The following is a 57,671-nucleotide window of genomic DNA, read 5'->3' on the forward strand; positions in this document are numbered from 1 at the left end:
TGCTTGCCAAAAATCACGCTCTTCTCCTTGAAAACCAAACGGCGTTAATGTGCGGTTATACGCGCCACTGCGGGCAATACCTGTTTTAAATAAATCGCTATGAGCCAATAAGTTAGCAACCATAAATGCACCGTATGAGTGCCCTGCTATGGCAATTTTATCTTTATCGGCAATGCCTTTTTTAACCAATACATCAACAGCTGCTTGCGCACTTGATACTAACTGCTTTCTAAAGTTATCGTTTGGCTCGCTGCCATCAATACCCACTATTGGCATTTTAGGGTCGTCAAACACGGCAATCCCTTTAGCAAGGTAAGGCATTGGCCCCCAATAACCAATGTAGGTAAATGCATAAGGCGATTCGCGAACTTGCGATGCTACGGCTTTATCTTTGTATTCAAGTGGGTAAGCCCACATAAGTACCGGTAACGGCCCTTGTGTTTTATCGTACCCTGGTGGTAAATAAAGCGTGCCCGAAAGCTCAACACCGTCGTCGCGTTTATAACGTAATTGCTCTTTAGTTACGCCTTTAAATGCAGGGTACGGGTGCTCAAATGTTGTTAATTGCGTTAGCGTGTCGTTATCTAAATCACGTATAAAAAAGTTAGGTTGCTCAGTTTTAGATTCACGAATAGTAATAAAGCGCTCACCTTCGTCATCAAGCAGTGCGCGAACACGCTCGTAGTATGGCGCTTCTGATTGCCATAAACGCTTGCTGCTATTTGTTTTAACATCGTATTGGTCTAAAAACGGGATATTACCTTGCTCTGAAGCTCCATTACCGCGCAGGTAAATATAACGCCCGCCTACAATTTTAATTACGTTTGCGCCTAAATCGTTGCGCTCGTAAATTGCATTACCAGGGTCTTTATACGCATCGTTGTAACTACGCTCTGAAAATAAAACGCGGTTTCTGTCGGCATTTCGAGGTTGTACAACAAAGGTGCGTACTTGGCGATCGCTAAAGCGCCAATCTGTCAGCATGGCTACGTTTTCGTTGCCCCACTCCATTCCCGCATAACGGCGTTCTACTTTGGCAAATAATTTAGGCTCGCGTTTAAAGGGTGCACGTAAGCTGTAAACATAATCATGATGCTCAACGTCGGTTTTCATGTCGCCGCCATCTTGTGCTTCTGCCCAAATTACTTCAGCGCCTTGATCTGCTCGCCATTCAAAATCACGGCGGCCAGTGCGAACACTGTCATAACCTTGCGGAATATTATCGGCAAGTGGCTGTTTTGCCAGCTCTGCTAATGCATAGCCGCGCATGCCCCATATTTGCCATGTGCTTGCAAATCGGCTGTAAGGCACTTGGTACGAAAACGGCTCATTAATACCGGCAACTAAAATATTGGTAGAATCAGGTGATACCGAAAACGATTTAAATAAAGAAGGGCTACCTATTGCTTGGGTATTGCCATCAAGCGTTATGTAAGCCAGCTGCCCTTGGCCGTAAAACTTAAATTGTGATTCATCAAACGGGCTGGTTAATAAATTTTGGTAAGTACGTGCTGGCGCTTTTTCACCAGTACTTTGTTGAATAACAGGCACTACGTTTTGGCTGTTATTTTCAAGTTTTGGCTTACCAAAATTAACAGCAAGATTTGCAACAATGGCGCTGCTATCTGGCAGCCATTTATATGGTGAGGCAGTTAGTACCGAATTTAATGCCGCGCTTGAAAGCTCTTTTGCTTGTTTGGTTTCAACGCTGTAAAGCCATAAGTTGGCTTCGGTTGGTTGCTCAACAATAAAGGCTAAATATTGACTATTAGATGACCATTTAGGTGAGCGGATAATGCCATTAGGTAAGTTATTAATACTGATAACCGACCCGCTTTGAACATGCTTTAGCTCCACGGCACTAAATTTGGCACTCACACGAGAGCGCGAAAAATTAGCGGGGTTTAGCTTAATACCAGCAAGCTTAAGCTCTTCTTTTGCAAGTTCATCAAGGGTTACTACACGTTTGCGTTCAAAAAGCGCTAGCCACTGGCCATCGCTCGATAAGTAACTAGTGGGTGCTAACTTAGCGTCAACCAATGCTGCAAGTTCGGGTGATGGGGTTTGATAGCCCTGCTCGGCGTAACTTGTTGGCACCAATGCCGCACAACAAATAAAGGCAACTAACAGCCTAAAAGCGCTCATGTTTTTATCCTTTTGTTATTTTTTACTTTTATAGGCGTATATAAACACGTTTTGCTTTGTTCATAAAGTATTAAGGTAAGTTAAACACCTCTAAAAGATGACTTAATAGTGCTGATTAAGCTAAACTACAGCGCTATTTATTCACCACTGCGGTACTTAAAATACAATGCATAACAAAGCCAAATCAGTCACTATTTTTGATGTTGCAGAGCGTGCTGGTGTATCAAAATCAACCGTATCGTTGGTGCTTACCCAAAGCGATAAAGTGGGCAATAAAAGTAAACAAAAAATACTAAAAGCGATTGATGAGCTAGGGTACGTTTATAATCGTGATGCCGCTGCTATGCGCTCAAAGCGCTCAAATTTAGTGGCCATAGTAATAAACGATTTAACTAACCCAGCTATGGCATACCTTGCTACCAGCCTACAACTTTTGTTAAACGACAATGGCTTACAAGCCATGATTGTAAGCAGTAATAATAGTCTTGAGCTACAAGCAAGCGCAGTTAAAAACTTAAAAGAATACAACGCTGCTGCATTTATTATTTGCCCCGTTGCTAATACTTGCCCCAAATGGCTTGATACGCTCAGCGCGCAACACAAAGTAATTACCGTAATGAGTGAAGTGCCCTTTAGCGCAGCTCCTTGTGTATTACCCGACTATAAAAAAGCCAGCCACGTAGCCAGTATGCATTTGCTCTCACAAGGCGTGACAGACATTGCATTTATAGGCAGTGAACTTACTTTAAGTGACTCACAAGCACTACAAAGTGGCTTTAATACCGCTTGCGCGCAGCACAGCATTACACCATTAGCATCCATTCACTGCGCAGTAAACACAGCCCTTAGCGCTAAAAATGCATTTATAGAAGCATATAAACACAACCCAACATTAAACGCAGTGGTGTGTGCAAACGATATTATTGCTCAAGGTGTTATTGCCGCTATTAACTCATTAACACATCACTGTATTAAAGTAGTGAGCTGCCACCATATTCCTAATAGCGCAGTTATAAATAATCACTTAACCACTGTGGCTATAAGTACAACTGATATAGCCAAGCGGTGCCTTTTAATACTGCAAGAGCTACTACAAAATACAGCCCCGCCAGTAAAAACACTGGTAAATGTAAACTTACAAATTAGAGATTCTAGCCAATGAAAAAAGTGCTGGTAATTGGCTACGTATGGCCAGAGCCAAATTCGTCTGCTGCGGGAACGCACATGATGTCGTTATTAAATGCATTTAGAGCGCAAAACTGGGACGTTGAATTTGCAACGCCCGCGCAGCGCACCGACCACATGGTAAACCTTGACGACTTCGGCATAACCAGTCAAAGCATTGCACTAAACTGCGACAGCTTTGACGAATACGTTAAAGCCTATAATCCAGATATAGTCATGTTTGACCGTTTTATGATGGAAGAACAATTTGGCTGGCGCGTCGATAAACACTGCCCACATGCGATTAAACTTCTCGATACCGAAGACTTACAATGTCTGCGTAACGCTCGCCACGAAGCCTTTAAAGGTGAGCGTGAATTTACAACCAGCGATTTACACTCAGACATAGCAAAACGCGAAATTGCCGCTATTTTACGCTGCGACCTAAGCTTAATTATTTCAAGTTACGAAATGAGCCTACTAAACAGCGTATTTAAAATAGAGCCAAGCTTATTACACCATTTACCGTTTATGGTCGATTTAAGCTCACTGCCTACAAGTACAAAAACGTTTGAGCAGCGCCAGCACTTTATGACCATAGGTAACTTTAGACACGCGCCAAACTGGGATGCTGTACTTTACCTACAAAAAATATGGCCACTTATTCGCAAGCAACTCCCAAAAGCAGAACTACATATTTATGGCTCTTACCCACCACCAAAAGCCACGGCACTAAATAACCCTAAAACAGGGTTTTTAATAAAAGGCTGGGCCGATAATGCGTTTGATGTAATGCAAAGCGCACGCGTATGTTTAGCACCACTGCGTTTTGGTGCAGGCATTAAAGGTAAATTGCTTGAAGCCATGATTATGCAAACACCCAGCGTTACCACCAATATTGGCGCAGAAGGCATGCATAACGGTTTACCATGGCCGGGTAAAATAGCCAACACCGCCGACGACTTTGCCAGTGCTGCCATTGAAATGTACACCAATCAAAGTGACTTTGAACAAGCGCAGCAAGATGGCAACACACTCCTTAATACGCTGTACAACAAAGCACTATTGAGCGCTGCGTTAATTCAAAAAGTCGATTCAATAAGTAGTGATTTAAACGCTCATCGCGAAAAAAACTTCACAGGCCAAATGCTCAAACATCATACAATGCGCAGCACCCAATACATGTCGCAATGGATAGCTGAAAAAAATAAAAAATTAGATTAAAAATGACTAGACACGCACCAATTAGTGTTTAAAATCGCGCCCATCAAACGTGGGCATTTTTAGCTGTATTGTCTATATTTTTAGCTTAGTTATCGCAATATTTGGTCCAAAAAGATTTGAAAACTGCAACCTTTACAGAAAAACGCAAATTTATCGTTAAATTGGGTAAAATGCTTCACAAATATGGTACGCCTGCTTACCGCCTAGAAGCCCACCTAATGGAAGTGGCTACATACTTAGGACTTAAATCGTCGTTTGTTATGTCGCCAACCTCTGTAACGTTTGTTATTTGGACCGATGGCCACGAAGACGAGTACACCCACGTTGCGCGTGTAGACCCTGGCGATCACGATTTAGGCTCACTTGCCGACACCGACGACCTTGTAAACCAAATGCTTGATGACAAGCTAAGTTTACAAGAAGTTGATGCGCAACTAGACGCTATTTTTGTAATGCCAAACCCATACAACAAACTTGTTACGGGCGTTGCGTTTGCAACTTCTGGTGGTGCGTTTGCAATGTTAATGGGTACTAGCTGGACTGATGTTATTTGGTCATCGCTTCTTACTTTAGTGGTTTATGTGTTTGTGCTTTGGTCTGGGCGCTCAAAACGCGTAGCTCATATGCTTGAGCCATTAGTGGCCATAATATCAGCAATACTTGCCTGTGCAGTAAGCGTATACATAACACCTGAAATAAACATACGCTTGGTGGTACTTTCGGCAATTATTGTATTTATACCCGGTTTAGCACTTGCACTTGGTTTAGCTGAGCTTGCCGCACGGCACTTAGTCTCTGGTACTGCGCGAGTCATGGACTCGTTTATGCTGCTATTTAAACTGTATTTTGGCGGTTTTATTGGCATAGGTATTGGCTTTGCACTCTTTGGGCAAGCCGATTTTGTACAACCTGAGCCATTACCAAAATGGACCGCATGGCTGGCTATATTTTTACTTTGTAGCAGCCTAATCGTGATTTTTAGAACCAAACTTAAACATGCAGTTTGGTCTATTGCATCTGGCTTTATAGCGTATGGCACCAGTATTGGCTCGGCTATGTACCTTGATTACACGTTAGGTACGTTTGTAGGTGCTTTATCGGTGGGTATATTTAGTAACTTGTTTAACCGCGTTGCTAATGCGCCGGCCTCTATTGTTGCCATGCAAGGCTTAATTGTATTAGTACCAGGAAGCAAAACCTATATTGGCTTAAACTCACTTATTGAAGGCCAAGACTTTGTATATGCAGAGCACATAGGTCAACAAACGTTTTTAATATTTATGTCGCTTGTTGCAGGACTAATATTTGCAAACGTAGCTCTTCCGCCTAAAAAGAGTTTGTAAAACACCCTTTGAGGCAAAAGCTCGCTGCGTTTTTACAGCATAGCGAGCTTTTAAAATAAACTCAATCACTATGAGGGATAGTTAATACAATCTTACCCACGTGTTGTTTTTCACTAAACGCCTGCTGTGCATTTACTATTTCTGTAAGAGGAAAGGTATGCGCCACGATTGGCTTTATTTTTTCTTGCTCAATAAAGCGTACTAAGTTTTTAAATACCCCAGCCTCTAACACTGTGCAGCCAAAAAAGCTTAAATCTTTTAAATAAAGTGTGCGTATATCAAGCTCAACTAACGGGCCACCAATTGCACCCGAAACCGCATAACGCCCTTTAGGTTTTAATACGTCTAATAATTTAGGCCATTGCTCACCAGCAACTAAATCAACAACAACATCTATACTGTTTTTCCCTAATGCTTGGACTAAATCGTCTTCTCGAAAAATAACGTTATCTGCACCTAAATCTTTTAATTGCTGCGCCTTACTTTTACTTGTAACAGCCACAACGTATGCGCCACGCGCTTTAGCTAGTTGCACAGCAGCTGAGCCTACGCCACCAGATGCACCAGTAATCAAAACGGTTTCGCCGTGTTTTGCGTTAGACCTATAAAGCATGTTTTCGGCTGTCGAGTACGAGCAAGGAAATGACGCAAGTTCCACATCACTATAATGACTATTAACTTTATAAGCATGACTTGCATCAACAGAGGTATATTGTGCAAAACCACCATCGCATTCAGAATCAAAATACCACGGTGTTTCAAGCTCTTTACCAGCAGCATTAACAATACAAGGCTCAATAAGTACACGCTCGCCAATTCTATTTGGCTTTACATTATCGCCAACAGCAACAATAACACCGCACACATCAGCACCTTGAATACGTGGAAATACCAGAGCATTACCAGACCAGCTTGCATCTTCACTACCTTCATCTTGTTTAGAATACCAAGCTAAACGCGTATTTAAATCGGTATTATTAACACCCGCTGCCATAACTTTAATTAAAACATCGTCTGCGCCAAGTGTTGGCAGTGCTATGTTAGCCGCGTATTTAAGCATACTAAAATCACCATGCCCTGTAAGCTGAACACCTTGCATGGTTTTTGGTAAATGAGTCATTAGCTTTTCCCCTTCATTAGTAATAAAGCGCTCTGCTGCGCAGAAATAACGGCGATGTCACCCATTACAGGCCATGCACTCGAAACGCCTTCGTGTAGTAAAAATAAAACATCGGCAAGTGACTGCTGTAAACTTTGCTGCGCAAGCAATTGCCTCACCTCATTTTTGTGTTTTTGCACGGCGCTACTAACTTCTAAATCATCAGGAAAAGCACTAAGCGCATTAATCGACAAACAGCCATTAGGGGCAAATTGCTCCATCCAATGCTTTAATCGTGAAAAAATATGCACTATGCAATCGGCTCCCTTAGCTGGAGCGTTTTCGAGTAAAAATGCGATATAGCGCTGATGTCGATACTCAAGTGCAGCAACGATCATAGCTTGTTTTGAAGGGTAATATTTGTAAAGCGTGCGAAGGCTAACGCCACTCAGCTTTTGCAATTTTGCGACGCTTGGCTCAGCAAAGCCATACTGACTAAAGGCGACTTCTAAAGCCCCTGCTATTTCTTGTTTAAGCATAGTATCAAACCTATGTAGAACGAACACTCTACCTACATGGTAGAGCATTCATTCTACATGGTCAATATTCAAAAAATTATACGGTTTTATTAATTAGCACTCGTGCAATTTTAGAGCGCTATCAATTTCTAAGAAAAGTAACTCACTTAGCGTGACCAGTTAGTTTTGGCAAGCTCTATAATTTCGTTTCCTTTGCCGTTTATCAGCGCCTTCATCATGTAAACGCTAAAGCCTTTTGCTTGCTCTAATTTAATTTGCGGTGGCATTGAAAGCTCTTGTTTTGCAGTATCGACTTCTAAAACAACAGGTCCTGAGTGATTCATCATTTCGTTCATTGCCGATGGTAATTTTTCAGGGTCGTCCACATGAATCCCTTTTAATCCACAGGCCTGTGCAATGTTAGCAAAACTTGGGTTTTCTAAATCAGTATCGCTTGATAAAAACCCACTGGCTTTCATTTCCATAGCCACAAAACTAAGTGAGCGATTATTATAAACAACAATCTTTATTGGTAAATTAAGCTGTTTAAGCGAGATCAAATCGCCCATTAACATCGAAAAGCCACCATCACCACACATTGCAATTACTTGGCGGTCTCTATCAACAGATTGAACCCCCATTGCCTGCGACATCGCATTTGCCATAGAGCCATGATTAAACGATCCAATTAATCTACGTTTTCCATTCATTGATAAATAACGCGCAGCCCACACTGTTGGCGTACCTACATCGCAAGTAAAAACAGCATCGTCAGCCGCTTGCTCGTTGAGTAAGCGTGTTAGGTATTGCGGGTGAATTAAATTTTGCGAGGTTTTGCCACTGGCTAGTTCATCAAGATCTTGTCGAGACTCTTTGTAGTTTTTAACACATTTTTGTAAGTGCGAACTTGTCCGCTCACCTTTAATATAATCAAGCAATGTGGTCACTGAATTTTTAGTATCCCCTAACACGCCACAGTCAATTTGCACGTGTCGCCCGAGTGACGCAGCCTGATTATCAATTTGCAATATGGTGGTATTTTCAGGATAAAAAGCACGATAAGGAAAACTAGTACCAATCATAAGTAACGTATCGGCTTCTTGCATTGCATGATAGCCCGACGCAAAGCCAATAAACCCAGTCATACCAACATCGTAAGGGTTATCGTACTCAATAAATTCTTTACCGCGCATGGCATGCACTATCGGTGCTTGTAATTTTTCGGCTAGCGCAACAATTTCGTCGTGGGCATCCTTACAACCAGCACCACACAACAAGGTTACTTTTTTACTTTTATTAAGATGAGTTGCCATCGCTTCAATATCAGATAAAGCAGGGGTATACGTTGCTGGTTTTGGCACGTTCCATTTTGGCTTAATAGCTTTGGGCATATCTTTTAATGCAATGTCGCCAGGTAGCACAAGTACACTCACGCCTTTGTTTAGTATTGCTTGTCGCATTGCGGTTTCTAGCAGGTACGGCATTTGCTCAGGGCTCGAAACCATTTCACAATATACACTGCATTCTTTAAATAATTCTTGCGGATGGGTTTCTTGAAAATAACTACTGCCAATTTCAGATGAAGGAATGTGTGCGGCAATAGCTAATACCGGTACATTATTGCGCTGACAATCAAATAAGCCGTTAATTAAATGAAGATTACCTGGGCCGCAAGAACCCGCACACACTGCAAGCTCGCCTGATAAATGCGCTTCGCCACCGGCTGCAAATGCGGCAACTTCTTCATGTCGCGTTCCTAACCATTCAATTGTTCCCATTTTTCGCAGACTTTCACTAATGCCGTTGAGTGAATCGCCAGTTACTCCCCAAATACGTTTTACGCCAGCTTGTTCAAGGGTTTTAGTGATAAAACTTGCGATATTTTGACTCATAATATAGAACTCCTAAATATTCAGTTATTCTGTAAATTGATTTTTCGTCTCTGCTCTATCAAGTAAGTCATCGTTTCGAAATGCGCTCAATTATTGAGAATCGATAAGCTTAGGTATTTTGATAATGATAGATATATTACTACTGAGACTTTACTAACAAACGGTACTACTAGGTTTGCTGTGCCCCCATACTGATACATAAAACATGAATGTCCGCTTTAAAGTGTTTATGAATATGCGGGTGCGAGATTTTTAGTGGCTTAACTATGAATATGTTATTATGCGCTCAATTATTTTACTGAATGCTTTTCTCTTACTTCTATGTCAAATTCTGCTTTGTGCTTTACATTATTTTCTCAAAATATTTATTCTCTCGCGCTTCCTGAAAAGTTTACTTTCCCTTTTTATTACGAGCCGCAACCTTTAGCTGTAGCAGCCACAAAACAATTACAGCAACAGCTTGAAACGTTAACGCATTTAAAAGCAGAAAATGCAGGTAAAATGTTTGGGGTTTTAGTGGTGCAAAATGCTAAGCAACAATTAGGCTTTTTAAGTGCTTATTCGGGGCAAATTGAAGGTGATAAAGGTAATATTAGCTTTGTGCCGCCTGTTTCTAGCATGCAGCTGCAAGACGATAGCTATTTGACTCAAAGTAAAATAATTAACGATATTAATGCTCAAATTGAGCAGTTAGAAAATAGTGAACAACTGCATGAAGTTAATAGCAAACTTGATGATGCAACACAAAGCTACCAGCAAGCACTATTAGCCCAACAGGCAGTAATGCAAGCCGGTCGCCAGCAACGTAAAATACAACGTACCGAAGGCGAATTAGAGCTTAGCGAAAGTGATTTTGAGCAGTTAAAAAATAAGCTTGCAGGGCAAAGTATCGTAGAAAAAAAGCAACTGCTGGCACTTAAAGCCTATTGGCAAAATATAATCGAGTCACTGCAGCAAACACACATCAATATTTCTGATGAAATTGCTCATTTAAAAAAGCGCCGTAAAACGCTTTCTAAAAGCTTACAAAAAAAGTTATTTGCGCAGTACCAATTTTTAAATGCAAATGGTGAAACTACAGACTTAAATGCTATTTTTGCAGCATTACCTGAGCACACTCCTCCTTCGGGTGCTGGCGATTGTGCAGCGCCTAAATTATTACAATACGCCTATAAGCATGGTTTAAAACCACTTGCTATGGCAGAGTTTTGGTGGGGAGCAGCACCTAAATCAGCAATTAGGCAGCATAAAAACTACTACCCTTCTTGTTACAGTAAATGCCAACCAATACTTGGGCACATGCTAAAGGGCTTAAACGTTGAAGATAACCCGCTACTTATCAACCCAGCTCAGGGTAAAGATTTAAGTATTGTTTACAAAGATGACGACTTACTTGTGGTAAATAAGCCCGCTGAGTTTTTATCTGTGCCTGGCGTTAATATTGATGACTCAGTTTATATGCGAATCAAAACGCAGTTTCCAGAGGCTTCAGGCCCGCTAATTGTGCACAGGTTAGATATGTCGACCTCAGGGTTATTGATGATCGCACTTAATAAACGCGTGCACAAAGCACTGCAAAAGCAGTTTATTGAACGCACCATAGATAAACGTTATGTCGCGTTAGTTAATGGTAACGTAGCTGAGGATAGCGGAGTAATTGATTTACCATTAATGCTCGACTTTGATGATAAACCGCGCCAAATGGTGTGTTACAAACATGGTAAGCCGTCGCTTACTACCTGGCAGGTTTTAGAGCGTAACAACAACATTACCCGATTACAGTTATACCCTAAAACAGGGCGAACTCATCAATTAAGAGTGCATTGCGCACACAGTTTAGGTTTAAACATGCCAATTATAGGCGACACACATTACGGACAAAAAGCCGATAGATTACATTTACACGCAGAATACTTAGCATTTACTCACCCAATTACGGATAAACGATTAGAGTTTGAAGTAGCTGCAGATTTTTAATAAAAACACATAGCTACAACGACTATATTATTCAATGTGTTGGTTTTTATTAATTTAATTGATATCGTTTGTGGTCTTGTTTTTTCAATGAGAAGTATAAAAAACTGTTCAAACCCAAGTTTATTAAGCAATGTAGAAAAGTATTTCCTAATAAAAATAAGTCAGCAAAGGATTAACATGGCTAACAATACACAAATAAAGATTTTAGGTAATACTTTATGGGCAAAGTATATTGTTCTCATTTTATTTTTACTTTTAAGTAAGCTTGCCTCAGCTAACGGCGACTCATTAAGTGCGACTTTACATGCGCTAGACTTTGGCACAACTCAAGTCCTGATCAACAACATAAAACTGAATGAATTAGACTATCTTCAAAATGAAGACAAACTCACTCAAGCGTTTAAAATAAGCAAAGAGCAAAATTGGGAGAACCTTCATCTAGAAGCAGCCGCTTTGTATGCGGAGTTACTTTTTAGACAAGAAAAATACGAAGCGTTAAACACACACTTATCCTATTACTTAAAGAACAAAGAGTTACCAAATCAAAAAAGTGTATATTTATTATTTCTCGAATCACAACTCAAGTCTCTAGCGAGGGAGCCAAACCCAGCTCCAGCACAAACGCTAGCCACAAAATTAGAAGAAAGCTTGCAACAGCATTCAACTAAAGAAAAAATCATTATTTTACGAGCACTTGCTTACTATTACACCGATACAGATTCATTGAAAAAGACCCTAAATGTTGCACTAGAGGGGTTAGAATTAGCATTAAAAGATGACGATTCAGCATCTCAAGGATACTTTTTTAGAAAAATAGCTGATGCATACAATTATCTAAACGAAAAAGACAAAGCCGTATATTATGCAAAAAAAGCGGTTGCGGCATATGAGCAAACACAAGATGGGCTTTTTACTGCAAAAGCATATTGGAGTTTAGGCAATATATTGCTTGAGATAGAAAAACCTAAAGATGCCTTAATATACCTAGACAAAGCATTGCTCTATTTTAAAAAAGCTAATATGCAAAAAGGCTTAACCTTTGCTCAGTACTCAATTGCCAGTATTGAGTACTTACAAGCAAACTACGATAAAGCTTTAACTCTAACTAAAGAAAACATTGAGCTTGCTCGTTCTGCAGGTGTTCACGACATGCAACTCGCATCGCTCATTTTGTTAGCTGACATATATATAAAACTAAATTTACTTGATCAAGCAAATGAAGCAAACGATGAGGTGTTTTTAAAGTTAAATAAATTCAGCCGCAGTATTTATAAAGCCGATTTTTTAGGTAAACGCTATGAGCTAAAGCGCCGCCTTAACTACACTGACGAGGCTTTTGAAGCAATTGAACAAAAGCTCCTTTATACAAAAAAACACTACGAAGCAACTAGTGAAAATAATATAAAAACACTACAGGTGCAGTTTGAAGTAAAAGAAAAAGAAGAAAAAATACAGCAACTAGAGTACGCAAAAGACATTAGTGAACTACAAGCTAAAGAAGAATATCAACAAAAAATAATTTGGCGACTTAGCGCTGCTATTGCATTTATTTTAGTGATTGCTTCATTATTTTTATTTTATCGGCAAGCTCGACAACGTCAAAAATATCACGATATTTCATTAACAGATTATCTAACAAATTGCCCTAATCGCAGAGGAATAATGCGCGCAGCAGAAGCAAAGCTTGGTGAAGGTAAAATGACGATAGCGATTATTGACTTAGACTACTTTAAAAAAGTTAACGACCATTTTGGTCACGATGTTGGAGATTTAGTTCTTATTGCCTTTGCAAAAGCTGCAAAAGAAACACTATGTAATGATCATCAGTTTGGTCGTTACGGCGGCGAAGAATGGTTATTTGCACTAGATACGGTTGATGAACGAATAATTCACGATATATTTAACCGACTCGCCATTAGCTTCGCCGAGCATTGCAGTAATATAGAAGACTTTCCTAGTGATACAAAAATCACCTTTAGTGCAGGGGCCTCTGTAAGTGGCCCTTTAAAAAGCACACTAGATGTTCTTATTAAACATGCAGATAAATTACTTTATAAAGCAAAAGAAAACGGAAGAAACCAAGTCGTTGTTGATTAAATAAGCACAGCTAAAAGTATTGGCTCAGTTAATTGACTAAAGTCCATCTAAAACCATCTGTTTAATTTTATGTGCTTTTACAAAATGATCTAATTTATGGGTGTGTATCCACCAAGTAGCGGCCTCCATAAGTAGCTCTGGGTCGTCGTTTTTATTGGCAAAAAATGCATAAAAAGAAAGCCCTACATTTTCGCCTTTAGCTGCTATTTTTTTATCGCACACGGTAATTATTTTTGCTCTTAGTTCTTCCCTCATACATACCTTTAATCATATTAATGCTGTATTACTGAAATACGCCATTTAAAACGCTAACGATTAGCTGCAAAAGGCTTCTATCAACCAAGCCATGATTCTCAAGCTCTTTATTAGGCGTATTTACTTTTGCAGCTTTGCATTCATTATCTAATGTCTCATTTTTACGTGTATCGGTTTCGTATGCAATATCTGCTTGTTCCATACATTTTGCCGAGCCTGCGTAAGGCTGCGCCGCACAAGCGCTTAGTAATAAAAAAAGTGGAATTGCTATCAATAATTGTTTCATAACTAATCCTATTTTTACGCAACTTATTTAATTTAAATTACAGCTGTAAGTTAGCCTATTTACTTTCTACCACCATTACAAAAAATTCAAAAAAGAACGTACCAATAATATCAAAAAAAGTGTCATTTTTTTCATCCTTTTTAATTTGTGCGCTAATGCATTGATTATAAACTTCTGAGCTTGTTTGAGCGCCATTTCGATCAACCGTTTCAGCCTCTTCAATGCATAAGTTAGGGTCAGAACGTGGGGCTGTACTACAGGCACTTAGTAAAGCGCACAGCAATAATGCGGCGATGGGGCTTTTTATGTTCATCCTTAAACTATCCTATTAAGTTAACGTGCTACCTGCATTTATACCGATTGATATTATATGTGGGAGTAATACATATAGATTGTACCTAAATAATGTTGCTACTTTATCACTGCAATAAAATAAACAACCAGTAAATATTTGTAAGGTTCTGTAGGAATTTATACTCACTTCTATAATTGAACTATGTAAAAGCCTGAAATTATTGCATTCATATCACTGTAAAATTTACAGTGATAGCAGCCTAAAAATAAAAAATCAAAATAAAAGCAATAAAATACATCAACTTAATATTTGGCATTTAGTTTGCTAGTTAATGATATAAGCAAATAAATTGTAAAAGGATTAGTTATGAATATTTTTGAAGCACTACGTCATGACCATGACAAACAACGAGAATTAGTAGATGCGCTTATTCAAACGCACGGCGACACAGAGCAGCGCCACGAGCTAATGGACGAGCTAAAAACAGAACTAGAACAACACGCAAGATTTGAAGAACGTTACTTTTACAACCCACTTATGTTTGATGACTTAACTCATGAAAAAGCGCGCCACAGCGTAGCTGAACATCACGAAATTGATGAATTAATTGAACAACTTGAAGATACCGAAATGAGCTCGTCTGCATGGTTAGTTGCAGCTAAAAAACTGCATCATTTAGTACATCATCATTTAAGCGAAGAAGAACACGAAGTATTTCAATTAGCGGGTAAAGCACTAACCGAAGGGCAAAAACAAAGCTTGGCAAAGCAGTATAACGATGCAATGCACTAATACTTTTTATTTGTGAGTAACTTTACTCACAAATAATTGAACCACCTTATATACACTCCCTTGTGTACTATTGGTTATAAGCCACTTGGCTTATAACCATTTTTTAAGCCTATGTGCTAACTCTTCTCTAGTAAGGGTGCTTCTGTCGGATCAAAAATTCGATACGCCACTAGCTTTAAACCATCGTTAATAAAAAACCACACCAAAGCATATGCCCACACAGCAAGTGCCCATCCCCATCCTAGTGGGGTCATAAACACCCCATAAACAGCAATAAGTGTTGCTATAACTTGCGTGCCAAATACGGCGACCATTAATATAGCAGACGGTTTAATAGACCAAAATGGACCTCGGGTACGCGCTAAAAATATAGTCAAATGCCCTGCTACAGAAAGTAATAAGTACATTAATGTTTGAAGATGAGGACGGTCGAGTTCAAATACTTTATCTCCTAAGTAAAATAAACCAAAGGCTGCAATTGGCCCTACAATTCCCAGCACAGATGCAATACCTAAAACGAGCCGCATATTCCATGTCTCGGGCTTATTTTGATAATGCACATTGTCGTATGCAATAGACAAAATGGCGGCATCGTTAAGTAAAGCAAGCATTACAATCATGACTGCTGTTAACGGATAAAAGTTAAAAATTAATATCGCCATTGTCATAAAGAGTAGTACGCGCAGTGTTTCAGCAACCCTGTAAATAGCGTAACTGTTCATGCGTTGAAATATTTTTCGGCTTTCTTTAACTGCATCAATAATAACCGATAAGCCATCGGTCATTAACACAATTGATGCTGCTGAACGCGCTGCATCTGTAGCACCCGATACAGCAATGCCACAGTCAGCTTTTTTAAGTGCTGGCGCATCATTTACGCCATCTCCTGTCATGCCAACAATGTGCCCTCTATGCTGAAGCACATCAATAATATGGTATTTATGCTCAGGGAATACTTGTGCGAATCCGTCAGCACTCTCGATAGAATCATCTAACTGTGTGGCTTGATGATGCTCAGTTGCACCAAATCCACTAGCATCAAGAATGTTTGTCCCTAAACCCAGTTTACTTGCAGTTTCGCGCGCAATGGCCACTTGGTCGCCCGTGACCATTTTAACACTCATACCCATTTCTTTTGCATCGGCAATGGTTTGTATTGCTTCTTCACGCGGTGGATCAAAAAGTGGCAATACGCCTATAAATTGCCATTTACCTTGCTCGTCTGTTTTAGCAACCGCTAAAGAGCGAAACCCACGTGCTGCAAATTCATCTATTGATGCCTCAACTTGAGTTTTAACTGCCTCAATATTAGCCGACAAAGCTAAAATAACCTGCGGTGCACCTTTGGTCACTTTAAATGTTTTGCCATCATCATTTTTAACGATTGCTTCAGTACGTTTGCTCACAGGATCAAATGGCTGAAAATGCTCTATATGATAAGAATCTAAATGCTGCTCAGCTTTTACACTTTGTAATACTGCTAAGTCAATCGGATCGTTATTTTCTGAGCGAGATGCTAATGCCGCGTACAATATAACTTGCTCAGCAGAGCCTTTATTTATTGAGTTTTCGATATAAAACGGGTCACCTAACGTTAATAGGTTTTGTGTCAATGTGCCTGTTTTATCAGAGCACAGAATATCAACACCTGCTAGCTCTTCAATTGCAGCTAAACGCGTTACAACCACTTGCTTTTTAGCCAATAAACGAGCGCCTACAGCCATAGTAACTGATAGCACTGTTGGCATTGCGACTGGTATTGCCGCAACGGTTAATACCAGTGCAAACTGCAATGTGGTGATCATTGGATCATCGCGAAACAAAGCAACAATAACTATAAGCAGCACTAAAGCCGCAGCAAGCATTATTAAATAATTACCAATTTTAAGCACCGCACGCTGAAAATGACTTGCGGTTCGCTCCCCTTGCACTAACTGTGCTGTTTTACCAAAAAAGGTATTAGCGCCGGTTGCGTATACTATTGCCTCTATTTCACCTTGGCGAATAATAGAGCCCGAATAAACAGTTTCACCCGCCGACTTTACAACCGGTAACGACTCACCCGTAAGTGATGATTGATCTACTTCTACTGAATCACCATCGAGCAAACGCGCATCTGCAGGCACTATATCGCCCATCCGCATTCTAATAACATCACCTGGTACAAGCTCGCTGGCATTTAAATTTTGCCATTGAGTATCGCGGCGAACGCGTGCTTTGTTGGCTAATTTTGCTTTTAATGCAGCAATTGCATTACCCGCTTGATGCTCTTCCCAAAAGCCAACCAATACGTTAGACAGCAATAATACAAGAATAATAAAAAAATCAGCCCAGTGCTTAGCAAGCGCCGATAAAATAATAGCAGCCTCGATCATCCACGGTATTGGTCCCCAAAAGTAAGATAAAAATTTGAGTAGTAGGTTTGTTTTTTCTTCAACTAGTTCGTTAGGTCCATATTGTGCCAATCTTTGTGTGGCATCAGTTTGGCTTAACCCGTCGGATGATGTTTTTAGCTTTGCTTGTAATTGTGCTAAATCGAGCTTGCTCCATTCATCGCAATTTTGATTATGTGAAGACTTGTTTACTGAACGATTTGATGACTGATGCGCTGACGAAATTTTGACCTTTTCCATACGAGCCTTCTATACAACCTTGAGTTGAATAACTTGAGGTAATTAAAACCTACTAACCGTATAGCTAACATAAACTAAAGCTGTCGATATTGTTCTTACAAATATATTAACTTTGATCTAACGCAATATTTAAGATGAAATAATATAAAAAGGATTATTTTTAGAAGATGACAAAGAGATTGGATTATTAAAAGAAGTACTTAAAGGCTATACATTGGGCTGAAATAGTAAATAACTCAGCCCAATGTATTTTTAGCTACAACCTTAAGGAAGGGTATAGCTATTGTTTTATTACTTTACAGTAAATTTTACGTCTTGGTCGCGTAATAAGTAAAGTGCAAAACACGCAGCCCACATTGGCCATGCAGTGAAGAATAATAAATTGTTAAAGCCATCTATATACTGGTTGTACGAAGAAAGCGTTGATAAGCCATGCATTACAAAAATGATTCCGTAAGTTATGCGCTTTTTAATACCCGCTAAAAATGCCAATACTAATACAAGTTGTAGAGCACCGATAACATAAGCAACTATGTCAGATGAGCCACTAATACCGTAAAAATGTTCAAAAATACGTGCGCTATGACCAGGGTTTACGAATTTATCGAACGTCCACATAACCATTACAATAAATACGCCTAAACGCAAAGATAAAAGTGACCATTGCAAACGGTTTTGCACATCAGAACTCATTGAACCTGTCATAAAATTTCCTTAAATGAATATTAATAAACGTTGAAGTAACCTAGACCGTATAAGTTATTTTTTATTTCAAAAAAATTTAATTATTTTAAATAAAAAAGTAATTAAGCCTCGTAGTAATAAAAGTGAAGCTTATTTTAGGAATTTTAAAATGCTGCGTAAAAGTTAACAATTTTAAAATGTTAGCAGGTGAAAAGTAGTCTATAATTAAAAAAGCCAATTAAAAGCAAACATTTACATTCACTCTAATACAATCGCTCTATTAATATTTTATCAACTAATAAAACAATAGTACTTAATTACCACCTTTATAATGCATCCGTTTTGTTATGTTCTAAAAAACAAAAAGAATCGAAATTTTACTGAAATTTATTTTTAATCCTTTCGGTCTTTATCGCCAACAACATTTTAACCGTAGAGAGAAAACGCTTGAAACACGCATATTTAGCACTTTCCCTAGCCACCATATTAAATACACCACTTAATGCTTTTGCAGCCGAAGAATCAAAAACAACAAAAGATGGCGCAATAGAACGCATTGAGGTGGCAGGCCAAGTTATTAAATCTCAAGGTCTTTCGGTTAAAAACGCCACTGTAGACGGCCCTTTTGGCGACAACTTAGCCCTACAAGATATAGCCCGCTCAGTCACACCAATTTCAAGCGAGTTAATAGAACAACTCAATATTACGACTTTACAAGATGTACTTGCCGTAAGCCCTAATACCTATTCAGCCAGTGGTTTTGGGGCACCCAGTTTACCTACTATTCGTGGGCAACTAGGTGAGCTTTTCCAAGATGGTACACGCCGCCAAGCCGGTAATAATGGCTTTGGCGTGCCGTTATCGTTCAACTCTATAGAACAGATAGACGTGGTAAAAGGCGCGCCGCCGGTATTATTTGGCTCAAGCCAACGCAACGGTGGTTTTGTAAACTTACATTCTAAAAAAGCATCAACTGACGAAAGTAAAGGCAAAGCAACGGTATCTGCAGGTCGATGGGATCAGTACAGTGTTTTAGTGGATTACAGTGCACCCATTGTAAAAGATAAAGTAGGTTTTAGAGTAAGCGCTGAACACATAGATAACGGCAGCTACTACGATTTTTCAGGCACAAAGAGCGACAGCTTATTTGCATCATTACGCGTATTACCCGATGACAAGAGCAGCTGGGATATTAACTTTGAGTTATATCAAGTTGAATTTACCGATAACGCAGGTATTAACCGCCCTACTCAAGCGCTAATAGATAATGGCCTTTATATTACCGGCCAAGGCGTGCAAGCAAATGGCAGCACAGTACCGGCAGCAGGTTCAATAATCTCACCAACTGGGCAAGTAAAAATAGACCGTAGTACAGTACTTACCGACCCTGATAATCAAAACGAAGCCACTACTTATTTACTACACAGCATTTATAAGCGTGAACTTTCAAACAATGCATCAATAAAAAACATTACGTATTTTCAGCACTTACAACGCGAAGAAATTGCACAAAATAGCTTTGTTGAAATTATAGATGGTGCCGATACCGCGCAAAACCGTACCGAGCTTACCTATCTTTGGAATAGTAATCAGCAAACTATTTTTGCATTTGATGTACGTTATAACCGCGTACTAGGCTACAGCCAATTTACAACAGAAGCCGATTTACCTATTGATTTAACTGGCCCACTTTCAAACCGCCGCATTCCTTTGACTGATGCACAACAAGCGCGTTTAATTGAAATTAGCCCAGGTGTATTTGTATCCCCTGGTGGTCAATATGATATTAATAATGACGGCAGTGGCGACTTTAACTTATCAGACACTACCGATTCACGTTCATGGCAAACAGGCTTTGCTATTCAGCAAGATTCTGATTGGACAGATAAGTTTCATACAAGCGTTGGCTACCGCATTGATTTTTATGACGTAGACGCGCACGACCCAATAGCGCCAGAGGGTGAAATTGCAGCTCGCGATAGCATTAACGATAAGCTACATTCTGGGCAAATAAGCTTTAACTACCGATTAAACGGTGATTACACCACTTATGGTGCAGCAAGTTACAACGAAGCCACATCAAATAGCATGGCTGGCGGCACGTCTCTTGGTGGCGACAACACGATTAGCGCGCAAAACTTTTCAACCGAAAATACTTTAGTTGAATTTGGTTTAAAATACGCACCAACAGACAGTGATTGGTACGCCGATGGAGCAGTATTCAGCCAACGTCGTAGTTTACGTAATCGCGATGGTAGCAATACCGGCATTCGTACTACCGGCTTTGAAAGCCAAGTATTTTATGATGCTTACCCTTATTGGCTAAGTGCTGGCTACAGCTATATTGATGCTCGCTACGATAATTCTGCAAGTAGCCAAGATTCAGCTCAAGTAGCCGATGCATTTGACAACTCACGTCCAGATATTATTGAAGGTACCAGTGTTGGCGCACCTAGCTTTACCGCTTTTGCACCTTCAAACACCCGTGTACAGGGTATCCCTGAGCAATCGTTCAGCTTTAACGGAAATTATTCAATTAATTCGAAATGGCAAACGGGTTTTTCAGGTCTATATACAAAGAGTTACCCATTAGACTTTTTGGCGACAGTAAAAATTCGTGATCAGTACACACTAAACGTAAATACTAGCTATGCTTTTACGCCTAGTACCAAGTTACGATTAGATGTGAACAACGTAACGAATCAAAAAAACTGGCGCCCAGTATTTGAAGGCGGTTACTTTGGTGCAACTTTAGCTTTTCCTGAGTTGCCAATTAACGCCAAGCTTACGCTTACCCATAATTTTTAAAGACAAGTTTGAAAGAGAGAGAACATGATTAAAAAAATATTTCTATTATTGATTGCAGCGGCCGCCGTCGGCCTGTTCTTTCATTTTGACTTACACCAACTACTTACGCTTGATGGTTTAAAAGGGTCAATGGATCAGTTTAGCGATTACAAAGAGCAGTCACCGTTGTTGGTTATTGGTGGGTTCTTTTTACTATACGTAGTTGTAACAGCTCTCTCTTTACCAGGCGCCGCTATTTTAACACTTGCCGCAGGTGCATTGTTTGGCTTGGTAGAGGGTTTATTAGTTGCATCTTTTGCCTCAACTATTGGCGCAACACTTGCCTTTTTAGTATCGCGTTACTTACTACGCGACACTATTAAACAACGTTTTCCTGAGCGCTTAGCCGCAATTGATGCAGGCGTTGAAAAAGAAGGTGGATTTTACTTATTTACTCTTCGTTTAGTGCCGGTGTTTCCGTTCTTTTTAATCAATTTACTAATGGGTGTTACCTCAATAAAGTCATGGACTTATTACTGGGTCAGCCAAGCAGGTATGCTAGCCGGTACATTTGTATTTGTTAACGCAGGTACGCAACTAGCTCAAATAGATAGCTTATCTGGCATTTTATCGTTCAACTTAATTTTATCGTTCGCTTTGTTAGGAATCTTCCCATTTATTGCTAAAGGAATCTTAAACGTGTTTAAAAAACGTCGCGTATACAAAAACTACACTAAGCCTAAAAAATTCGACCGTAACATGATTGTTATTGGTGCAGGCGCAGGTGGTTTGGTAACAAGTTATATTGCTGCTGCTGTTAAAGCAAAAGTAACCCTTATTGAAGCCGGCGAAATGGGCGGCGACTGTTTAAACTACGGTTGTGTTCCAAGTAAAGCAGTTATTAAAAGCGCTAAAATTGCAGAACAAATTCGCCATGGTGAAAACTACGGCCTAGAAAACGCAACACCGCAGTTTTCGTTCAAAAAAGTAATGGCACGTGTACATAAAGTTATTGCCGATGTAGCACCACACGACAGTGTTGAGCGCTACACCGACTTAGGCGTAGATGTAGTAAAAGGTTACGGTAAATTAATAGACCCGTGGACTGTAGAAATTAAACTTAACGACGGTGGCACGCAAACACTCACCGCTCGTACTATTGTGATTGCCACTGGCGCACGCCCATTTGTACCGCCACTACCTGGTATTGAAGAAACTGGCTATGTAACAAGCGATACATTGTGGAATAAATTTGCAGAGCTAGATGAGGCACCTAAAAAACTTGTAGTACTAGGCGGTGGTCCAATTGGTAGCGAATTAGCACAAAGCTTTGCACGTTTAGGTTCAAGTGTTACGCAAATTGAAATGAGCGAACGCATCATGATCAAAGAAGACCTTGAAGTGTCTACTTTTGCTCACGAAGCGTTAACCGAAAGTGGCGTTAATATTTTAACATCGCACCAAGCACTTCGCTGTGAAACGCGCGATGGTAAAAAATATATTGTTGTTAAACATAACGACAAAGAAATAGATATTGAATACGACGAGCTATTATGCGCTGTTGGTCGAAGTGCGCGCCTAAAAGGTTACGGTCTTGAAGAGCTAGGCATAGAAACAAACCGCACAGTAGTAACTAACGAATACCTAGAAACACTGTACCCAAATATTTTTGCAGCAGGCGATATTGTAGGTCCATACCAATTTACACATGTGGCAGCCCATCAAGGTTGGTACGCAGCAGTAAATGGCTTATTTGGTCACCTTAAAAAGTTTAAAGTAGATTACCGTGTTATTCCGTGGACTACGTTTATTGACCCAGAAGTTGCACGTGTTGGCTTAAACGAGCAAGACGCAAAAGACAAAGGCATAGATTACGAAATTACTCGTTTTGAATTTGAAGAGCTAGACCGTGCAATTACCGACAGCGCTACAAAAGGCTTTATTAAAGTGATTACACCCAAAGGCAAAGACAAAATATTGGGCGTTACCGTGGTATCTGAACACGCTGGTGATTTAATTGCTGAGTTTGTACTGGCAATGAAACACGGCTTAGGTCTTAACAAAATACTCGGTACTATACACAGCTACCCTACTTGGGCTGAAGGTAACAAATACGCAGCAGGTGAGTGGAAACGCGCTCATGCACCTGAAAAAGTGCTTAACTTACTTGAAAAATACCACACTTGGCGTAGAGGTTAATTATGTTTAAAACACCTCTAAAAGCATTGCTACTTGGTTCGGCTTTAGTTGTAACATCGTTTGCAACATCATTTTCGGCCCAAGCCCAAAACATGCACGATAGCTGGAATGCATTGTTAAATAAGCATGTTGTCGCTATTAACCATAATCACAGTACTGAGGTTGATTACGCTGCCATAAAACGTGAGCATGCCCAGCTAAAAACGTATTTAGATTCGTTAACGGCTGTAACGCAAAGCGAATTTGACGCGTGGGAAAAGCCTAAGCAACTCGCTTTTTTAATCAATGCTTATAATGCGTGGACTGTTGAACTTATATTGACTAAGTACCCTGATATTAAGTCAATTAAAGACTTAGGGAGCTTTTTTAGCTCACCATGGAGTAAAGAGTTTGTGCCATTACTTGGCAAAACTCGCAGCCTTGATGGTATAGAACATGGTTTAATTCGTGGCAGCGGTAAATACAACGACCCACGCATTCACTTTGCAGTAAATTGCGCAAGTATTGGTTGCCCAGCGCTTCGAGAAGAAGCGTATACAGCCACTGATTTGGAAAGCCAATTGCAAGAGCAAACAGTGCGCTTTTTATCAGATATGACACGCAATATGGCTCAAGAAAATACGCTAAGCGTGTCTTCAATATTTAAGTGGTACGGCGATGACTTTGAAAAAGGCTTTAGAGGTACAAACACGCTACAGCAGTTTTTCTTGCAATACAGCGATGCACTTAAACTGATACCCGCTCAGCAAAAAGCACTAAAAAATGATGACATGAAAGTTAAATTTTTAGACTATAACTGGGATTTAAATGTTCGCCATTAAGTTTTGGCAAACACAGGCGCGATACAGCTTTTGCTGTGTCGCGTTTTGCGTTTGTACAATCGCAAATTTTGCTGCTTTTTCGAGCACTGCGTTTGCTAATACCGTTATTAACTCAAATAGTAAAAGTAATTTAGTAATAAACACACAACAGGGATCTCGCTGGCAACAAGTTCAAACACTTGGTAGCAATCAAGATGTATACTTTTATGCATGGGGTGGCGACGCGCAAATAAATGCTTATATTCAATGGGCAGCGCAGCAAGTTAAAACTAAGTACAACATTAACCTAGTGCATGTAAAATTAAGCGATACCAGCGAAGCAGTAAGCCGTGTACTTGCCGAAAAATCAGCAAACAATAACAACCAAGGCAGCGTAGATTTAATGTGGATCAACGGGGCTAACTTTGCCACCATGAGTGAGCACTCTCTGCTTTTAAAGCAATGGGCAAATAAACTCCCCTACTTTGCATTAACCGATCCGGCTAATAACCCTGCTGTAACCTTTGATTTTGGTTTACCTACCAATGGGATGGAAGCGCCATGGGGGCAAGCGTCACTTACATTTTATTACGACAGCATTGCAATAAATGGTAAGGCAAACAATAAATTGCCGACGACATTAAACGAATTATTAAACTGGAGCGCGCAAAACCCTGGTCGCTTTAGTTACCCAAAGCCGCCTGACTTTTTAGGTATGAGCTTTTTAAAATACGCCTTAGTTGTACTGCATCAGCAAAGCGGCGAAAACATTAAAGCGCAGCTAAACCAACCAGCTACAACTAAAAATACGGCACAAGTATTAAACCCACTGTGGGACTTTTTAGATAAACTACACCCAACGCTTTGGCGTAGTGGCAGTCATTTTATGCAAAGTGGTGCTCAAATGCGCCGCCTTGTGGACGATACAGAGTTGAGTTTAGCCTTTACTTTTTCAGCACCTGAAGTACCGGCAGCTGTAAAACGCTATGATTTACCAAACAGCATTCGCAGTTACGCAATGAGTGATGGCAGTTTAAGTAATACCCATTTTGTGGCAATTCCTTACAATGCAAGCCACCAGCAAAGTGCACAATTAGTGGCTAATTTTTTACTCAGCCCTGAAGCGCAAGCTCAAAAGCAAAAAGCGCATATATGGGGCGATAAAAGCGTACTTATTCAATCAACGTTAACGCCTGAACAGCAAGCCTTATTTAAAACAGCTAAACCGCATCCAAGTGCACTGCCTTTAAACAGTATTAAACGCACATTGAGCGAACCTCATCCAAGCTGGGTAAACGCCATTATGCAAGGTTGGCAAACCCGTTATGGAGTAAGCCAATGAGCGTTATTTCAAAAAGTGTACCAGTAAATACCAAAGCAACAACGCAGTGCAGCACCGATATGTTTACGCGCATTGTAAAATTTAGCCCACGATTTTTACTCGCTTTACTTATACTACCCGTACTTGGTGGCTTAATTAGCGTATTGCTGCCTGCCTTTGGTTATGCGCCCGTACTTGAGCAAACAACGTTTAGCTTGCAAGGTTTTAATGCCCTTTGGCAAACACCTGGCCTTACTCAAATGGTTACCTTAAGCGTTGCAACGGGCTTAATAAGTACTCTGCTTGCATTTATCATTACCTTAATGATTTTAGCTGCGTTTTTTAATAGCCCGTGGCTTAACCGAATTCAGCGTTTATTGAGCCCTATATTAGTGATACCTCATGCCGCAGCCGCTATTGCGGTGGGGTTTTTAATTGCCCCTTCAGGTATGATTTCACGCTTAGCGTCGCCTTGGTTAAGCGGCTGGGAACTTGCGCCAAACGGTATGTTTCCGCATGATTCGTTCGGTATTAGTATTATTTTAGGCTTAACACTAAAAGAGCTTCCCTTTTTATTACTAATGGCACTGGGCGTACTTGCTCAACCTGAGCTTGGCAAAAAATTACGCCAACAACATAAGGTTGCGCTTAACTTGGGTTATTGCCCAATGACCGCCTTTTTTAAAGTAATACTGCCAAGTCTTTATCCGCTACTGCGTTTGCCGCTTTTAGCAGTGCTTGCCTATGCAAGCGCAAGTGTAGAAATGCCTCTTATATTAGGCCCAAATACACCACCTACGTTGGCCGTTGCAATAATGCATTGGTTTAACGATGTTGATTTAAACCTGCGTATTAAAGCCTCAGCGGGTGCTTTATTACAACTGGCTGTTACAGGCGGTTTGTTAGCCCTTTGGCTTGGCGGGGAAAAGGCCGTAAAAGTGCTATTTAGCGACTCTCTCACTAATGGAGTGCGCGAATACGGCGGATTTTATTGGCAAAAAATAACGGTCGTACTCACCACATTAGTAATTAGCTTTATACTGTTGTCACTTATTGGTTTAGTTATGTGGTCGGTTGCAGGTTTTTGGCGCTTTCCAGATGCAATGCCTGAGCAATTTACACTACTGCATTTTAAAAGTGCGCTAATGCAAATGGGCAGTCCGCTTTTTAATACGCTAGCAATCGGTTTAGTAACCACACTATTTGCCATTATTCTTACTTTATTGTGTTTAGAATCAGAGCAGTTGAGTGACAAACCTATTTCTCGTTTTACCAGTTTAATTATTTACTTACCGTTATTAGTACCCAGTATTGCCTTTTTGTTTGGGCTAGTATGGATACAACAATTGGTAAATAACCAAGCCGCATTTTTTAATGTGGTACTTACGCATTTACTGTTTGTGTTGCCTTATGTGTTTTTGTCACTTGCGAGCAGTTATAGGCGCTTAGATCCTCGTTTTGCTCATGTTGCAGCAAGCCTAGGCGCAGCGCCATGCAAGGTGTTTTTTAAAGTAAAACTACCTCAGTTGTTTGCCCCTATTTTAATTGCAGCCGCACTGGGCTTAGCAATTAGTTTTGGACAATACCTCCCCACGCTTTTAGCTGGCGGCGGGCGCATAGCCACAATAACAACCGAAGCCGTTACGCTTGCCAATGGCGCAAGCAGACGCACCAGTGCCGTGTACGCTATTATGCAAATGGCGTTGCCACTTATTGGATTTATACTGGCATGGGGTTTACCTAAATATTTTTTCAAAAGTGCACGTGCTTAAAAGTGCACATATTTAAAGCACCCATGTTTAACACTATCAGGGTTAAGGTTTTTTAATGCAGTCATCGTTACAGATTAAAAATTGTCAGCTTTATCGCCAAAATGAGCTGTTACTTAGCTTAAACGAGCAAGTTAATGGCGGTGAAATTCTGACTATTATGGGCCCATCAGGCAGTGGTAAATCAAGCTTATTAAATTGGCTTACGGGTACTTTACCAAGTAGCTTTAAGGCTAACGGTGAGGTGTGGCTTAATGGTCAAAATATCGATAACACCCCTCCACACTTGCGCCATATTGGAGTGCTTTATCAAGACGCTTTATTGTTTTCGCATTTAACTGTTGCTGGTAACATTGCCTTTGCAATGCCCAAAGGTAATAAAAAACAACGCCTTGAAAAAATAGAACACGCACTTGAGCAAGTAGGTCTTAAAGACATGGGTAATCGTCACCCCGATAACTTATCGGGCGGGCAACAAGCCCGTGTTGCATTATTACGTATGCTGCTGAGCGAACCTAAAGCCATTTTACTCGACGAACCCTTTAGCAAACTCGACACCCAGCTGCGTGTTGATACACGCGAACTCGTGTTTAGCCAAATACGCGATCATAAGCTACCTGCAATTATGGTAACTCACGACCATAGCGATGCCGACGCTGCAAATGGCAAACTAATTACTTTAAATAGCGCACTTTAATTCGTGGCTTTAATACGCATAAGGCAACAAACATGCTAGACAAATTTATCACCCCTGTAATTAAGCCACTTTTAACACCTGTGGTTATGCTTATGCATAAACGCGGCATAACTGCCGATCAGCTCACTGTGGTTGGCTTTTTAGTTGGCTTATTAGCCGTGCCATTACTGGCATTTGAAATGTGGTACGGGGCATTAGTTGCCATTGCTTTAAATCGAATTTTAGATGGACTTGATGGCGCATTAGCACGCTATGCAAACCAAAGTTCAAGCGCGGGTGGCTTTTTAGATATCACACTCGACTTTTTATTTTACGCGGCTATTCCGCTTGGCTTTATTTTGGCAAACCCTGAGCAAAACGCGATAGCGGGATCGTTATTACTTGCCACTTTTATTGGTACGGGCTCAAGCTTTTTAGCTTTTGCGATTGCCGCCGAAAAATTTAAACTCGAAAAACCGCAATTTAAATACAAAAGCTTTTACTACTTAAACGGCTTAACCGAAGGCACTGAAACAATAGCGCTATTTATTGCATTTTGTATTTGGCCGCAGCACTTTGCGGTTATGGCGAGCATTTTTGCTATTGCGTGTGGCATAACTATTTTTACCCGTATACATGGCGGTTATCACACGCTTAAGCAACAAGAAGCCGATGCTAACAAAGCAGCTGAAAACATGCCTAGCAGTGCAAATTCAGAGGTAATCAATGACTAATGAAGTATGGTGGCGACTCGGCTGCTTTTTTAGCATTTTAATTATAATGATGCTGCTTGAATGGCAAAAGCCTGCTCGCCAAGCACCTATTAAAAGCAGTACACGTTGGTTTGCTAATTTTGGGTTAGTGTTTGCTTCATCAGTTATTGCGCGCTTAGTGGTCCCTATTGGGTTAACCGCCGTGGCACTTTACAATCAAGAGTATGGCATTGGCTTATTTAATCAAATAGCCCTACCAAGCATTATAATTATTATATTGAGCATACTTTTACTCGATATATTAATTTACTGGCAACATAGGTTATTTCATCAAGTGCCTATTTTATGGCGCTTACATCGCGTACATCATGCCGATGCACATGTAGATACCAGTACGGGCTTGCGCTTTCACCCTATCGAAATTGTACTGAGCATACTTATAAAACTCATTGCAGTAACTGCTCTTGGCGTACCTGCCATTGCGGTACTTATATTTGAAATAGCACTTAATGGTTTAGCATTATTTAATCATGCAAATATACGCCTACCTAATGCCATTGAAAAACCACTTCGTTTAATATTAATGACGCAAATATTACATAGAATTCACCATAGCCAAGTGGTTAGTGAAACTAACTCAAACTATGGTTTTAGTGTAATTTGGTGGGATAAATTATTTGGTAGCTACAAAGATAAAGCTAAAAAAATCGACGCAGATATAAATATTGGCTTAAAAGAATACCCAAGCAAAAAGCAAAATGCCTCATTGTGGGGCTTATTGATCATGCCTTTTAAAAATAAGTGAGCATAAGCTCACTTATTTAATATATTACATCAGGTTATTTACTTTTTATATTTTTTATTGCTTTTAAAATGTCGTCTGGGCGCTGAAAAACTGCCATATGATCGCTATTACTTAGAGGTATATATTGCCCACCCGATTGCTCACTAATTTGCTGGCTCCATAAAGAGCCCTCTTGTTGCCATAATACTAAATTATCGACGAAGTCAGGTTCTGCATTTTTAATATCATACGATTCAAAATCAGTATCTATAACGGAGATTGGAGTGGATGTGGCTATATCGGCACTAATAACACGATTTAAATCATCATGATAATTCATAATCTCTCTTGCTCGTGTTACTTGTTTATCAATTTGAGTACGGCTTTGGCTTATTAAGTCAAAGTACGGCCAATTCATTTCTGCTTTATACTGTGAAGGGATGAGTGTTTCGGTCGTTGTACGTTCATCAATTAATTTATCTCGAGTCCTTTGCGTCCAATTACCTTCTTCTATATGTGTGATTAAGGTATCACCCGCGTCTCTATACCAATATACGGGCCAATCTTGATACAAGCTAATAGAGTGTGGCAGCAAAACATCGGGGTCAATCCACACCATACCGTTAAGGCTAGTTACAAATTGTGAATCAGGTGAATTTTGCCATAAGTGAGCCAAAATATTTGCACTGGCAAAGCTAACAATAATTAGCTCCTTTTCATTAAGCAGTCCTAACGTTTTATCTAATGCAGGCACAAAAGAAGCATACGATGGTTGCTCAGCAGGGCTACTAAAACCGCTTCCAAAGCGTTCTATGACGTGTACACGATGGGTTTTTGCTATCAATGGCTGCAGTAAAGCAAACCAAGCACTGTCACTATGAAAGTTTTTATTAAAGCCCGATAAAAGAATAATCGCGGGCCCCGAATGTTCAAGGCCCATGCTACGTACATGTACATCGTTTTTTTGTTGTTGATCAACGCGATATAATTTTGAGTAGGTATCGAGTTTAGTTTTACTTACTGTATCAAAAAAGCTTATTAATTCTTCCGTGGTGTTAAAACTACTAAATGCCCAACTATGCCCACCGCCTTCAATTGCTACCAATTGGTTGATATAGCTATCATTTTTAAATGTATATTTAGCGATTGCCTGACTTTTTTCTAATTGTACACCCGAATCAATACTGTTTTCTTTGGCTATTATTTCAATAGCAAGCCTACTTGGGATTAATCCAAAATTTGAATGAGTTTTACCTTCAAAGGGTAAAGTCTGATCATTTGTGCCATGTACCATCATGTAGTTGGTGTGATTTACTATCTCGCATCGTTGAGACAGCTGCTCTGACATAGGCGAGGCAACTGATGCTATGGCCGCAAACTTTAAACTACTATTACACATTAAATTTTGTGTAAATAAACCTCCTTGAGAAAACCCGACCGCAAAAAGCTCTCCATCAATAATGTTGTATTTAGCTTTAACATCATCAACAACATTTTCGACAAACACCAAATCATTAATGCCTAATCGATGGGGTTTATTGCAATCACATCCTTCATTCCACTCTTCAACTTTTGATTGTGGGTAAACAACTATATAATTTTCTGATGCAGATTCAAACGCAGCCATACTCTGCATATTTTTAGCGCTCTGCCCAGAACCATGAAAAGCTAATAAAAGCTTATAAGATTTTTTTGTATCAAAGTCATTACGTGGTGTTGCCACATAATAACTTCGATTTTTTAATTTAACTTTAGTTAAACCCTTGGGCTGGGTACTTGTTAAACTCGAATCCTTATTAGTACCATTACAACCGGCCATTAATAATGTGACAGTCATTATTTTCAATAATAAATATAAATAAGTACGCATCTTCTCTACTCTCATTAAATATGAGTTGGTAGCAAATCATATACTTATTTGTTGTTGCCATAGTTGACGCTTATGTTTTTGTTATATTTATGTTATGTTTTAAAAAGCAATGTAATTTCAATATGATAGAGAACCCTATGGCTGTCCATATTTCTGGTGTTATTTTTGACGAAGAGCAGCGAACATTAAAAAATGACAGTCAAACTAGAAAACTTGAACCAAAAGTATTCAGTTTATTAATTACTTTACTAGCAGCTAATGGGAAAATTGTCACTCGCGACCAACTCATAGTTGAAGTCTGGAATAATCGGGTTGTAGGTGAGGGAGCGATCAATCGAACCGTGTCTTTATTGAGAAACCATTTTTCAGCGTTAACTAATGAAAATATTATTGAAACTGTCCCAACTCAAGGGTATCGGTTAGTTGCTACTGTAACGAACACAGATATTTCTCACGATGAAATGCCTGTTGAGCAAAAGGTTGCTTTTAAAAGCCCATCATTCAAGAAACCTATGCGCAATATCAAAAAAGCATCAATTATTGCAATTATTATAACTCTGCTATTAATTACCCTTTTTAGCACACTCTTCAAAGTTGAAAACTTAATCACGCCAAATAAATTATCACTTGTTAGTGCGCCATTGATTGGTTTGCAAGGTAGAGAATATAAGCTCTCGGCCACCCAATCTGGGGGACTCATTTTGTTCCATCACCTTGATGAGGATGACCGTCAATCGGTTTATTTATATGATACAAAAACACATACTCAAAACAGTGTACTAACAAATTCGTTGGCGACGATAAGTGCTGATGGAGAATATATCGTTTATGCAACACACATTGATGAACAATGTTTAATTTCGACTTATCATGTACACACAAAGAAAAAGCAGTTTTTATTTTCATGTGATGAGTTCCCAACCTCACTAGCTTGGGGAGAAAAAAATACATTTTACTTCAATAAACGTTTTAGTAAATCTCATCCATATCAAGTATATAGCTATAATATAAACACGAGTAGATTAAGACAAATTACAAATCCAAGTAGTAAAAATAATACTAAGGGCGATTTTGATTTCTCCTACAATCACCATAGTAACCAACTAGCTATTGTTCGTTATATAAGCGAAAACGACTCAAAAATAATTATTAAAAATGAAGAAGAAAAATTAAACGAATACGTAGTTAATCTGCGTGTAAAAAGTCTTGTATGGCATTCTAAAAACAATACTTTGGTTATCGCAAACAACAACACTATTTTCTCTTTAGAAGCCGCAAGTGGTGAATATTATTCGATAAAAAAATTAGATTTTACAATTAACTCTTTAGCTATTATCCCAGCTAAATTGAATGCCTCGCTATTAGTAAGTAGCCTTAATGTCGTAAGCGAAATTGTAAAATATAACACTATTAACAGTAGTCAACATGTGTGGCAGCAAAGTGCGCGCACAGAGCTGCTTCCTCGTATGCGGGCAAACACTCAAACTTTTTTGTCTACGCGTTACAAAAGCCATCACTTTTGGAGAGTTAAAAACGACGAGGCCCAATTAATTGATATCGATTTACCCTTTGATCTACAGTTTGTACGCTACGAACTATCTGATGATGGCAGCCGTATTTTATTTACTAAGCACGGCGATGTTTTTGAACTAGATTTAAATAAAAATGCCTATCAAAAAGTGTTTACTAAAAATCACAATAGCTATGTTGCTAATTACGACGCACAAAATAACATTATTTATAGCACAAACGCTTCTGGACAATGGCAACTGTGGTTGTATCAACAAAGTACCGATACACACAGTCAATTAACTTTAAATGGGGGTTATAGCGGCAGAATCGTAGATCAATACCTCTATTACTCTAAATTTAATGTAGATGGTTTATGGCGTAAAAATTTAACAACAACAAGTGAAGAACTTGTTATTAAAAACTTCAATCGAATCAACTGGCTAAACTGGCAACTTATTGACCACCAATTATACTTTTATCGAGAAGCAACGGGAATTTGGACTTTTAATATCAATACTCAAAAAGAGAATTTGATCATGCCAAAACCTGATGGTTTTGTTCACCAGTATACAGTGGCACCTGATCAGCAACATATATTCTGGGTACGCCTAAAAACTATTCAAGGTGATATTTATCAATATACCTTTTAATTATCGTTTTTAAATATAGGTTGTGTGTTTTTCAAATATAAAATAATAAAAATGCTTTACTATAAGCTGTTTAGCAATACATATGTAAATAAGTAAACTGCTTACGCTCCTCGTATTTATGTATTTTTCAGTCCTGCAACTGGTCTTACCGTAAACTAATTGTAAATAAAATAAACAAATATGTTGACCATTTGCGTACTCCACAATATCATTTGTAAGCGCTTACAAAACACATTTACAAATGTAAGCGCTTACACCACAAAAATACATAGATCGTAAAACAATTAATCTGACAATAATCTGTTGAAACCGGGGTTCAGTTATGAACATTGAAACAACGCACATTACACGTTTACTTGCCGCTATCTCTTTAGTTACGTTAGCTGGCTGTGGTGGCGACTCTGCCACTAAATCAAATTTTGAAAATGTAGATGCCTCTGAACCAGTATCAGATTGGCAAATGGTTTGGAGCGACGAGTTTGAAGGCTCAGCCATTGATACAAACAAATGGAACTATGAATTAAACTGCAATGGCGGTGGTAACAACGAGAAACAGTGTTACACCGACAGCGAGCAAAATGCATTTATTGCAGACGGTGTGTTAAACATTGTTGCCCTACCCGCTGAAGAAGGTGCAGAAAAACCTTATACTTCAGCACGCTTAAATACGCGTTACAACGCTGACTTTACGTATGGTCGCTTTGAAGTGCGCGCCAAACTTCCATCAGGACAAGGTAGCTGGCCAGCATTTTGGATGCTGCCAACAGATGAAGTTTATGGCACTTGGCCTCGTTCTGGCGAAATAGATGTTTTAGAATCAGTAAATCTTAAAACACCGGATGAAGACGGTGGAATAGAGTCAAGCATCCACGGCACACTTCATTACGGACGCGCGTGGCCAGATAATAGCTCTACGGGCAAAGAATTTAAATTCCCTGAAAATACTAACCCGGCAGATGATTTCCACACGTATGCTGTTGAATGGCAAGAAGGTGAAATTCGCTGGTACGTAGACGGTTACCTTTATGCAACTCAGCGTCAATCAGAAGTTCGTACTAATGCAAGTGACGAGGCTGTAGGTCTAAAACACCGTGGCTGGTTTGCAGAATATTTTGAGCAAGGTTCTGGCGAGCTTGAAACTCACTGGGATAGCGCACCATTTGATAAAGACTTTCACTTATTGCTAAACCTAGCAGTAGGCGGCGACTGGCCTGAAAACGTTAATGATCTAGGTATAGATGCTAGCGCATTTGAAAACGGCCAAACCTTTGCTATTGATTACGTACGTGTTTATCAATGTGCGTCAAACCCTGAAACAGGTAAAGGCTGTGAAACTATTCGCCCGGGTTACAATAGCCTAGAAGATGCATTGCTTGAAGGCGATGCACCAATTCCTAGCCCACCTTCGACAGGCATTGCAACACCACTGACTATTTTTGGTGAGTCATTTAATCCAAATTGGCCTGCATGGGATTGTTGTGGAGGATCTACTCCCGCTATTGTTGCAGATGAAACCCAAGGTGATGTAGTTGAATTTGTAGTAGGTGCAGAACCCACTGTAATGGGCTTTATTAGCCGTGAGATTTTTATTACTGACGAAGAAGGAAAAGCCAGCCCGTTTGATGCTTCTCCAATGCTGGATGAAGGTTACGTTCGTTTTAAAATGAAAGTAACAAATGCACCAGGCACTGCTGATGCAGCTTGGCTTGTAAAACTTGAAAGTAATGAAGGTTCTAGCGCATTAGAAATGCCGATTACAGATAGCATTGAAGGCGTAAGTCCTGTTGTTGGCCAATGGCAAACTTATACATTTTTATTAAAAGATCTAGATGCTGCAAATTTAGATATTAGTGCAATTGATGTGATCATGGTGTTTCCAGCATGGGGCGCAGGTGAAGGCGCTGTTTATTTAATTGACGATGTTGAGATTACTCAAGATAACTTAGGCGTATCACCTGAGCTTACTATTTTTACTGATGAGCAAAATCTAGCATGGCCAATGTGGGATTGTTGTGGTGGCTCAACCCCTGTTGAAGCTATGGATGATGAAGAGCATGGTTTAACCGCAGAATTTAGCATTGGTGCAGAGCCTACTGTAATGGGCTTTAATAGCCGCACATCGTCAGGTGGCGCAGGTGAATCGTTTGATGCTAGTAGCATTTTAGATGAAGGCGTTATTCAATTTGATTTAAAAGTAACGTCTGCACCGAGTGACCCAACTACACCGTGGTTGTTTAAAGTTGAGTCAAACGAAGGTGACTCTGCAGTAGAGCTTGAATTAACGGCAAGTGTTGAAGGCGTAGCGCCAGTTACTGGCGAGTGGCAAACATATACGTTTAAGCTGTCTGATCTTGCAGCTGCTGGCTTAGATGTAAGTACTATAGATGTACTAATGATTTTCCCAGCGTGGGGTGCAGGTGAAGGCTCTGTTTACCGTGTAGATAACGTTAAAATTTATAATCCAAATGCAGCGCCAGCTGCAACGGGTGAGCTTACTGTATTTAAAGATGCAGCGGCCGAGCAATGGAGTATTTGGGATTGTTGTGGTGGCTCTACACCAACAACAGAAACCGATGATGACGCGCATGGCGCAGTAGCGCAATTTAGCATTGGTTCTACTGCTACAGTAATGGGCTTTATTGCTGATGAAGACGTATCGTTCGATGCCTCTGCAATACTTGAAAATGGTGTAGTTCAATTTGATATGAAAGTTGTATCAGCCCCTTCAGATATTGACGCACAATGGCTATTTAAAATTGAATCAATTGGTACATCGAGTGCCGTAGAGCTTGCTTTATCTAGCAGTGTTGAAGGCCAAGTACCTGTAACGGGCGAATGGCAAACATACACCTTCCCTCTTCAGCAATTATTTGATGCCGGCTTAGACATTAGCGCATTAAACGTAATTATGGTTTTTCCTAGCTGGGACATGGGCGATGGCGCGCTTTACCGTATAGACAACGTGATTATTGCAAATCCATAAAACACACACCAATAGGCGCTTAGCGCCTATTGCTACACAACAACATTTTATAAAGCAGAGCTATTATGAACACATTCAATTTTAAAAAGAGCCAACTTGCGGCTTCTGTGTCTCTCATCATTGCTGCGAGCACATTAAACACAGCTATTGCGGCAGAAGCAGAAACAAGCGTTTCATCTGATGTAGAAGTTATTGAAGTAAAAGGTATTCGTGGTTCACTTATTCGTTCTATGGATATGAAACGCGACTCTTCTGGCATTGTAGATGCCATTTCATCTGAAGAAATGGGTAAATTCCCAGATACCAACTTAGCAGAATCATTACAACGTATTACCGGCGTATCGGTGAGCCGTGCAAACGGTGAAGGTAGCCAAATTACAGTACGTGGTTTTGGCCCTGAGTTTAACTTAATTACCTTAAATGGCCGCCAAATGCCGGGCACAGGTTATACACGTTCGTACAACCTTGAAAATATCGCCTCTGAAGGTGTAAGCGCGCTTGAAGTATTTAAAACTGCACGTGCAGACGTGCCAAGCGGTGGCTTAGGTGCAACAGTTAATATTTCTACTGCACGCCCTTTTCAAAAGCCGGGACAGAACTTTTCAGCAACCGTTAAAGCAAACCACGACTCGTCAAACGAAGCTGGCGATGACGTAACACCAGAGTTTTCTACTGTTTACAGCAATACTTTTGTAGATGACACTTTTGGTTTTGGTTTTTCGTTTTCGCACCAAGAGCGTGACTTTCAAAAACAAAGTGCCAATATTCAAGGCTGGCAAGCAAACGTAGACCTACCTGATTTAGATAGCAGCAACGTAGTTGATAACCGCACAGACTCTGCAGGTAATTACTACTTCCCTAAAGACATGAACTACTCTATTGAAGATGTAGAACGTGAACGTACAAACGGACAAGTTACTTTTCAGTTTGCACCGGTAGATGGCTTTGTAGCAACACTTGATTACACCGCAAGTAAAGCTGTAACAGGTTCTCAAAGTATTGGTTGGGGTATTTGGAACGACTTTGGTAGCAATATTAATGGCTACGAACTAGATGAAAATGGTACAGCTGTTTATGCTGATATTAGCGGTAACGATGCATCATTCACAGCTAATAAAGGTACTACAGAAGTAAAAGCGCGCTCTCTAGGTTTAAATCTAGATTGGGAAATTAACGACACGTGGCACGTAGAGCTTGATTACCACGACTCTAAAAACGAAACTGATAACGGCGCCGATGACGGGCTGGGAAGTGCCGGCCAAGTAATTTTAGGTTCTGATCAGCTAGCTAATAAGATTTATGATTACCGTACGGGCGAAGTACCCAGTGCACAAGTTAATTGGTTAAATGGCACAAGTGAATTAACGCCTGGCGAAATTGATTCAAACTTTAGTCAGTTTATTCATTCACCAGGTGAATCAAACATTGAACAATTACAGCTGCATACGACATGGTATAACGAAAGCTATGACATTGGTTTAGTTAAAGTTAAATTTGGCGCATCACGTACAGAACAAAACACCGGTGGTTACACCGCGTGGAGTGGTTTAGTAGGTGGTCCAGGCTTTAACCCATCGTATACAGAAATATTCCCAGATAGTATGTTTACCCGCAACGATACATCAGGCCTTTTAGATCAGTTTGATGGCGGCGGCAGCAACTTACAACCTGGTTACTACTATACCTACGATTTTGACGAAGCTGTTGCACGCCAAATTGCTTATTTAACGGCTGATGTAACGGGTGGCGATGCATATACAGCTAATGCATACGCAGACGGAATAGATAGCGAGAGCTACGTAGAAGAAATAACGAATAGCTTTTATGTTCAATCAAGCTGGGAATTTGACGTAAGTAACTACTACGTAAAAGTAAATGCAGGCCTACGCTATGAGCAAACAGACGTAACAAGTACTGTGCGCCAACGCGTTGAAGATCAAGTTAATTGGATCAGCGCTTCAGAGTGGATCATGCAATACGCTGCTGGCGGCGATGATAACTTCTTAGAGCAACAAGGTGATTACGATGTTTTACTGCCTTCAATCGACGTAAGTGTTGATTTAACTGAAGACGTAGTAGCCCGCGTATCTTGGGGTAAAACAATGTCGCGTGCACCACTAGGTAATTTAGCCGGTGGCCGCAGCTTAACAGGCAGCCCAAAACCAGGTTCTCGCACAGGTAGCCAAGGTAATACAAACTTATTGCCGTTTGAATCAACAAACCTTGATTTATCACTTGAGTATTACTACGCAGAAGGCAGCTACGCATCTGTTGGTTACTTTAAAAAAGACGTTGATAACTTTATTCAAACCTCCATTACGCAAACTACTATTGATGGCTTGCACGATATTTTAAACGGCCCTCGTTACTTACAAGCCGTAAGCGATATTGAATCACGTGGTGAGCAAGCAACAACCGACGCTATTTTTGCACAAATGATTGCCAGCGGTTACGGCAATGCAAATGGCGTTATTGAACCAAACAGCGACGATCCGCTAATAACATGGAATATTAGCCAACCACAAAACACCGACAGTAAATCGGTAGATGGTTTTGAAGTAGCTGTTCAGCACTTAATTGGTGAAACCGGTTTTGGTATTGGTGTTAACGCAACGTTTGTAGATGGCGACGTTGAATTTGATAGCGAAAGCCTAGATCAACAAGCACCACTTACAGGCTTAAGTGACTCAGCTAACTTCCAAGGCTTTTACGAAAAAGACGGCCTATCAGTTAAAATTACTTATGCATGGCGCGACTCATACCTAATTGGTGTAGGCCAAGCGCAAGGTTCAGCTGATGCGCCTCCGCAATATGCTAAAGCGTATGGCCAATGGGATATGAGCGTTAACTACGATGTAAACGAAAACGTAACGGTATTTTTTGATGGCATAAACTTAAACAATGCAACCGAAGAAGGTTACGGTCGTTACGAAGAGCAGTTCTTATTTGCTAATCAATACGGTCCTCGTTACTCAATTGGTGCTCGTTACACGTTCTAACTAAATTTTCTTTAGTAAAAAATGCAAAAAAACCGCTCACTGAGCGGTTTTTTATTGCCTTAACTCTTAGTTATTTACCAGTAATGAGCTGTTAACCTCCGACCTTTGGTAAAGGCTTCTTACTTAATATTTCAAATGTAATTAAATCCACAAGCATTGAATAAACCACATTATTATTAATAAAAATAACAAAAAGCTCCCCGTCAGAATTTAAACCTGATTCAACTATACGATTATAATCTGTAATAATTTCAGTGTAATTAGAGCCATCAACTTTACTTAAAGCAAAAGTCCGATTGTCGGTGTTATCCAATTTATTATCTAAATTTGTATCACTATTTATTACTTCATAAGAGATAGCGCGGGTGGCTGACCTTTCATTAAACTCATCATCTACAAGTGGCATTATATCTATAATCAACTGATCTATAGATTTAAATAACCAAACAGAATTATTCGTAATGCTATTAGTGAAGAGAACGTTTTTTGATCTAGTTGGTTTATAGCTACTTCCGCCAAACTCATTATATATCCCCAGTACTTCACTTTTTTCTACAAACAGTTTTTCGGACTCAAGTGCAATAAAATAAAAATCAGTACCACTTATTTTATGTGGATAACCTAAGCGCCAGTTTTCTTCTTTGTTATCGTCTTGAGCTAAATTTAATGTTGTTTGTTTTACGAGAATTTGATCTTTAAAAATGACAGAAGCAAGTTGATAAAAAACAAACAATATAGCAATTATAAGTCCACTAAATAAAACCAGCCCATTAAGATTCCATACCCATTTAAAAAATTTATCTGATTTCATGTTATTCCAACTTCTAAGCTACTTAATTCTAAAGTAGGTAATTATTTACAAACCCTAGTATTTTTTAATCTGCTCAAGCAACCGATTGGTTGTCCAATCAATGCCGTTATACGCAATATCTGGCTTGTAGTAAGCCCCTGCCCCTCGCGCTCTGTTTACGTATACTTTGTTAGGTACAATAACTTTGCCTAAGCCTGAAGGTAAATCAGCTAAACGTACCTCCATATACATAGAATCAGCACTACTTGGTGCACCAAATAACGTTGTATTTTCAAAAAGCTTAAACTTATCAAGTGCATCTAAACAAGCACTCGCGCATTGTGGCGGCACTATAACAAACACCTTGGTTTTAAAGTCACTCACTAAAGGCTTTTGTGGTATGTTATTTAGCGTATTAGTCTTTTCTTCTACATAAAACGGGGCATCATTTTCAAGTGATAGAGCCATGCCAGCAGCGACGGTTTTAAGAGTTTTCAGTACTTCGGGTTGATCTTTTACAACGCTAAATAAAGACTCTACATAGTCAGTATTATCTTTTGATGCTCTCCACCATACTTGCGTGTTTTGAGAAGTATTATTTGCTTTTTGCTCTACTACTTTTTGGGCCCATAATCCTTTTGCTATTTGTGAGCTCCAATAAGATGAGCCACCTTGGTTATGGCGCAAATCTAATACCACGGCTTTTGCAGTAAGTAACTTGCTACGTTGCTGTTGTATTTTTTCAAACACTTTATTGTAGGCAGCAGTTTGTTTATCGGTTGATGAAAAGCTAGGCATAGCAATCCAACCAATGTTTTTTTCAGGCCACGTTAAATCAATGGGGAGTTCATCACCGTTATAAGCATTTTCTAAATGCTTACTTGCTGACTTAGGCCTTACTGACCAATTTAATACGTGTGTATAGGTATCACCATTGGCTTTAACAAATTCACATGCTTTTAAAGGAGTTAAAAATGGATTGCCCTCGTCAATTAGTAACCGCCAACCTTGCTGCCACCAATGCCCAGGTTGTGCCACTTCACCATGAAACTTAAATATTCTCTCCCGCATTAAGGTATCAGTGTTTTGCCCATCACATTGGCTTACAACGTCACCTTTACTAATATTTTTGGCTTCGCTGTAATACACTTTTAGCGCATCACCTCGCCATACAGCACTGAAGCCTGGCCAGCGGCGCGCGGGTCTATCTACGCTTGAAAACGCACCAGCATGACCATCTTGTAAAATAGTACTAAAACGAGCAATTGCCGCTACATGCGCCTGCGGTCCGCTCGCTTGAGCCGACAATGTAAATGCTTCTGCTTTTGCTTTTTTTAATAAATCAGGGAAAGTTGGGTTATTAACATCAAACATACCAGGGTGATTTTGTGCAGATATACTGTAAGCAGCTTCTATATCGCTATTTGTAACACTGCGCCACTGCTCTGGCGTTGTGGGTACAGCTTGCTCATGTCCAGCATTTACAAGTGGTGATAGTAGGAAAGCTGGGAGTAATACATAGTTGATTATTTTTGTTTTTATAGTCATAAAAATCCATTTAATTATTAGCTTTTTAAACATACTAAGTTAAATATAAGTTAACAATAATACCAAGTTTATTTTTATTTATAATTAAAAATAGTTAACTAACTGAAGTATTTTTAAAAATTAGTCGGGGAAGCTATTTTTCGCCAAAAATGAAGTACTAATCAATAATGCTTTATTGTACATCTGATTTAGCGCGTACAATATAATCTGAATACTCTAAAGAAATAGGCATGACTTTGAAGGGGCTGACGTTTGCCCCGCCAGTGTTACCCCTGGGAATTAATCCAAACGCAGTTTTGGTAGCTGCTCCAGCTATACGAAATATTTGTCCTAAAAGCTCACGTAAATCGTTTTGCTTAAACGCCCAGCAAAACATCAATATATGCACTTTAACATGAAAATAAGTGGATTCTTGACCGAGTACATGCGCATTTTCTAAATGCTCAAATGCCTCCATAAACTTGCCATTTTTATTAGCTAAATGAGCTAAGTCTAATTCGGCATTTACATATGGTTTTATATTTTTAGTGAATTGACTAAACATACTTCTATCCTTGTAAGCGTATAACGAGTATTTAAAGCAACTCGTTTATAACCTATGTTTATTAATGGTCAAACAATAACCGAGTTGCTATTTTGGTTCAATTGCTACTTTTGTTTTTTTAGTTTTGCGAGCTCTCTTGATTTAATTTTTAGCACTTTAATTTTAGCGCCGTACCAATTAGCCATAGGTGCTGCTGCAATACCGTGTATTAAAGTACTCATCCATACAGCGTTAATCGCAACAATTAAAACTGAGTGACCGTATTCACCTAAAATATCTTTAGAGATAATAAGTGCAAACAGCGCTGTTGCAAGACCTCGAGGTCCAAAGAACCCCATAAACACTTTTGTTAATACTTTAGCTTTAGTGCCAATCAATGAAAGATAAATAGCAAGAGGTCGTACAATAAATATACTTACTAAAATATAACCAACAACAGGGAGGGTTAAATGCTCAACAGCTGAAGGAAGTAAGCCAAGTCCAATAATAACAAACGAAGTCCATATTAATATTTGCCCTTCACTTTCAGTAAATTGGTAAATAAATCGGCAATGCCCTTTTACAATATTACCAAAGGCTAAACCTGCAACAAACGCTGATATAAATCCATTTCCGCCCAGTAAACTTGCCATTAGGTATGATGTGCCGGTAAGTGCTAAAACACCAATGCCTTCATATATAGTCGATGATATTTTTTTTGACTCAGAGTATAAAAATAAACGTCCGCTCGAGAACCCCATAAATGCGCCAACCAAAATACCTATAAATATTTGGCTAAATCCAAACACTAACCATGACATTTCATTTTCTTGAGAGCCGCTTTCCATAGCAACTAAACTGGCAAAAAATAAAATAACAGGTAATGCTAGTCCGTCATTTAAACCGCTCTCAACTGATAAACTTTGTCGCTCGTTTAAAGGTACGCTCTCATTGCTAACAACAGCTTGACCTAAAGCTGCATCAGTCGGTGCTAAAATTGCTGCAACTAAGGCTAGCATTGCCCAAGGCCACTGTGGAAAAAACAAATAAGCAAAGCCTGTACCAATCAAAATACTCAACGGTAAACCTATCAATAGCATTCTTAAAGGCCACGTATTTTGCCTTTTTAATCTGCGTAAATTTATTTGTGAAGCATCTAAAAATAATAATACAACTAGCGATATTTCTGCTATTAAATACACGGTTTCGTGTGCATCGCCTATATTGATCAGCCCAACCTGAGATACAGCAAAACCTATACCTAAAAATACCATTGGCGCCGTGATAATAGTGGTAGAGAGTTTTTTTGCTAGCATAGAGTAAGCACTAACTGAGAAAAGAAGAATGAGTAATCCTATTTCCATTGGAAGATCCTATTAGGCATGGCTTGGTATTTTTATTAGAAAATATCAGGGTTGGGGTTAGTTATATTAAATCAGCACAATTTGTTGAGTTAATTTGTATACGTTTATTTTTAACTTTAATCTAAAATAATAACCGGCACCTAAATAACATTAGCCTGCCGATTACGTTTAACTTTAATATGCAAAAGCTTATTTAGCTGCTGCACGTTTTGCGTCTAAACCAAGTAACTTATCAATAGATAAAAAGCCAGGTCCACGAGCAAAAATCACTAATAATGAAACAGCCCACCACGATGCCGGATTAATCCAATGATCGAGTGTAGGAAAAACAGCAAGCTGAATAAACATAGTCATACCAATAAGACCTAACGCTGCAAAGCGAGAAAACAAACCGATAATCAGTAATATTGGGAGTAACACTTCAACAACACCAGCAACCACAGCAAGTGTTTCAATTACTTTTACAAGAAATGAGCCATCAACATAATCTAATGTTTTTGGATCACAAAGCTGCAAGGCACCTTCTCTAACAGGATCAGGACAGAAAAATTCGTATTTAAATAGGTCGTATTTATCAACATTAAATTGTAAAAAGCCATCCCATTTGCTCAAACCAGAGTCTAGGAATACTTTAGCGACCATAAAGCGAAGAAAAAACAGCGCTATGGGCTCTAAGAACCGCGATAACTGCTCTCCCATCTGCACGTACAGTTGTTGTATTTTTTTTATCATGCCCATATTTATTCCTACTCTTGTAATGTACTAGTTGATTTGGATTTCTAATAATTCATTTTGTAAGCATGCTGTAAAAGCCTCGCTCACTTCAAAGTTTTCATCTACTGTTATTGCTGCATCAAAAGCTTCACCCAACGACCTACCTGTACCTTGTAGGGCCTGCATAAGTTTAACTTCAGCAGCGCAAAGGGAACGGGCTTGCACCGCACCTTGCAAGCGCCATAACATAATAAAATCCTCAGTAGAGGATTTAGTTACAGCGACATCATTATTATTTGTTTTTAGTGAAATCCATTCAAAAAATGCGCCTTCACTCACACTAAGTAGCAGTACACTGGGGTTAAGCTTTACATTAAGTTCAGTAAGCTCAGTACCTTGTTCCATTAGTTGAGTAACATATTCTATAGTTAAAGTTTCAGTTGAATCAGCGCTCATCAAACTCATTAGCCACGCGTAATCTAAATGCGCAATATCAACTAAGTTCGTATATAAACTTAATGTACTTAGCTGATTTACAGTGACTTCAAAAATATACTTATTTTCAAATTCACTATCTTTAATCAAGCCTGCAATAAAGTCTGGAAAGCTTAATCCGTATCCGACCAAAGTGCCCTGCTCTGGCGGAAAACGGTCAACATAAAGTCGTGCCATTTTTCGAAAGTTCTCACTACCTACTTTTTTTTCACACATAGGAAAGTTAGCTATCAATGCATCAACGCAGCCTTTGTAAAACCCGTTCCTATACACAGCTAATCTTTTAATGTGCGATGGATTTTCGCAAAAATGCTCCATTGCACCTGGATCGCCCGTTCGTAAATAGCGAGTAAAAGCATCAATATATTGATTGGTACTCATCAGCGAACCACTTCTTTATGAGATATATTTAAGCGACTTTGTAACTCGCTTTGATTCAAATAGTTTTGCGCAGTTTCTCGCTCGCTCATAAGCTCTTCAAACGATGGAATATTAGCATCTCGCTCAACAAGCACTGGTCGCTGACCAAATATCTCAATTGCTTGTTCCAGCAAATCCCATACAGGCGTTGCTACCGGTGCTGCATGGCTGTCTATCAATAGTGACTGACCAAGAGTTGGATCAGGATCGTGTCCTGCAATATGAATTTCTCCAACAAGCCCAGCGGGGATCTGCTTTAAATAATCAAGCGCATCAATACCCGTGTTTTTACTACTGATATATAAGTTATTAATATCGATTAGTAAGCCACAACCAGAACGCTTAGCTGCCTCAACTAAAAACTGAGGTTCATCCATATCACTTATAAAATCTAAATAGTTACTTGGGTTTTCTACTAAAATTGACCGACCTATGCCCGTCTGGTAACAATCAATCCCATTAATTAAAGACTCAAGTGCATCTTGGGTGCGAGGTAAAGGCATTAAGTCTGCAAAATATTTGCCGTCAGACTTAGACCACACTGCATGTTCAGATACCAGTGCTGGTTGAAATTCATCAATCAACGCTTTAACTTGTTTAGTATGAGCAAGCATAGCTTTATGATCAGAGCCTAACGAACCACCAACACCATGAAAACTAATATCAAAATTTTCACGTACAGCTCTCAAATAATTTAATCGAGGACCACCTGCCACAAAATAATTTTCTGTATGCACTTCAAACCAAAGATTATTATTTGTAGATGGCAGCTCTACCTGTAAAGCTAAAATGTCGTCAAGATGTTCTGGTTTTAAACTAAGACCTGCACCTAATTGCTCCCCAGCAACAATGCACTGGGGAAAACCTGCTTTATTAACCTTCAAGCGAACCTTTACCATTAGGAGTTACAACTGATTCACATACACCTTTAGGTGCATATGTCCATGCGTTAGCTTGGAAGTCTGTAGTTGAAGTGCCTTCACAACTCGTTCCTGCACCTGCTTTACAATCATTTTCACCCGCTAAAGCAATACCAAAACATTTATCTTTACGACCGCGAACTTTATCACCAGCTACCCAGCCTTTAAATTGCTCTTGTACTTTTGCTGAAGCACCTTCTGCAACGGTTAATTGACTGTTTGGACCTGCCACAGCACCCGCACTTAAAACTGCTGCTGATGCGCCGATTAATAAAGCCTTAGTTAAATTTACTTTTTTCATTTTTATGCTCCGGATTAAAATATTTTTTCTTGTTTTATCAATGATTGTTAATAATACCAATCCGCAATAATACTTAATCATTTTGCGGGGCTAAATGTGTCGCTACCTGCGTTAAAAAATTCTCATTTAGAACAACTAAATAGCGAATTTTTTGCCTAGCTATCAACACGTTTTTCCATCCTCAAAATAAATCACTTAATTAAGCGAATTGGTATAAAAACACTCATATTTTGATAAACAAGCACAATGGAGATAAGCAATATCGCCGTTTTATCAATTTAATAGACCTATCGTTGTTATAAAAACTTTCAGATTATTTGCTTACAACGAAAATACAACTGTAAACAAGAAGTAAATATAGTGGACTAAGCAGTTAATACAAACATTAGAAAAGCTAACCTAATTGTTTTGATAATGAATAAGCTTGGAAAAGTTCATATTTAGTGGATTAGATGCATTGAGGCACTTTGTTTTGGTAATGATCTACAAATAGAAATTTACTTAACTGAGGAAGGATAAAAATATTATTTAATGGCTCCTTATATTTACACCACTCTATACTCGCTAAATTAGCGTTTTTTAAGTAGGACTCGTAAACACCGTCATTATAATGTTATTTTCTGCAACGCTAAAATGTTGGACTATATGGCCATTATCAACGGTTGATTGCCTATAAAAAAAGCGCTACAAATAGGTAGCGCTGGCATTATTACTTAATGGTTGTTTATTTAAAGCTTAGGCTCTTTATTTAAAAGAAGCCGAGCGGATCTTCGCTGTAGCTCACTAATAGGTTTTTAGTTTGTTGGTAGTGCTCCAGTGCCAGTTTGTGCGTTTCGCGCCCTATTCCTGATTTTTTATAACCACCAAACGCAGCGTGTGCTGGGTACATGTGATAACAGTTAGTCCACACTCGCCCTGCTTCTATTTTGCGACCCATACGATAAGCACGATTCATGTTTCTGCTCCACACACCTGCACCTAAACCAAACTCAGAGCTGTTGGCAAGCTCGAGTGCTTCGGCTTCATCTTTAAAGGTCGACATTGAAATAACAGGGCCAAAAATTTCTTCTTGGAACACACGCATATCGTTTGTGCCCTTTAATAACGTAGGTTGTATGTAGTAACCACCGTTTAAGTCATCACTTAGCTGCTCTACATTACCGCCAGTGAGTACTTCAGCGCCTTCTTTTTTGCCTATTTCAATGTAGCTCAGTATTTTATCAAATTGCGCTTTTGAAGCTTGTGCGCCAACCATAGTTTCGCTATCTAGCGGGTTTCCGCGTTTAATTTTTAAGGTACGTTCGAGTATTCGCTCAATAAACTGCTCGTAAATGTCTTCTTGAATAAACAGCCTTGATGGGCACGTACACACCTCGCCTTGGTTGAAGTAAGCAAGCACGGCGCCTTCAATAGCTTTGGATAAAAACGCATCGTCTTTTTCCATTACATCATTAAAAAATATATTAGGTGATTTACCACCGAGCTCGACCGTTGAAGGAATAATATTTTCAGCAGCGCATTTCAAAATATGTGAGCCCACAGGCGTTGAACCTGTAAATGCAATTTTAGCGATACGCTTGCTTGTTGCCAGTGCTTCACCCGCTTCTTTACCAAAGCCGTTTACTATATTTAATACGCCTGCAGGGAGTAAATCGCCAATTATCTCCATTAAAACTAAAATAGAAGCTGGTGTTTGCTCAGCCGGTTTTAAAATTACACAGTTACCTGCAGCAAGTGCTGGCGCTAGTTTCCAGGCGGCCATTAAAATAGGGAAGTTCCACGGAATAATTTGCCCAACAACCCCTAGTGGCTCATGAAAATGATACGCAACGGTGGTTGCGTCTATTTCACCTATAGTGCCGTCTTGCGATCGTAGGCACCCTGCAAAGTAGCGAAAGTGATCTGCCGCTAGCGGAATATCAGCAGCGAGTGTTTCACGAATTGCTTTACCGTTATCCCATGTTTCGGCAACAGCTAGTAACTCTAGGTTTTGCTCAATTCGGTCGGCTATTTTTAGCAGTATGTTACTTCGGTCGGTCACCGACGTTGTGCCCCACTGCTCTCGCACTGCATGCGCTTTGTCGAGAGCCAGCTCTATGTCGTCTTTGTCTGAACGCGGTATTTGGCAAAATACCTTACCGTTTACTGGGCTTATATTATCAAAGTATTGGCCATTTACAGGCTTTACCCACTCTCCGCCAATGTAGTTTCCGTATTGTTGTTTAAAGTTTACGAGTGCGCCGTCGCTACCTGGATTTGCATATATCATGTGTGTGCTCTCTTTATTGTTGTTAGCTAAAGGTCGAACATTTATATAAAACAAAATGCTTTATATTTAATCAGTGTTGTTTGACATTAGCCTAACAAGCGCCTAAAAACTTGATTAGCTGTCCACAAAAGTTGTCTGTGAGTCCAAACTAATAAAAACCTAAAGGATTGATATGCACACATCTCAGTTAAACAAAAAACGCCAACAACTTGATGTTTTAATTGAAAACAAAGTCTCGTTTGCCGCAGATAGCAGTGAGTTGAGTATTTACGACACGTATCAAAGCGCGCAAAAGGTGGCACTGCACTCAAACGAGCTGCTGTTTTGTGCCATGCTTAGCGGCAAAAAGGTAATGCACGTAGAAAGCAGCCAATACCATAAAGCATTTTTACCACACGAGTCGTTTGTATTAGCGCCAGAGCAAGGTGTTTTAATTGATTTTCCACAAGCATCAATGAGCACTCCAACTACTTGTTTAGCTATTGAAATTAGCACAGACAAAATAACTAGCGTGGCGAATGCACTAAACATGCAGCAAAATTTTGCACACGATGGCTTATTTGAATATGTACCGCAATTAGTGCACACCCAACATAATATTCAAACGCAGCAATTATTGGAGCGCATGGTGCATTTATTTAGTGAGCAAGGAGCACAGCGACATTACTTGATTGATTTGTCGTTAAACGAATTGATCACCCGTTTATTACAACAACAAAGCCGCGAGCTATTGCTGGCTAGCTGCGATAAGCCACGCCTTAAAACAAAAGTCAGCGATGCCCTGCTTTATATTGAAGAACATTTAAATGAAACGCTCGACATAAACACCTTATGCAAAATAGCCTGTATGAGCCGCAGCAAGTTTTATCAGCAGTTTAAACTTGCATTTGGTACTACCCCAGCCCTTTGGCAACAACAGCTAAGACTAAAAAAAGCGCGTACTCAATTACTACAAGGCCATGCAATTAGTAAAGTTTGCTTTGATGTTGGATTTAATAGCGCGAGCCACTTTAGTCGCCTATTTAAACAAACCTTTGGCATTGCGCCTAAAGAGTGCCGACATTAACCCTAAAATCTTATTTTTTTACTTTGCTGACGCCCTGAATATGTTAGTTTATTAACATGAGTATTGAGTAAAGAATTGGTATGAGTAAGCAAACCCGCTGGACCCTTAAAAGTATTGCTAAAGAGTTAGGTGTGTCTAACGCGACAGTATCTAATGCGTTTAATCGCCCTGATCAGCTATCGGCTAAACGCCGAGACGATATTCTTGCAGCATGTAAAACTTTGGGCTATTACGGGCCTAATAAGGCCGCGCAATCGTTGCGTAATGGCACATTTAATATTGTCGCTTTAGTGCTGCCCGATAGTGTGGAATACATGGTGTCGGACCCTGTGGCTAGTAGCTTTATGCGCGGTGTGACCTCGGTGCTTGAAAAAAACGGCATTAATGTTTTATTGTTTTCAGGTAATAGCGATAACCTTAATAACGTGGTCGACTTTGTAGATGGCTTTATTTGTTATGGCCGCCCTCGTAATAACGCGTTAGTAGAGCAGTTAAAAACAGTATCTAAACATGTAGTGACAATTGATTTTGATATTGCTCGCAATGCCTCTGTAAATATTAATAACGAGCAAGCAAGTTACGAAATTGCTAAACACGTACTGCATAGTCAAAGCGATAAAGTGGCTATATTAGGGCTTAGGTTACTTGATGAAAACGTATTATGCCGCGTGTATGAGCATCACGAATTTGAAACCGGACAATCTATTTCGCATCAACGTTTACGTGGTTATCAACGCGCTTTAAGCGAGGCAAATATTACGGTGGCTGACGATCGTATTTGGAACATTCCTGAAAGTAGCGAGCGTTTTGCTAATATTGCTGCTAAAGAGGTTTTAAGTGCCTCCCCTCGCCCTAACATTATTATTTGTATGAGTGATTTAATTGCCCTTGCCACAATGCGAGAAGCAATAAAACAAGGCATAAAAATAGGTGAAGAACTGCGTATTGTGGGCTTTGATGGTATTGATGAAGCAGCCCGGTTTGTACCTCGCCTCACCACTATTCATCAAAACAGCCAAGAAAAAGGCGTTATAGCCGCCGAATTATTTATTTCTAAAGAAGAAAAAACTCAGGAAGTCAGTTACGAATTAGAGATTGGTGCGAGTAGTTAGCTTACAAACCTTGTAATAGTTTTATGTGTTAAAAAGCCAAGCTTAAGTAGCTTGGCTTTTGCTTTACATGGCGTTTGTAAATTACTTTTATAGCATTAAGCTAAAAATGAATTTAAGTTAATCGTTGTTTCTTCATCACCGTTTACCTGCGTAATCAGTGCATGGCGTAATTTAAAATCAACAGTAAGTGAAATAGTTTGCTCATCTAGTTGCCACGATAAACAACACATACTGCCTTCACCTTGAGCACTAAACTCACCTGCAAATGCAGGGTGTGAATTGCGAATTTTAATTAATTCAATTAAACCTTTTACTACAGGCTTATTTAAGGCTTTATCGATTATATTTGCATCTAAATATGGGCGGTTAATATCACGGCCAACATTTGTATTAGCTAATAGCTCCATATCATTTTCACAGGCAAATAAGCCGCCGTAATACACTTGTGGTACACCTGGTGCAAAAAATTGAATTGCACGCGACAGTAAGTAATCAAAGTCTTTAGCGCCTAATGCGTTGTAGTACGTACAGTTAACTTGATATAAGTCGACATTACTCGCCGCAGCGCCCGTAGCTTGGCGGCTTTGGTTGTTACTGTTGGCATGCATTGTTTCTACTAGGTAATCAATCTGCTGTGCATTTAATAGCCCTGGTTTGTCGCCCATTGGACCTGCGTCAATAATGCCAATACCGTCGTGTGTATCAAGTACGGTTAAGCAATTGCGTGGCGAAATTTGTAACCATTTGAGCAGTGCATCTACATCGTTGTTAAATAAGCTGTGTAAAATAAGTGGTGGTAAAGCAAAGTCGTAAACCATATTTACACGTTTTGCGACTTCTACCTGAGTTTGATAATGGCTATGTATTTCTGCAATGGTTTCCATGCCTAAATCGTTTGCTTGCTTAGATAAGTTATCTAGGTAGCCAAACGTTTCATCAAGCATAAAGCAGTTAGTGCCCGCTTGCTTAATGGCGTAACCCGCCGCATCTAAACGAATAATATTTACATTGTTAGCCGAAAATTTAGTAAGTACGTTATTTAAATACGCAACACCGGCTTCTACTTTTACGTTTATATCGATTTGATTATCGGTAAAAGTGGTCCAAAAATCATACGTTTGGCCGTCGCCACACTGCATTGGCGTAAAACAGCTACCTGGGCGTGGGCGGTAAATTGCTTTTTGCTCAGCTTCGCTCATACCATTTGGAAATACATCTTCTTTGGTTAAAAATAAATCCCAAAATTCTGATTGCTTACCTTTAGCTAATACATCTTGAAACTGAAAAGACTGCGCCGATACATGGTTAACAATTAGGTCTGCCATTAAGTCGAGATCTTTACCTAATACTTGTATGTCTTCCCAAGTGCCTATTCTAGAATCAACTTCACTATGATCAATAGGGTCAAAGCCAGCATCGCTGCCATCAATAGGATTGTAAAATGGCAATAAGTGCACACCACCAAATACGCCTTTTAAAGGGCCGTTTAAAAGTGTGGTTAGCGCGCCTATATTTTGGCCAGTGATTCGATCAGCATATGTGATCAATTGAACTTTATTCTTCATCATTGTGTGATTACCATGTTGAAACTTAATCGATTAAGATATATCTTTAACTAGCGAGTAAGAATTTACAAGTAATTTTTAATAATTTTACATACAAATTTCGTGGCTCACGTAATACTACTGTAAGCAACTGACTGACTTACGAAGTGTTAATAGAGAATTTAACGAGGAATAAACACATGACAAAATCACACACACACGTAAGCAGCGACCCACTGCAACAAATACGCTGGCTTACATACATGATGTTTTTTATGTTTGCCATGACCTCTGACGCAGTCGGCATGATAATCCCCGAACTTATAAAAGATTTCGGTTTGAGCATGACTCAAGCTAGTGCATTTCATTACGCTCCCATGGCATTAATAGCCTTTAGTGGATTATTTTTAGGCTTTTTAGCTGACAGCCTTGGCCGTAAAAAAACCATTATGCTAGGTCTATTAATATTTTCTGCGAGTTGTTTTTTATTTGCATTTAGCACCAGTTTTACCTTCTTTTTAGTATTGCTTTGTTGCATAGGCCTGGCCATTGGTTTATTTAAAACCGGCGCATTGGCATTGCTTGGCGATATTTCACATAGTAACGACGACCATACTAAAACCATGAACAAGGTTGAGGGCTTTTTTGGCATTGGCGCTATTGTAGGCCCTGCCCTAGTTGGTGTTTTATTAGTGCAAAACGTAAGTTGGACATACCTGTATATTACTGCGGGCGTAATGTGTTTAATTCTTGCTTTATTAGCATGGCGCGCAGACTACCCTGACGTAGTTAAAACAACTGAAAAGCCAGCCTCTTTGGCCACCACCCTAAAAATGGTAAAAAACCCTTATGCACTTGGCTTTTCTTTAGCCATTGCACTATATGTAGCGACTGAAGTGGCTATTTATGTATGGATGCCAACGCTATTAAAGGACTACACAGGCTCTTGGCCGCTCCTTGCAACTTATGCACTTACTATATTTTTTATACTACGTGCTGCAGGTCGTTTTATTGCCGTATGGTTACTAAACCGTTATAGCTGGCAAGGTGTTATGGCTTATTTAAGCTTAGGTATTGCGCTTTGTTATGTGGGCACACTTATTGGTGGTGTTGATTGGGCTGTAGGGTTATTACCTCTTTCAGGTTTATTTATGTCTATGGTTTATCCAACTTTAAACTCTAAAGGTATATCGTGTTTTCCTGCTGAGCGCCATGGAGCCGTAGCCGGCGTTATATTATTTTTCACCGCATTATCAGCTGCTTTAGCTCCTTTATTTATGGGTATGATCAGCAATTACTTTGGCCATGTGCGCTATGGCTTTTACTTAGCAACAGGGTTTGCCGTGATTTTATTTGTAGCTATGTTGTTCAATTATTTACGCGACCCATCAATGAGTGCTTTACAAGAAAATAACCCAGCAGCTTAATAAACTTGTATCTCAATACAATAAAAAACACTTTTAAAATCAACATATGAACAATAAAAGAGCAAATTAAACACAAAATGATTTGCTTATTGTAAAATATTTGTTATTTTTACTTAATCGATTAAGTAAAAATAACAAACCCTACTGGGATCAACACAACGAGGCGTTCACATGACAACACACAATACACCTTTATATTTAATCAGCGCTTTAGCACTTGCCGTAAGTCAAGGCGTTAACGCACAAGAAACAGATCAAGCAAAACCTGAAGCATCTCAAAACAAAGGTCTTGAAACAATTGTTGTAACCGGCGTACCACGTCGAACAACAATCATGGCTTCAAGCGTATCAGTTAGTAGCGTATCACTTGAACAAGTTCAAGTGTCTACTCCTCGCTCAACAGCCGAGGCTTTTAGAATCATCCCTGGTATTCGTGCAGAATCGACAGGTGGCGAAGGCAATGCAAATATTGCTGTACGTGGCCTGCCTGTTGCTTCAGGCGGTGCAAAATTTTTACAATTACAAGAAGATGGGTTACCTGTAATGCAATACGGTGATATCGCTTTTGGTAATTCAGATATTTTTATGCGATTAGATAACACTGTGCAAACTATCGAATCGATTCGTGGTGGCTCAGCATCTACTGCAGCAAGTAATGCACCTGGTGGCATTATTAACTTTATCTCTAAAAATGGCGAAAACGAATCTGGCAGTGTATCTACAACACTTGGCTTAGATTACGACAACGTTCGTACAGACTTTGAATACGGCACTTACTTAACCGATAGCGTGCGTTTTCATGTTGGTGGCTTTGTTCGACAAGGCGAAGGCCCGCGCGAAACAGGTTACACGTCTAATAAAGGTGGCCAAATAAAAGCTAACCTTACAAAAGATTTCGACAACGGTTACGTTCGCCTTTATTACAAACACTTAGATGATAAGAGTGTTGGCTACCTTCCTATGCCAATGTACTCAAATGGTGACTCTATTGCTGGCTTTGATGCGCAATCAGACACACCTCACTCAGCGTTATTTACTAAAACAGCACGCTTAAATGGTGAAAACCAAATCAGTAGCGGCGATATCCGCGATGGTATGAATCCAAAGGTTGATTCTGTTGGTTTTGAAGCTGTATTTGATTTAGATAACGATTGGCGTATCGAAAACCGTTTTCGTAAATCATCAATAAGCGGCAACTTTAATTCACCTTTCACAGAACAAGTAGGTAGTGCAACATCAATTGCAGAAAGCATTGGTGGCGTGGGTGCAACCTTGAGCAACGCGAACACCGGTGAAGCGTTTAACGATGGTTTAGCAATGAAGATGGTGACATTTGATGTCACAATGAATGACTTTGGCTCTATAGTTAATGACTTTAAATTAACTAAATCGTTCGATGATGATACCAGCCTTACATTTGGTTACTATGCATCTACGCAAAACATTGCGATGTCGTGGTTATGGAACTCTTACGTAATGGAGCTCAAGGGTGACAATGCTGCATTACTAAATGTAACAGGTGCCGATGGCACTGAGTTATCTGAAAACGGTTTATACGCTTACAGTGCATTTGGAAACTGTTGCCAACGTGATTACGATACAGAGTACGATACTCGTGCACCATACGTTGCATTTTCTACTAAATTAGGCGACGTAAGCATTGATGCAAGTGCTCGCTACGACAGTGGTGAAGCTCGCGGAACATACGCAGGTGCAGTGACTTCAACAGTAGATATGAACCGCGACGGTGAAATATCAATCCCTGAGCAAAACGTTGCAGGTATTGATACTGCAAACGCAAGTCCAGTAAATTACGACTGGAACTATTCTTCTTATTCAATTGGTGCTAATTACCAAATTGACCCAAGCCTTGCTACGTTTGCACGTATTAGTAAAGGTGGTCGTGCAAATGCTGACCGCCTTTTATTTGGTAAAGTACGCGCCGACGGCTCTGTTGCAAAAGAAGACGCTGTTGATGAAGTAAACCAGTTTGAGTTTGGTGTTAAGAAGCGCTTTGATTCGTTATCAGTATTTGCTACTGCGTTTTTTGCCGAAACTGAAGAGCAAAACTTTGAAGCAACATCACAAACATTTTTTGACCGTGAATACGAAGCAAAAGGGATTGAAATAGAATCTACTTACTTTATTGATGCATGGGATTTTCGTGGTAATTTAACCTGGACCGATGCAGAAATAGCAAAAGATGCGCTTAACCCAGATGTTGTAGGTAATACGCCACGTCGTCAAGCCGATTTAATTTACTCATTAATGGCACGTTACAACTATGAAAAAGGCGCTGCTGGGGTAAGTTTCATTGGTACTACCGATGCATACGCTCAAGATAATAACGACTTGCAATTTGACGGCTACACACAGGTAAATGGCTTTGTAAGCTATGATTTATCTGAAAACCTTAATATTGCGCTTAATGTGAACAACCTATTTGACACAGTAGGTATTACAGAAGCCGAAGAAGGCTCAGTACCTGAAAACAACATTATTCGTGCCCGTGCTATTAACGGCCGCACAACGTCGGTAACTTTAAAATACGCTTTTAACTAAATGTGTGTATTGCGCTGCGGTGAGTAGTCACTGTAGCGCCTTTTAAAGTATGAATAATTAACACCCTTCACGTTTTTTAGCCTAGCCTTGCTAGGCTTTTTAGGATATTCCAAATGACCAAACTTCTGTGCTTAGGCGAGCTATTAATTGATATGCTGCCACAAGATGCTAATAACTCTGCCTATTTACCTATACCAGGTGGCGCACCTGCCAATGTAGCTGTTGGCTATGCAAAACTTGGAGGTGAAGCTGCATTTTGTGGTGGTAGAGGGGACGATCATTTTGCCAATCAATTAAGTAATGCATTAGCGCAATACAATGTAAATACAGACTATTTATTCACCATTGCAGGCTCACAAACCGCCATGGTTATAGTGAGCCTTGATGAAACCGGCGAGCGTAGTTTTGGCTTTTATCGCCATAACACAGCCGATGTACTATTAACCCAGGCGCATTTAGCGCATATAAATTGGCAAGAAATAAGCACACTACACTTTTGTTCAAACACATTAACTGAATCAGCAATTGCCAGCACAACAGTTAAAGCGCTAGAACTTGCAAAAGCGAATAATAAACTCGTCAGTTTTGATGTGAATTTACGCTACAGCTTGTGGGAAAACACAAGCGATATAGCAAGCAATGTAAAAGCTTGTTACACCTATTGTGACATAGTAAAACTCTCGCGTGATGAGCTTAATTTTTTAGCTCAGCATAGCGATACAACGAGCGATGATTACATTCAAACGCTATTAAATACCGGAGTAAAACTAGTGTTTTTAACCGATGGGCCAGAGCCTGCCAAGGTTTACCACAGCGCATTTACGCTTAACGAATCGGCACCAAAAATAAACGCCGTAGATACAACAAGCGCAGGGGATGCATTTATAGCGGGGGTTTTATACTACTTAAATAACTTGGGAAGTGATTTACCACTAGCAGATAAACTAAATAATAAAGCAAGCGTAAAAGACGCCCTGCACTTTGCTCTCAAATGTGGCTCTAAAGCGTGTTTAGCAAAAGGGGCATTTCCGGCATTACCTGTACTGGCTGATGTAATTTAAACGATTAAAGCCCCATATTACGGGGCTTTAAATCAGAGTTATATCTATTGCTTTATAAAGGTGACACCTTTAGGTATTTCATCTTGAG

43 protein-coding genes (2 of these 43 cut by a window edge) are annotated in these 57,671 nt (G+C 39.6%); 22 read left to right on the forward strand and 21 right to left on the reverse strand.

Annotated features, from left to right (window positions below; all coding sequences use genetic code 11):
• On the reverse strand, positions 1-2,145 hold the 5' portion of the coding sequence (locus tag GQR45_RS02490; protein ID WP_165725036.1) for a prolyl oligopeptidase family serine peptidase. Its footprint begins 318 nt before the window's first position; the window shows 2,145 of its 2,463 coding nt (coding positions 1-2,145); its start codon is at positions 2,143-2,145; its stop codon lies off the left edge, out of view.
• A 166-nt stretch (positions 2,146-2,311) separates the two neighbouring features.
• Here GQR45_RS02490 and GQR45_RS02495 point away from each other — a divergent pair, with 166 nt between their 5' ends.
• From GQR45_RS02495 to GQR45_RS02505, 3 genes are all read left to right on the forward strand, one after another.
• On the forward strand, positions 2,312-3,307 hold the full coding sequence (locus GQR45_RS02495) for a LacI family DNA-binding transcriptional regulator (RefSeq protein WP_165725037.1): 996 nt from the start codon (positions 2,312-2,314) through the stop codon (positions 3,305-3,307).
• Positions 3,304-4,533: a glycosyltransferase family 4 protein gene (locus tag GQR45_RS02500; RefSeq protein WP_165725038.1), complete on the forward strand. Its 1,230-nt coding sequence runs from the start codon at positions 3,304-3,306 to the stop codon at positions 4,531-4,533. Before GQR45_RS02495 ends, GQR45_RS02500 begins: the two co-directional genes overlap by 4 nt.
• Positions 4,534-4,649: 116 nt before the next feature.
• On the forward strand, positions 4,650-5,876 hold the full coding sequence (locus tag GQR45_RS02505) for a threonine/serine exporter family protein (protein ID WP_010553647.1): 1,227 nt from the start codon (positions 4,650-4,652) through the stop codon (positions 5,874-5,876).
• A 61-nt stretch (positions 5,877-5,937) separates the two neighbouring features.
• Here the strand turns inward: GQR45_RS02505 and GQR45_RS02510 are convergent, their stop codons facing one another.
• From GQR45_RS02510 to poxB, 3 genes are all read right to left on the reverse strand, one after another.
• Positions 5,938-6,996 carry an alcohol dehydrogenase family protein gene (locus tag GQR45_RS02510; protein WP_165725039.1) on the reverse strand — a complete coding sequence of 353 codons (1,059 nt, stop codon included), beginning with the start codon at positions 6,994-6,996 and terminating at the stop codon, positions 5,938-5,940.
• Positions 6,996-7,514 carry a TetR/AcrR family transcriptional regulator gene (locus GQR45_RS02515; RefSeq protein ID WP_010553645.1) on the reverse strand — a complete coding sequence of 173 codons (519 nt, stop codon included), beginning with the start codon at positions 7,512-7,514 and terminating at the stop codon, positions 6,996-6,998. The genes GQR45_RS02510 and GQR45_RS02515 overlap by 1 nt, the downstream gene beginning before the upstream one ends.
• Positions 7,515-7,660: 146 nt before the next feature.
• The gene (gene poxB, locus GQR45_RS02520) at positions 7,661-9,385 is read right to left on the reverse strand and encodes a ubiquinone-dependent pyruvate dehydrogenase (RefSeq protein ID WP_165725040.1); all 1,725 of its coding nucleotides are present in this window, start codon (positions 9,383-9,385) and stop codon (positions 7,661-7,663) included.
• 321 nt (positions 9,386-9,706) lie between these two features.
• Here poxB and GQR45_RS02525 point away from each other — a divergent pair, with 321 nt between their 5' ends.
• Together GQR45_RS02525 and GQR45_RS02530 are read left to right on the forward strand one after the other, a co-directional pair.
• Complete coding sequence (locus tag GQR45_RS02525) at positions 9,707-11,362, forward strand: RluA family pseudouridine synthase (RefSeq protein ID WP_165725041.1); 1,656 nt, start codon at positions 9,707-9,709, stop codon at positions 11,360-11,362.
• Positions 11,363-11,539: 177 nt separating this feature from the next.
• The gene (locus tag GQR45_RS02530; RefSeq protein ID WP_165725042.1) at positions 11,540-13,459 is read left to right on the forward strand and encodes a GGDEF domain-containing protein; all 1,920 of its coding nucleotides are present in this window, start codon (positions 11,540-11,542) and stop codon (positions 13,457-13,459) included.
• Between the two features lie 36 nt (positions 13,460-13,495).
• Here GQR45_RS02530 and GQR45_RS02535 read toward each other — a convergent pair whose 3' ends face one another.
• Genes GQR45_RS02535 through GQR45_RS02545 form a run of 3 tightly spaced genes read right to left on the reverse strand, consistent with a single transcriptional unit; the run spans position 13,496 to position 14,313 of the window.
• On the reverse strand, positions 13,496-13,714 hold the full coding sequence (locus tag GQR45_RS02535) for a DUF6500 family protein (RefSeq protein WP_007377212.1): 219 nt from the start codon (positions 13,712-13,714) through the stop codon (positions 13,496-13,498).
• Between the two features lie 28 nt (positions 13,715-13,742).
• Complete coding sequence (locus GQR45_RS02540; protein WP_008165783.1) at positions 13,743-14,000, reverse strand: hypothetical protein; 258 nt, start codon at positions 13,998-14,000, stop codon at positions 13,743-13,745.
• Positions 14,001-14,055: 55 nt separating this feature from the next.
• Positions 14,056-14,313: a hypothetical protein gene (locus tag GQR45_RS02545; RefSeq protein ID WP_165725043.1), complete on the reverse strand. Its 258-nt coding sequence runs from the start codon at positions 14,311-14,313 to the stop codon at positions 14,056-14,058.
• Positions 14,314-14,661: 348 nt separating this feature from the next.
• On the opposite strand from GQR45_RS02545, the gene GQR45_RS02550 reads away from it, so the two are divergent.
• Entirely contained in the window at positions 14,662-15,087 is a 426-nt protein-coding gene (locus tag GQR45_RS02550; RefSeq protein ID WP_165725044.1) for a hemerythrin domain-containing protein, read from the forward strand.
• A 116-nt stretch (positions 15,088-15,203) separates the two neighbouring features.
• Here GQR45_RS02550 and GQR45_RS02555 read toward each other — a convergent pair whose 3' ends face one another.
• Both GQR45_RS02555 and GQR45_RS02560 read right to left on the reverse strand, forming a co-directional pair.
• Complete coding sequence (locus GQR45_RS02555; RefSeq protein WP_010553638.1) at positions 15,204-17,720, reverse strand: plasma-membrane proton-efflux P-type ATPase; 2,517 nt, start codon at positions 17,718-17,720, stop codon at positions 15,204-15,206.
• Positions 17,721-18,011: 291 nt separating this feature from the next.
• Complete coding sequence (locus GQR45_RS02560; RefSeq protein ID WP_007581772.1) at positions 18,012-18,425, reverse strand: hypothetical protein; 414 nt, start codon at positions 18,423-18,425, stop codon at positions 18,012-18,014.
• A 426-nt stretch (positions 18,426-18,851) separates the two neighbouring features.
• Between GQR45_RS02560 and GQR45_RS02565 the strand changes: the two genes are divergently transcribed.
• The 8 genes from GQR45_RS02565 to GQR45_RS02600 are packed head-to-tail and all read left to right on the forward strand — an operon-like array spanning position 18,852 to position 29,474.
• A complete protein-coding gene (locus GQR45_RS02565; protein ID WP_165725045.1) occupies positions 18,852-21,212 on the forward strand; it encodes a TonB-dependent receptor in 2,361 nt (786 codons plus the stop codon).
• A 24-nt stretch (positions 21,213-21,236) separates the two neighbouring features.
• Positions 21,237-23,390 carry a bifunctional TVP38/TMEM64 family protein/FAD-dependent oxidoreductase gene (locus tag GQR45_RS02570; RefSeq protein ID WP_101216402.1) on the forward strand — a complete coding sequence of 718 codons (2,154 nt, stop codon included), beginning with the start codon at positions 21,237-21,239 and terminating at the stop codon, positions 23,388-23,390.
• A gap of 2 nt (positions 23,391-23,392) precedes the next feature.
• The gene (locus tag GQR45_RS02575; protein WP_165725046.1) at positions 23,393-24,211 is read left to right on the forward strand and encodes a DUF547 domain-containing protein; all 819 of its coding nucleotides are present in this window, start codon (positions 23,393-23,395) and stop codon (positions 24,209-24,211) included.
• Positions 24,198-25,532 carry an ABC transporter substrate-binding protein gene (locus tag GQR45_RS02580; RefSeq protein WP_165725047.1) on the forward strand — a complete coding sequence of 445 codons (1,335 nt, stop codon included), beginning with the start codon at positions 24,198-24,200 and terminating at the stop codon, positions 25,530-25,532. The genes GQR45_RS02575 and GQR45_RS02580 overlap by 14 nt, the downstream gene beginning before the upstream one ends.
• On the forward strand, positions 25,529-27,283 hold the full coding sequence (locus GQR45_RS02585) for an ABC transporter permease subunit (protein WP_165725048.1): 1,755 nt from the start codon (positions 25,529-25,531) through the stop codon (positions 27,281-27,283). The genes GQR45_RS02580 and GQR45_RS02585 overlap by 4 nt, the downstream gene beginning before the upstream one ends.
• Positions 27,284-27,338: 55 nt before the next feature.
• Positions 27,339-27,977: an ATP-binding cassette domain-containing protein gene (locus GQR45_RS02590; RefSeq protein WP_002960109.1), complete on the forward strand. Its 639-nt coding sequence runs from the start codon at positions 27,339-27,341 to the stop codon at positions 27,975-27,977.
• A gap of 32 nt (positions 27,978-28,009) precedes the next feature.
• Positions 28,010-28,690, forward strand: a complete 681-nt coding sequence (locus GQR45_RS02595; protein ID WP_024607849.1) for a CDP-alcohol phosphatidyltransferase family protein — start codon at positions 28,010-28,012, stop codon at positions 28,688-28,690.
• Complete coding sequence (locus GQR45_RS02600) at positions 28,683-29,474, forward strand: sterol desaturase family protein (protein WP_007581758.1); 792 nt, start codon at positions 28,683-28,685, stop codon at positions 29,472-29,474. Before GQR45_RS02595 ends, GQR45_RS02600 begins: the two co-directional genes overlap by 8 nt.
• 34 nt (positions 29,475-29,508) lie before the next feature.
• Here GQR45_RS02600 and GQR45_RS02605 read toward each other — a convergent pair whose 3' ends face one another.
• Entirely contained in the window at positions 29,509-31,290 is a 1,782-nt protein-coding gene (locus tag GQR45_RS02605) for an alpha/beta hydrolase (protein ID WP_165725049.1), read from the reverse strand.
• Positions 31,291-31,460: 170 nt separating this feature from the next.
• On the opposite strand from GQR45_RS02605, the gene GQR45_RS02610 reads away from it, so the two are divergent.
• The 3 genes from GQR45_RS02610 (at position 31,461) to GQR45_RS02620 (ending at position 39,467) form a co-directional block, all read left to right on the forward strand.
• A complete protein-coding gene (locus tag GQR45_RS02610) occupies positions 31,461-33,485 on the forward strand; it encodes a winged helix-turn-helix domain-containing protein (RefSeq protein ID WP_165725050.1) in 2,025 nt (674 codons plus the stop codon).
• A 322-nt stretch (positions 33,486-33,807) separates the two neighbouring features.
• Entirely contained in the window at positions 33,808-36,468 is a 2,661-nt protein-coding gene (locus GQR45_RS02615) for a glycoside hydrolase family 16 protein (protein WP_165725051.1), read from the forward strand.
• Positions 36,469-36,533: 65 nt separating this feature from the next.
• On the forward strand, positions 36,534-39,467 hold the full coding sequence (locus GQR45_RS02620; RefSeq protein WP_165725052.1) for a TonB-dependent receptor: 2,934 nt from the start codon (positions 36,534-36,536) through the stop codon (positions 39,465-39,467).
• A 91-nt stretch (positions 39,468-39,558) separates the two neighbouring features.
• On the opposite strand, the gene GQR45_RS02625 is transcribed toward GQR45_RS02620, so the two are convergent.
• The 9 genes from GQR45_RS02625 to GQR45_RS02665 form a co-directional block, all read right to left on the reverse strand.
• The gene (locus tag GQR45_RS02625; protein WP_007584248.1) at positions 39,559-40,278 is read right to left on the reverse strand and encodes a hypothetical protein; all 720 of its coding nucleotides are present in this window, start codon (positions 40,276-40,278) and stop codon (positions 39,559-39,561) included.
• 54 nt (positions 40,279-40,332) lie between these two features.
• Positions 40,333-41,805, reverse strand: a complete 1,473-nt coding sequence (locus tag GQR45_RS02630) for a S41 family peptidase (protein ID WP_165725053.1) — start codon at positions 41,803-41,805, stop codon at positions 40,333-40,335.
• Positions 41,806-41,977: 172 nt separating this feature from the next.
• The gene (locus GQR45_RS02635) at positions 41,978-42,349 is read right to left on the reverse strand and encodes a DUF3703 domain-containing protein (protein ID WP_165725054.1); all 372 of its coding nucleotides are present in this window, start codon (positions 42,347-42,349) and stop codon (positions 41,978-41,980) included.
• A gap of 104 nt (positions 42,350-42,453) precedes the next feature.
• Positions 42,454-43,692: a cation:proton antiporter gene (locus tag GQR45_RS02640; protein ID WP_165725055.1), complete on the reverse strand. Its 1,239-nt coding sequence runs from the start codon at positions 43,690-43,692 to the stop codon at positions 42,454-42,456.
• A 189-nt stretch (positions 43,693-43,881) separates the two neighbouring features.
• On the reverse strand, positions 43,882-44,430 hold the full coding sequence (locus tag GQR45_RS02645) for a DoxX family protein (protein WP_165725056.1): 549 nt from the start codon (positions 44,428-44,430) through the stop codon (positions 43,882-43,884).
• A 24-nt stretch (positions 44,431-44,454) separates the two neighbouring features.
• A complete protein-coding gene (locus GQR45_RS02650) occupies positions 44,455-45,282 on the reverse strand; it encodes a DNA-binding domain-containing protein (RefSeq protein ID WP_165725057.1) in 828 nt (275 codons plus the stop codon).
• Positions 45,282-46,205 (reverse strand): DUF692 domain-containing protein, encoded by a 924-nt coding sequence (locus tag GQR45_RS02655; protein WP_165725058.1) that lies wholly within the window; start codon positions 46,203-46,205, stop codon positions 45,282-45,284. Before GQR45_RS02655 ends, GQR45_RS02650 begins: the two co-directional genes overlap by 1 nt.
• Positions 46,195-46,542: a DUF2282 domain-containing protein gene (locus tag GQR45_RS02660; RefSeq protein WP_024591926.1), complete on the reverse strand. Its 348-nt coding sequence runs from the start codon at positions 46,540-46,542 to the stop codon at positions 46,195-46,197. Before GQR45_RS02660 ends, GQR45_RS02655 begins: the two co-directional genes overlap by 11 nt.
• 748 nt (positions 46,543-47,290) lie before the next feature.
• Positions 47,291-48,811 (reverse strand): aldehyde dehydrogenase family protein, encoded by a 1,521-nt coding sequence (locus tag GQR45_RS02665; RefSeq protein WP_007584266.1) that lies wholly within the window; start codon positions 48,809-48,811, stop codon positions 47,291-47,293.
• A 172-nt stretch (positions 48,812-48,983) separates the two neighbouring features.
• Between GQR45_RS02665 and GQR45_RS02670 the strand changes: the two genes are divergently transcribed.
• The gene (locus tag GQR45_RS02670) at positions 48,984-49,877 is read left to right on the forward strand and encodes an AraC family transcriptional regulator (protein WP_165725059.1); all 894 of its coding nucleotides are present in this window, start codon (positions 48,984-48,986) and stop codon (positions 49,875-49,877) included.
• 80 nt (positions 49,878-49,957) lie between these two features.
• Positions 49,958-50,989, forward strand: a complete 1,032-nt coding sequence (locus tag GQR45_RS02675; RefSeq protein ID WP_165725060.1) for a LacI family DNA-binding transcriptional regulator — start codon at positions 49,958-49,960, stop codon at positions 50,987-50,989.
• Positions 50,990-51,084: 95 nt separating this feature from the next.
• Here GQR45_RS02675 and gtfA read toward each other — a convergent pair whose 3' ends face one another.
• The gene (gene gtfA / locus GQR45_RS02680) at positions 51,085-52,557 is read right to left on the reverse strand and encodes a sucrose phosphorylase (protein WP_165725061.1); all 1,473 of its coding nucleotides are present in this window, start codon (positions 52,555-52,557) and stop codon (positions 51,085-51,087) included.
• Positions 52,558-52,733: 176 nt separating this feature from the next.
• Between gtfA and GQR45_RS02685 the strand changes: the two genes are divergently transcribed.
• From GQR45_RS02685 to GQR45_RS02695, 3 genes are all read left to right on the forward strand, one after another.
• The gene (locus GQR45_RS02685) at positions 52,734-53,960 is read left to right on the forward strand and encodes an MFS transporter (protein ID WP_165725062.1); all 1,227 of its coding nucleotides are present in this window, start codon (positions 52,734-52,736) and stop codon (positions 53,958-53,960) included.
• A gap of 171 nt (positions 53,961-54,131) precedes the next feature.
• Positions 54,132-56,522: a TonB-dependent receptor gene (locus GQR45_RS02690; RefSeq protein ID WP_149593197.1), complete on the forward strand. Its 2,391-nt coding sequence runs from the start codon at positions 54,132-54,134 to the stop codon at positions 56,520-56,522.
• A 113-nt stretch (positions 56,523-56,635) separates the two neighbouring features.
• Positions 56,636-57,583 carry a carbohydrate kinase gene (locus GQR45_RS02695; protein ID WP_165725063.1) on the forward strand — a complete coding sequence of 316 codons (948 nt, stop codon included), beginning with the start codon at positions 56,636-56,638 and terminating at the stop codon, positions 57,581-57,583.
• Positions 57,584-57,627: 44 nt separating this feature from the next.
• Here the strand turns inward: GQR45_RS02695 and GQR45_RS02700 are convergent, their stop codons facing one another.
• Positions 57,628-57,671, reverse strand: partial view of a nuclear transport factor 2 family protein gene (locus GQR45_RS02700; RefSeq protein ID WP_231616876.1) — the final stretch only. 313 nt of this gene lie beyond the right edge of the window; only the last 44 of its 357 coding nucleotides appear in the window; the start codon falls outside the window, past its right edge; it ends in the stop codon at positions 57,628-57,630.

The sequence above is a fragment of the Pseudoalteromonas sp. SA25 genome, from assembly GCF_011378705.1.
Lineage (GTDB): Bacteria > Pseudomonadota > Gammaproteobacteria > Enterobacterales > Alteromonadaceae > Pseudoalteromonas > Pseudoalteromonas arctica.

What these genes read in the sequence shown, in the direction of transcription:
- GQR45_RS02685 (WP_165725062.1), top strand. Translation starts at nt 52,734, where the DNA reads ATGACAAAATCACACACACACGTAAGCAGCGACCCACTGCAACAAATA.
- GQR45_RS02645 (WP_165725056.1), bottom strand. Translation starts at nt 44,430, where the DNA reads ATGGGCATGATAAAAAAAATACAACAACTGTACGTGCAGATGGGAGAG.
- GQR45_RS02590 (WP_002960109.1), top strand. Translation starts at nt 27,339, where the DNA reads ATGCAGTCATCGTTACAGATTAAAAATTGTCAGCTTTATCGCCAAAAT.
- GQR45_RS02690 (WP_149593197.1), top strand. Translation starts at nt 54,132, where the DNA reads ATGACAACACACAATACACCTTTATATTTAATCAGCGCTTTAGCACTT.
- GQR45_RS02635 (WP_165725054.1), bottom strand. Translation starts at nt 42,349, where the DNA reads ATGTTTAGTCAATTCACTAAAAATATAAAACCATATGTAAATGCCGAA.
- GQR45_RS02530 (WP_165725042.1), top strand. Translation starts at nt 11,540, where the DNA reads ATGGCTAACAATACACAAATAAAGATTTTAGGTAATACTTTATGGGCA.
- GQR45_RS02495 (WP_165725037.1), top strand. Translation starts at nt 2,312, where the DNA reads ATGCATAACAAAGCCAAATCAGTCACTATTTTTGATGTTGCAGAGCGT.
- GQR45_RS02510 (WP_165725039.1), bottom strand. Translation starts at nt 6,996, where the DNA reads ATGACTCATTTACCAAAAACCATGCAAGGTGTTCAGCTTACAGGGCAT.
- GQR45_RS02540 (WP_008165783.1), bottom strand. Translation starts at nt 14,000, where the DNA reads ATGAAACAATTATTGATAGCAATTCCACTTTTTTTATTACTAAGCGCT.
- GQR45_RS02675 (WP_165725060.1), top strand. Translation starts at nt 49,958, where the DNA reads ATGAGTAAGCAAACCCGCTGGACCCTTAAAAGTATTGCTAAAGAGTTA.
- GQR45_RS02695 (WP_165725063.1), top strand. Translation starts at nt 56,636, where the DNA reads ATGACCAAACTTCTGTGCTTAGGCGAGCTATTAATTGATATGCTGCCA.
- GQR45_RS02515 (WP_010553645.1), bottom strand. Translation starts at nt 7,514, where the DNA reads ATGCTTAAACAAGAAATAGCAGGGGCTTTAGAAGTCGCCTTTAGTCAG.
- GQR45_RS02620 (WP_165725052.1), top strand. Translation starts at nt 36,534, where the DNA reads ATGAACACATTCAATTTTAAAAAGAGCCAACTTGCGGCTTCTGTGTCT.
- GQR45_RS02660 (WP_024591926.1), bottom strand. Translation starts at nt 46,542, where the DNA reads ATGAAAAAAGTAAATTTAACTAAGGCTTTATTAATCGGCGCATCAGCA.
- GQR45_RS02500 (WP_165725038.1), top strand. Translation starts at nt 3,304, where the DNA reads ATGAAAAAAGTGCTGGTAATTGGCTACGTATGGCCAGAGCCAAATTCG.
- GQR45_RS02585 (WP_165725048.1), top strand. Translation starts at nt 25,529, where the DNA reads ATGAGCGTTATTTCAAAAAGTGTACCAGTAAATACCAAAGCAACAACG.
- GQR45_RS02625 (WP_007584248.1), bottom strand. Translation starts at nt 40,278, where the DNA reads ATGAAATCAGATAAATTTTTTAAATGGGTATGGAATCTTAATGGGCTG.
- GQR45_RS02560 (WP_007581772.1), bottom strand. Translation starts at nt 18,425, where the DNA reads ATGACAGGTTCAATGAGTTCTGATGTGCAAAACCGTTTGCAATGGTCA.
- GQR45_RS02605 (WP_165725049.1), bottom strand. Translation starts at nt 31,290, where the DNA reads ATGACTGTCACATTATTAATGGCCGGTTGTAATGGTACTAATAAGGAT.
- GQR45_RS02575 (WP_165725046.1), top strand. Translation starts at nt 23,393, where the DNA reads ATGTTTAAAACACCTCTAAAAGCATTGCTACTTGGTTCGGCTTTAGTT.
- GQR45_RS02550 (WP_165725044.1), top strand. Translation starts at nt 14,662, where the DNA reads ATGAATATTTTTGAAGCACTACGTCATGACCATGACAAACAACGAGAA.
- GQR45_RS02535 (WP_007377212.1), bottom strand. Translation starts at nt 13,714, where the DNA reads ATGAGGGAAGAACTAAGAGCAAAAATAATTACCGTGTGCGATAAAAAA.
- GQR45_RS02570 (WP_101216402.1), top strand. Translation starts at nt 21,237, where the DNA reads ATGATTAAAAAAATATTTCTATTATTGATTGCAGCGGCCGCCGTCGGC.
- GQR45_RS02650 (WP_165725057.1), bottom strand. Translation starts at nt 45,282, where the DNA reads ATGAGTACCAATCAATATATTGATGCTTTTACTCGCTATTTACGAACG.
- GQR45_RS02610 (WP_165725050.1), top strand. Translation starts at nt 31,461, where the DNA reads ATGGCTGTCCATATTTCTGGTGTTATTTTTGACGAAGAGCAGCGAACA.
- GQR45_RS02545 (WP_165725043.1), bottom strand. Translation starts at nt 14,313, where the DNA reads ATGAACATAAAAAGCCCCATCGCCGCATTATTGCTGTGCGCTTTACTA.
- GQR45_RS02600 (WP_007581758.1), top strand. Translation starts at nt 28,683, where the DNA reads ATGACTAATGAAGTATGGTGGCGACTCGGCTGCTTTTTTAGCATTTTA.
- GQR45_RS02630 (WP_165725053.1), bottom strand. Translation starts at nt 41,805, where the DNA reads ATGACTATAAAAACAAAAATAATCAACTATGTATTACTCCCAGCTTTC.
- GQR45_RS02640 (WP_165725055.1), bottom strand. Translation starts at nt 43,692, where the DNA reads ATGGAAATAGGATTACTCATTCTTCTTTTCTCAGTTAGTGCTTACTCT.
- GQR45_RS02555 (WP_010553638.1), bottom strand. Translation starts at nt 17,720, where the DNA reads ATGGAAAAGGTCAAAATTTCGTCAGCGCATCAGTCATCAAATCGTTCA.
- GQR45_RS02595 (WP_024607849.1), top strand. Translation starts at nt 28,010, where the DNA reads ATGCTAGACAAATTTATCACCCCTGTAATTAAGCCACTTTTAACACCT.
- GQR45_RS02670 (WP_165725059.1), top strand. Translation starts at nt 48,984, where the DNA reads ATGCACACATCTCAGTTAAACAAAAAACGCCAACAACTTGATGTTTTA.
- gtfA (WP_165725061.1), bottom strand. Translation starts at nt 52,557, where the DNA reads ATGATGAAGAATAAAGTTCAATTGATCACATATGCTGATCGAATCACT.
- poxB (WP_165725040.1), bottom strand. Translation starts at nt 9,385, where the DNA reads ATGAGTCAAAATATCGCAAGTTTTATCACTAAAACCCTTGAACAAGCT.
- GQR45_RS02615 (WP_165725051.1), top strand. Translation starts at nt 33,808, where the DNA reads ATGAACATTGAAACAACGCACATTACACGTTTACTTGCCGCTATCTCT.
- GQR45_RS02525 (WP_165725041.1), top strand. Translation starts at nt 9,707, where the DNA reads ATGTCAAATTCTGCTTTGTGCTTTACATTATTTTCTCAAAATATTTAT.
- GQR45_RS02665 (WP_007584266.1), bottom strand. Translation starts at nt 48,811, where the DNA reads ATGATATATGCAAATCCAGGTAGCGACGGCGCACTCGTAAACTTTAAA.
- GQR45_RS02580 (WP_165725047.1), top strand. Translation starts at nt 24,198, where the DNA reads ATGTTCGCCATTAAGTTTTGGCAAACACAGGCGCGATACAGCTTTTGC.